65 protein-coding genes, 3 tRNA genes and 1 pseudogene are annotated in these 53,459 nt (G+C 63.7%); 22 read left to right on the top strand and 47 right to left on the bottom strand.

Annotated elements, in window-relative coordinates:
* Window positions 1–95 precede the first annotated feature (95 nt).
* Both EH209_RS02005 and EH209_RS02000 read left to right on the top strand, forming a co-directional pair.
* A complete protein-coding gene (locus tag EH209_RS02005; RefSeq protein WP_126661310.1) occupies window positions 96–548 on the top strand; it encodes a type IV pilin in 453 nt (150 codons plus the stop codon).
* A 20-nt stretch (window positions 549–568) separates the two neighbouring features.
* Window positions 569–1,009, top strand: coding sequence for a type IV pilin (locus EH209_RS02000; protein WP_126661309.1), 441 nt, complete (start codon window positions 569–571; stop codon window positions 1,007–1,009).
* Between the two features lie 443 nt (window positions 1,010–1,452).
* Here the strand turns inward: EH209_RS02000 and EH209_RS01995 are convergent.
* The 4 genes from EH209_RS01995 to EH209_RS01980 form a co-directional block, all read right to left on the bottom strand.
* Window positions 1,453–1,523 (bottom strand) — tRNA-Pro (locus EH209_RS01995).
* A gap of 82 nt (window positions 1,524–1,605) precedes the next feature.
* On the bottom strand, window positions 1,606–2,520 hold the full coding sequence (locus EH209_RS01990; protein WP_126661308.1) for an RNA-guided pseudouridylation complex pseudouridine synthase subunit Cbf5: 915 nt from the start codon (window positions 2,518–2,520) through the stop codon (window positions 1,606–1,608).
* A gap of 3 nt (window positions 2,521–2,523) precedes the next feature.
* Window positions 2,524–3,099 (bottom strand): (d)CMP kinase, encoded by a 576-nt coding sequence (cmk, locus tag EH209_RS01985; protein ID WP_126661307.1) that lies wholly within the window; start codon window positions 3,097–3,099, stop codon window positions 2,524–2,526.
* A gap of 155 nt (window positions 3,100–3,254) precedes the next feature.
* Complete coding sequence (locus tag EH209_RS01980) at window positions 3,255–4,220, bottom strand: DUF106 domain-containing protein (RefSeq protein WP_126661306.1); 966 nt, start codon at window positions 4,218–4,220, stop codon at window positions 3,255–3,257.
* A gap of 240 nt (window positions 4,221–4,460) precedes the next feature.
* Here EH209_RS01980 and EH209_RS01975 point away from each other — a divergent pair, with 240 nt between their 5' ends.
* Window positions 4,461–5,981: a DUF7289 family protein gene (locus EH209_RS01975; RefSeq protein WP_229380128.1), complete on the top strand. Its 1,521-nt coding sequence runs from the start codon at window positions 4,461–4,463 to the stop codon at window positions 5,979–5,981.
* 4 nt (window positions 5,982–5,985) lie between these two features.
* On the opposite strand, the gene EH209_RS01970 is transcribed toward EH209_RS01975, so the two are convergent.
* The gene (locus EH209_RS01970) at window positions 5,986–6,633 is read right to left on the bottom strand and encodes an adenylate kinase (RefSeq protein WP_126661305.1); all 648 of its coding nucleotides are present in this window, start codon (window positions 6,631–6,633) and stop codon (window positions 5,986–5,988) included.
* Window positions 6,634–6,692: 59 nt separating this feature from the next.
* On the opposite strand from EH209_RS01970, the gene EH209_RS01965 reads away from it, so the two are divergent.
* On the top strand, window positions 6,693–7,115 hold the full coding sequence (locus EH209_RS01965; RefSeq protein WP_126661304.1) for a hypothetical protein: 423 nt from the start codon (window positions 6,693–6,695) through the stop codon (window positions 7,113–7,115).
* 46 nt (window positions 7,116–7,161) lie between these two features.
* Here the strand turns inward: EH209_RS01965 and EH209_RS01960 are convergent, their stop codons facing one another.
* The gene (locus EH209_RS01960) at window positions 7,162–7,452 is read right to left on the bottom strand and encodes an amphi-Trp domain-containing protein (protein WP_126661303.1); all 291 of its coding nucleotides are present in this window, start codon (window positions 7,450–7,452) and stop codon (window positions 7,162–7,164) included.
* Between the two features lie 433 nt (window positions 7,453–7,885).
* Here EH209_RS01960 and coxB point away from each other — a divergent pair, with 433 nt between their 5' ends.
* On the top strand, window positions 7,886–8,875 hold the full coding sequence (gene coxB / locus EH209_RS01955) for a cytochrome c oxidase subunit II (RefSeq protein ID WP_126661302.1): 990 nt from the start codon (window positions 7,886–7,888) through the stop codon (window positions 8,873–8,875).
* Entirely contained in the window at window positions 8,872–11,349 is a 2,478-nt protein-coding gene (locus EH209_RS01950; RefSeq protein WP_126661301.1) for a cbb3-type cytochrome c oxidase subunit I, read from the top strand. Before coxB ends, EH209_RS01950 begins: the two co-directional genes overlap by 4 nt.
* A gap of 565 nt (window positions 11,350–11,914) precedes the next feature.
* Here the strand turns inward: EH209_RS01950 and EH209_RS24515 are convergent.
* The 4 genes and pseudogenes from EH209_RS24515 to EH209_RS01935 all read right to left on the bottom strand — a co-directional run.
* A pseudogene (locus tag EH209_RS24515) lies at window positions 11,915–12,571 on the bottom strand (S8 family serine peptidase); the annotation flags it as partial.
* A complete protein-coding gene (locus EH209_RS24510; RefSeq protein WP_249038731.1) occupies window positions 12,572–12,889 on the bottom strand; it encodes a hypothetical protein in 318 nt (105 codons plus the stop codon).
* A 172-nt stretch (window positions 12,890–13,061) separates the two neighbouring features.
* A complete protein-coding gene (locus EH209_RS01940; protein ID WP_126661300.1) occupies window positions 13,062–13,379 on the bottom strand; it encodes a DUF7410 domain-containing protein in 318 nt (105 codons plus the stop codon).
* Window positions 13,380–13,476: 97 nt separating this feature from the next.
* A complete protein-coding gene (locus tag EH209_RS01935) occupies window positions 13,477–14,880 on the bottom strand; it encodes a hypothetical protein (RefSeq protein ID WP_126661299.1) in 1,404 nt (467 codons plus the stop codon).
* A 143-nt stretch (window positions 14,881–15,023) separates the two neighbouring features.
* Here EH209_RS01935 and EH209_RS01930 point away from each other — a divergent pair, with 143 nt between their 5' ends.
* The gene (locus EH209_RS01930; RefSeq protein WP_126661298.1) at window positions 15,024–15,287 is read left to right on the top strand and encodes a cytochrome C oxidase subunit IV family protein; all 264 of its coding nucleotides are present in this window, start codon (window positions 15,024–15,026) and stop codon (window positions 15,285–15,287) included.
* A 138-nt stretch (window positions 15,288–15,425) separates the two neighbouring features.
* On the opposite strand, the gene EH209_RS01925 is transcribed toward EH209_RS01930, so the two are convergent.
* The 5 genes from EH209_RS01925 to EH209_RS01905 all read right to left on the bottom strand — a co-directional run bounded on the left by EH209_RS01925 (window position 15,426) and on the right by EH209_RS01905 (window position 20,582).
* Entirely contained in the window at window positions 15,426–15,785 is a 360-nt protein-coding gene (locus EH209_RS01925) for an OB-fold domain-containing protein (protein WP_126661297.1), read from the bottom strand.
* Window positions 15,782–16,951 carry a thiolase family protein gene (locus EH209_RS01920; RefSeq protein WP_126661296.1) on the bottom strand — a complete coding sequence of 390 codons (1,170 nt, stop codon included), beginning with the start codon at window positions 16,949–16,951 and terminating at the stop codon, window positions 15,782–15,784. The genes EH209_RS01925 and EH209_RS01920 overlap by 4 nt, the downstream gene beginning before the upstream one ends.
* A 175-nt stretch (window positions 16,952–17,126) precedes the next feature.
* Window positions 17,127–17,444: a cation:proton antiporter domain-containing protein gene (locus tag EH209_RS01915; protein ID WP_249038730.1), complete on the bottom strand. Its 318-nt coding sequence runs from the start codon at window positions 17,442–17,444 to the stop codon at window positions 17,127–17,129.
* Between the two features lie 292 nt (window positions 17,445–17,736).
* Window positions 17,737–19,089 (bottom strand): APC family permease, encoded by a 1,353-nt coding sequence (locus EH209_RS01910; protein WP_126661295.1) that lies wholly within the window; start codon window positions 19,087–19,089, stop codon window positions 17,737–17,739.
* Window positions 19,086–20,582, bottom strand: coding sequence for an ABC transporter substrate-binding protein (locus EH209_RS01905; RefSeq protein WP_249038729.1), 1,497 nt, complete (start codon window positions 20,580–20,582; stop codon window positions 19,086–19,088). Before EH209_RS01905 ends, EH209_RS01910 begins: the two co-directional genes overlap by 4 nt.
* Before the next feature lie 229 nt (window positions 20,583–20,811).
* Here EH209_RS01905 and EH209_RS01900 point away from each other — a divergent pair, with 229 nt between their 5' ends.
* The 4 genes from EH209_RS01900 (at window position 20,812) to EH209_RS01885 (ending at window position 23,868) form a co-directional block, all read left to right on the top strand.
* Window positions 20,812–21,387, top strand: a complete 576-nt coding sequence (locus EH209_RS01900) for a hypothetical protein (RefSeq protein ID WP_249038728.1) — start codon at window positions 20,812–20,814, stop codon at window positions 21,385–21,387.
* 360 nt (window positions 21,388–21,747) lie between these two features.
* A complete protein-coding gene (locus EH209_RS01895; RefSeq protein WP_126661293.1) occupies window positions 21,748–22,335 on the top strand; it encodes a hypothetical protein in 588 nt (195 codons plus the stop codon).
* A complete protein-coding gene (locus EH209_RS01890; RefSeq protein WP_126661292.1) occupies window positions 22,332–22,949 on the top strand; it encodes a hypothetical protein in 618 nt (205 codons plus the stop codon). Before EH209_RS01895 ends, EH209_RS01890 begins: the two co-directional genes overlap by 4 nt.
* A 109-nt stretch (window positions 22,950–23,058) precedes the next feature.
* Window positions 23,059–23,868 carry a twin-arginine translocation signal domain-containing protein gene (locus EH209_RS01885; protein ID WP_126661291.1) on the top strand — a complete coding sequence of 270 codons (810 nt, stop codon included), beginning with the start codon at window positions 23,059–23,061 and terminating at the stop codon, window positions 23,866–23,868.
* 194 nt (window positions 23,869–24,062) lie between these two features.
* On the opposite strand, the gene EH209_RS24370 is transcribed toward EH209_RS01885, so the two are convergent.
* From EH209_RS24370 to EH209_RS01755, 26 genes are all read right to left on the bottom strand, one after another.
* Window positions 24,063–25,145, bottom strand: coding sequence for a CNNM domain-containing protein (locus tag EH209_RS24370; RefSeq protein WP_211338336.1), 1,083 nt, complete (start codon window positions 25,143–25,145; stop codon window positions 24,063–24,065).
* A 648-nt stretch (window positions 25,146–25,793) separates the two neighbouring features.
* Window positions 25,794–27,296 carry a preprotein translocase subunit SecY gene (secY, locus tag EH209_RS01875; protein ID WP_126661289.1) on the bottom strand — a complete coding sequence of 501 codons (1,503 nt, stop codon included), beginning with the start codon at window positions 27,294–27,296 and terminating at the stop codon, window positions 25,794–25,796.
* 3 nt (window positions 27,297–27,299) lie between these two features.
* Window positions 27,300–27,803, bottom strand: coding sequence for an uL15m family ribosomal protein (locus EH209_RS01870; protein WP_126661288.1), 504 nt, complete (start codon window positions 27,801–27,803; stop codon window positions 27,300–27,302).
* Window positions 27,804–27,805: 2 nt separating this feature from the next.
* Window positions 27,806–28,273, bottom strand: coding sequence for a 50S ribosomal protein L30 (locus EH209_RS01865; RefSeq protein WP_126661287.1), 468 nt, complete (start codon window positions 28,271–28,273; stop codon window positions 27,806–27,808).
* Window positions 28,273–28,929 carry a 30S ribosomal protein S5 gene (locus EH209_RS01860; RefSeq protein ID WP_126661286.1) on the bottom strand — a complete coding sequence of 219 codons (657 nt, stop codon included), beginning with the start codon at window positions 28,927–28,929 and terminating at the stop codon, window positions 28,273–28,275. Before EH209_RS01860 ends, EH209_RS01865 begins: the two co-directional genes overlap by 1 nt.
* On the bottom strand, window positions 28,926–29,474 hold the full coding sequence (locus EH209_RS01855; RefSeq protein ID WP_126661285.1) for a 50S ribosomal protein L18: 549 nt from the start codon (window positions 29,472–29,474) through the stop codon (window positions 28,926–28,928). Before EH209_RS01855 ends, EH209_RS01860 begins: the two co-directional genes overlap by 4 nt.
* The gene (locus EH209_RS01850; RefSeq protein WP_126661284.1) at window positions 29,474–29,923 is read right to left on the bottom strand and encodes a 50S ribosomal protein L19e; all 450 of its coding nucleotides are present in this window, start codon (window positions 29,921–29,923) and stop codon (window positions 29,474–29,476) included. Before EH209_RS01850 ends, EH209_RS01855 begins: the two co-directional genes overlap by 1 nt.
* The gene (locus tag EH209_RS01845) at window positions 29,916–30,626 is read right to left on the bottom strand and encodes a 50S ribosomal protein L32e (RefSeq protein ID WP_126661283.1); all 711 of its coding nucleotides are present in this window, start codon (window positions 30,624–30,626) and stop codon (window positions 29,916–29,918) included. The genes EH209_RS01850 and EH209_RS01845 overlap by 8 nt, the downstream gene beginning before the upstream one ends.
* Before the next feature lie 3 nt (window positions 30,627–30,629).
* The gene (locus EH209_RS01840) at window positions 30,630–31,163 is read right to left on the bottom strand and encodes a 50S ribosomal protein L6 (RefSeq protein ID WP_126661282.1); all 534 of its coding nucleotides are present in this window, start codon (window positions 31,161–31,163) and stop codon (window positions 30,630–30,632) included.
* A gap of 2 nt (window positions 31,164–31,165) precedes the next feature.
* Window positions 31,166–31,558, bottom strand: a complete 393-nt coding sequence (locus EH209_RS01835; protein WP_126661281.1) for a 30S ribosomal protein S8 — start codon at window positions 31,556–31,558, stop codon at window positions 31,166–31,168.
* Window position 31,559: 1 nt separating this feature from the next.
* On the bottom strand, window positions 31,560–31,754 hold the full coding sequence (locus tag EH209_RS01830) for a 30S ribosomal protein S14 (RefSeq protein ID WP_008894881.1): 195 nt from the start codon (window positions 31,752–31,754) through the stop codon (window positions 31,560–31,562).
* Entirely contained in the window at window positions 31,747–32,286 is a 540-nt protein-coding gene (locus tag EH209_RS01825) for a 50S ribosomal protein L5 (protein ID WP_126661280.1), read from the bottom strand. The genes EH209_RS01830 and EH209_RS01825 overlap by 8 nt, the downstream gene beginning before the upstream one ends.
* Window positions 32,283–32,984, bottom strand: a complete 702-nt coding sequence (locus EH209_RS01820) for a 30S ribosomal protein S4e (protein WP_126661279.1) — start codon at window positions 32,982–32,984, stop codon at window positions 32,283–32,285. Before EH209_RS01820 ends, EH209_RS01825 begins: the two co-directional genes overlap by 4 nt.
* Window positions 32,981–33,337: a 50S ribosomal protein L24 gene (rplX, locus tag EH209_RS01815; RefSeq protein ID WP_008894884.1), complete on the bottom strand. Its 357-nt coding sequence runs from the start codon at window positions 33,335–33,337 to the stop codon at window positions 32,981–32,983. Before rplX ends, EH209_RS01820 begins: the two co-directional genes overlap by 4 nt.
* A gap of 2 nt (window positions 33,338–33,339) precedes the next feature.
* Window positions 33,340–33,738, bottom strand: coding sequence for a 50S ribosomal protein L14 (locus tag EH209_RS01810; protein ID WP_008894885.1), 399 nt, complete (start codon window positions 33,736–33,738; stop codon window positions 33,340–33,342).
* Window positions 33,738–34,172, bottom strand: coding sequence for a 30S ribosomal protein S17 (locus EH209_RS01805; RefSeq protein WP_126661278.1), 435 nt, complete (start codon window positions 34,170–34,172; stop codon window positions 33,738–33,740). Before EH209_RS01805 ends, EH209_RS01810 begins: the two co-directional genes overlap by 1 nt.
* A complete protein-coding gene (locus tag EH209_RS01800; protein WP_126661277.1) occupies window positions 34,163–34,627 on the bottom strand; it encodes a ribonuclease P protein component 1 in 465 nt (154 codons plus the stop codon). The genes EH209_RS01805 and EH209_RS01800 overlap by 10 nt, the downstream gene beginning before the upstream one ends.
* 7 nt (window positions 34,628–34,634) lie before the next feature.
* On the bottom strand, window positions 34,635–34,853 hold the full coding sequence (gene rpmC, locus EH209_RS01795; protein ID WP_126661276.1) for a 50S ribosomal protein L29: 219 nt from the start codon (window positions 34,851–34,853) through the stop codon (window positions 34,635–34,637).
* Window positions 34,853–35,809 carry a 30S ribosomal protein S3 gene (locus EH209_RS01790; protein ID WP_126661275.1) on the bottom strand — a complete coding sequence of 319 codons (957 nt, stop codon included), beginning with the start codon at window positions 35,807–35,809 and terminating at the stop codon, window positions 34,853–34,855. Before EH209_RS01790 ends, rpmC begins: the two co-directional genes overlap by 1 nt.
* Window positions 35,809–36,288: a 50S ribosomal protein L22 gene (locus EH209_RS01785; protein ID WP_126661274.1), complete on the bottom strand. Its 480-nt coding sequence runs from the start codon at window positions 36,286–36,288 to the stop codon at window positions 35,809–35,811. The genes EH209_RS01790 and EH209_RS01785 overlap by 1 nt, the downstream gene beginning before the upstream one ends.
* A gap of 7 nt (window positions 36,289–36,295) precedes the next feature.
* Entirely contained in the window at window positions 36,296–36,718 is a 423-nt protein-coding gene (locus EH209_RS01780; RefSeq protein ID WP_008894891.1) for a 30S ribosomal protein S19, read from the bottom strand.
* Window positions 36,715–37,437 carry a 50S ribosomal protein L2 gene (locus EH209_RS01775; protein WP_008894892.1) on the bottom strand — a complete coding sequence of 241 codons (723 nt, stop codon included), beginning with the start codon at window positions 37,435–37,437 and terminating at the stop codon, window positions 36,715–36,717. Before EH209_RS01775 ends, EH209_RS01780 begins: the two co-directional genes overlap by 4 nt.
* A gap of 2 nt (window positions 37,438–37,439) precedes the next feature.
* Window positions 37,440–37,694, bottom strand: a complete 255-nt coding sequence (locus EH209_RS01770; RefSeq protein WP_012943389.1) for a 50S ribosomal protein L23 — start codon at window positions 37,692–37,694, stop codon at window positions 37,440–37,442.
* On the bottom strand, window positions 37,691–38,443 hold the full coding sequence (gene rpl4p / locus EH209_RS01765) for a 50S ribosomal protein L4 (protein WP_126661273.1): 753 nt from the start codon (window positions 38,441–38,443) through the stop codon (window positions 37,691–37,693). Before rpl4p ends, EH209_RS01770 begins: the two co-directional genes overlap by 4 nt.
* Before the next feature lie 3 nt (window positions 38,444–38,446).
* The gene (locus EH209_RS01760) at window positions 38,447–39,466 is read right to left on the bottom strand and encodes a 50S ribosomal protein L3 (RefSeq protein WP_126661272.1); all 1,020 of its coding nucleotides are present in this window, start codon (window positions 39,464–39,466) and stop codon (window positions 38,447–38,449) included.
* A 4-nt stretch (window positions 39,467–39,470) separates the two neighbouring features.
* Window positions 39,471–40,376: a putative RNA uridine N3 methyltransferase gene (locus tag EH209_RS01755; protein ID WP_126661271.1), complete on the bottom strand. Its 906-nt coding sequence runs from the start codon at window positions 40,374–40,376 to the stop codon at window positions 39,471–39,473.
* A gap of 267 nt (window positions 40,377–40,643) precedes the next feature.
* Here EH209_RS01755 and EH209_RS01750 point away from each other — a divergent pair, with 267 nt between their 5' ends.
* The 3 genes from EH209_RS01750 to EH209_RS01740 all read left to right on the top strand — a co-directional run bounded on the left by EH209_RS01750 (window position 40,644) and on the right by EH209_RS01740 (window position 44,504).
* Entirely contained in the window at window positions 40,644–43,775 is a 3,132-nt protein-coding gene (locus EH209_RS01750; protein ID WP_126661270.1) for a PAS domain S-box protein, read from the top strand.
* A 127-nt stretch (window positions 43,776–43,902) separates the two neighbouring features.
* Window positions 43,903–43,973, top strand: a tRNA-Gly gene (locus EH209_RS01745).
* Window positions 43,974–44,433: 460 nt separating this feature from the next.
* Window positions 44,434–44,504, top strand: a tRNA-Gly gene (locus EH209_RS01740).
* A 296-nt stretch (window positions 44,505–44,800) separates the two neighbouring features.
* Here EH209_RS01740 and EH209_RS01735 read toward each other — a convergent pair.
* Window positions 44,801–45,247 (bottom strand): DUF4112 domain-containing protein, encoded by a 447-nt coding sequence (locus tag EH209_RS01735; RefSeq protein WP_126661269.1) that lies wholly within the window; start codon window positions 45,245–45,247, stop codon window positions 44,801–44,803.
* Between the two features lie 122 nt (window positions 45,248–45,369).
* On the opposite strand from EH209_RS01735, the gene EH209_RS01730 reads away from it, so the two are divergent.
* The 5 genes from EH209_RS01730 (at window position 45,370) to EH209_RS01710 (ending at window position 48,192) form a co-directional block, all read left to right on the top strand.
* Window positions 45,370–45,561 (top strand): DUF7836 family putative zinc-binding protein, encoded by a 192-nt coding sequence (locus tag EH209_RS01730; protein WP_126661268.1) that lies wholly within the window; start codon window positions 45,370–45,372, stop codon window positions 45,559–45,561.
* Between the two features lie 391 nt (window positions 45,562–45,952).
* The gene (locus EH209_RS01725; protein ID WP_126661267.1) at window positions 45,953–46,300 is read left to right on the top strand and encodes a HalOD1 output domain-containing protein; all 348 of its coding nucleotides are present in this window, start codon (window positions 45,953–45,955) and stop codon (window positions 46,298–46,300) included.
* 119 nt (window positions 46,301–46,419) lie between these two features.
* Entirely contained in the window at window positions 46,420–46,758 is a 339-nt protein-coding gene (locus EH209_RS01720; RefSeq protein ID WP_126661266.1) for an MTH1187 family thiamine-binding protein, read from the top strand.
* Between the two features lie 67 nt (window positions 46,759–46,825).
* Window positions 46,826–47,758: a methenyltetrahydromethanopterin cyclohydrolase gene (gene mch / locus EH209_RS01715; protein ID WP_126661265.1), complete on the top strand. Its 933-nt coding sequence runs from the start codon at window positions 46,826–46,828 to the stop codon at window positions 47,756–47,758.
* 62 nt (window positions 47,759–47,820) lie between these two features.
* Window positions 47,821–48,192, top strand: a complete 372-nt coding sequence (locus EH209_RS01710) for a hypothetical protein (protein ID WP_126661264.1) — start codon at window positions 47,821–47,823, stop codon at window positions 48,190–48,192.
* A 19-nt stretch (window positions 48,193–48,211) separates the two neighbouring features.
* On the opposite strand, the gene EH209_RS01705 is transcribed toward EH209_RS01710, so the two are convergent.
* The 3 genes from EH209_RS01705 to EH209_RS01695 form a co-directional block, all read right to left on the bottom strand.
* Entirely contained in the window at window positions 48,212–48,418 is a 207-nt protein-coding gene (locus EH209_RS01705) for a helix-turn-helix transcriptional regulator (protein WP_126661263.1), read from the bottom strand.
* Window positions 48,415–48,849, bottom strand: coding sequence for a hypothetical protein (locus EH209_RS01700; protein WP_126661262.1), 435 nt, complete (start codon window positions 48,847–48,849; stop codon window positions 48,415–48,417). Before EH209_RS01700 ends, EH209_RS01705 begins: the two co-directional genes overlap by 4 nt.
* A gap of 226 nt (window positions 48,850–49,075) precedes the next feature.
* Window positions 49,076–50,677 (bottom strand): GTPBP1 family GTP-binding protein, encoded by a 1,602-nt coding sequence (locus tag EH209_RS01695; RefSeq protein WP_126661261.1) that lies wholly within the window; start codon window positions 50,675–50,677, stop codon window positions 49,076–49,078.
* 226 nt (window positions 50,678–50,903) lie between these two features.
* On the opposite strand from EH209_RS01695, the gene EH209_RS01690 reads away from it, so the two are divergent.
* Both EH209_RS01690 and EH209_RS01685 read left to right on the top strand, forming a co-directional pair.
* Window positions 50,904–51,095, top strand: a complete 192-nt coding sequence (locus EH209_RS01690; RefSeq protein ID WP_126661260.1) for a hypothetical protein — start codon at window positions 50,904–50,906, stop codon at window positions 51,093–51,095.
* A gap of 5 nt (window positions 51,096–51,100) precedes the next feature.
* Window positions 51,101–51,361, top strand: coding sequence for a hypothetical protein (locus EH209_RS01685; RefSeq protein ID WP_126661259.1), 261 nt, complete (start codon window positions 51,101–51,103; stop codon window positions 51,359–51,361).
* 73 nt (window positions 51,362–51,434) lie between these two features.
* On the opposite strand, the gene pyrF is transcribed toward EH209_RS01685, so the two are convergent.
* Window positions 51,435–52,235, bottom strand: coding sequence for an orotidine-5'-phosphate decarboxylase (pyrF, locus tag EH209_RS01680; protein WP_126661258.1), 801 nt, complete (start codon window positions 52,233–52,235; stop codon window positions 51,435–51,437).
* A 234-nt stretch (window positions 52,236–52,469) separates the two neighbouring features.
* Here pyrF and EH209_RS01675 point away from each other — a divergent pair, with 234 nt between their 5' ends.
* The gene (locus EH209_RS01675; RefSeq protein ID WP_126661257.1) at window positions 52,470–52,751 is read left to right on the top strand and encodes a hypothetical protein; all 282 of its coding nucleotides are present in this window, start codon (window positions 52,470–52,472) and stop codon (window positions 52,749–52,751) included.
* A 60-nt stretch (window positions 52,752–52,811) separates the two neighbouring features.
* Here the strand turns inward: EH209_RS01675 and EH209_RS01670 are convergent, their stop codons facing one another.
* Window positions 52,812–53,231, bottom strand: coding sequence for a VOC family protein (locus tag EH209_RS01670; RefSeq protein ID WP_126661256.1), 420 nt, complete (start codon window positions 53,229–53,231; stop codon window positions 52,812–52,814).
* Between the last annotated feature and the right edge of the window lie 228 nt (window positions 53,232–53,459).

The raw sequence follows: 53,459 nt of genomic DNA, 5'->3' as shown, positions 1-53,459 counted from the left end.
CCCCCCCCCCCCCTCGAGCGCCAACGGGTGGCTACCACACTACCCCAAATAAGCGTTCTCCCCGTTCACGGGCGCGTACAAGAACGAATCCAACAATGGATCTAAGCAAATACAGAAACAAGCTGGTCGGCAGCGAAGAAGAGCGAGCAGTATCGCCCGTTATCGGTGTTATCCTGATGGTCGCGATTACCGTCATTCTGGCGGCCGTGATCGCAGCATTCGTGCTCGATATGGGAGACAGTATGGGAAGCGGACCGACGAATGCCGCTGTGAGTGCTGATGTCAGCGACTCTGAGAACACCACGACGCTTACCGTTGATGAGATGGGAGACGCAGAGCACTTCGAACTGCGTGGGTTTGACGAAGATAATATCGACAGCGGTGTTAACGAATCCCCTCACCGTTTCGAGGATAATTTGACTGCTACTGGGGATTCTGTCACCCTCAAGCTCAACGAATCTCGAGACGCAGGATCCGCTAATATCGTTGCTGTCAACGGCGACTCTGAGAGCGTCATCGGCGACTTCGAGTGGGAAGCGGGCAACTAAGATAACAATATCTCCTAAATATGGACCTTAGCAAATACAGAGCCAAGCTGGTTGGCAACGAAGAAGAGCGAGCAGTATCGCCCGTTATCGGTGTTATCCTGATGGTCGCAATTACCGTCATCTTGGCGGCTGTGATTGCGGCGTTCGTGCTCGACATGGGTGACAGCATGGGAAGCGGACCGACAAATGCTGCAGTGAGTTCAGATGTTAGTAACTCCGATGAAACGGTGACACTTACTGTTGATGAGATAGGTGACGCGGAAAAATTCGAAATCAGAGGAGAAGGTGCTGATGCGGTCGGTAATCTTAGTGACAGTGATTTAGAATCTACTGGAGACTCAGTTACTCTGGATATCACTAATGGCTCTAAGAGTGGTTACAACGAAAGTTCCGCGAATATTGTAGCTATCAGCGGCGACTCCGAGAGTACTGTCAGTAGTTTCGAGTGGAACTTCAACTGAGAATATTCATTAATTCAGTTTTCTTTTTATTCTCTTTTGATTCCGCAGCTGTGATAGTCGGACAGTATCGCTTGAGTTATTAGCCATCGTTCAACTTGCTCGTTGCTTGAGCGACCGACAGACATTTTTATTAGTTTTTGATGGGCCGAATAGGCCATGGTATTCGCTTCTTAGTTTTGTATCGTCGATCCAGTGGGGCAATTATTAACTACCGGCTTTCTACTGCTTCAGGAGCGTAAATGACGAATATTAGATATATAGTGGCTCCTCGTTACTACGGCCACTCCGCTCTCTTGCTTGCTTCGTCGAAAATGTGGGACCACCGAGAATTGAACAGTTGCAAGACAGTCTGACTCGCTCGCGCTCGTCAGCTGCGACTTGCGTGCTCAATTCTCGGCTCTTTCGAGAGTTCTGCCGCTCACGAACTTGTTTGCAGCAGAATATGGGACCGCCGAGAATTGAACTCGGGTCCTACGGACCCCATCCGCAGAGGATACCACTACCCCACGGTCCCGCATGTAGACCCAAGCCCGTCTGCCGTTTAAGGGTGTCGTTTCGAACCAAGCATGTCATAAAGTTACGTGGCCCCGCTCGAGTCAGACCAGCACGCGCTCGAGGTCGACCGTCACGTCGCGACTCGCATCGTCGACGAACTCGCCGAGACACACCGCGGCTCCGTTGGGGGTGTAGCAGGCCACCAGATCGCCGGCCTGCGCATCGTCGTCGGCCTCGATCACGCCGGGGTCGTACACCGGCGCGCCGTTGGCGACCTCCCGGGCCGCACTCGGAGCGATCACCACGCCGGGGAGCTCCTCGAGGATCCGTTCGGCGGGGTCGACCACGTCGAACACAGCCTCGGGGTCGTCGTCCTCGCGCCAGTACGCTAACGCGTCGAGGAAGTCGTGGGCCGAGTGCAGGTCCCGGTCGTCGAACGGCGAGGTCGCCGTCCGGCGCAGGTGGCCCATGTGGCCGCCGGTACCGAGCGCTAGCCCCAGGTCGTGACAGAGCTTCCGGACGTAGGTCCCGCTCTCACACCGGATGCGCAACAGGAGCCGGCGCTCGTCGGTCTCGAGGACCTCGAGGTCGTAAATCTCGCGCACGCGCAGGCGCCGGGCGACCGCACTCTTGCGCGGGGGCTTCTGGTAGATCGGCCCCTCGAACTCGGCGACGACCGATTCGGCGTCGGCCGGCACCGGCGCGTGACACTCGAGGACGGCGACGTACTCCTTGGAGCCCTCGAGGAAGACCTGTGCCAGCCGGGTCGCCTCGCCGAGCATGATCGGGAGACAGCCGGTGACCTTGGGATCGAGCGTCCCGGCGTGGGCCGCCTGTTCGATCGTCGCGTCGGGGGCCTGGTCGGCCAGCGTTTCGTCGACCGCATCGCGCAACCAGCCGCTGACCTGGTGTGAGGACGGCCCCGGCGGCTTGTCTAAATTGACGACGCCGAACGTGAGCAGTTCCGCGGGCGTGCGATCGTCGGGCGGACCGCGGAGGCGAGAGCGATCGGCCATCGATTAGAACTCGTCGTCGATCTCGACGTAGGCCTGCCCCTCGTCCGCGTCGGCCTCGTACACCTCGACGGCGGTGACGAGCATGTCTAAAACGGCGTCAGGCCCCCAGCGGGCCGTGTTCACCGAGAGATCGTAGATCGTCAGATCGCGGATGTCGATCCCGTAGTACTCTTGGTAGCGTTTGGCCTCGCTGGCTTCCCGCGCCTTCGTCTCCTCGGTCGCCCGTTCGGGGTCTTTCTCCTCGCGTTCGGCGATCCGCTCACCGCGAACCCGGGCCGGGGCGTCCAGCCAGAACCGGAAGTCCGCCTGCTCGCCGGCCAGCCAGCCCGCCAGCCGGGACTCGAGGACGAGACCGTCGCGTTCGACGGCGATCTCGTAGAGCCGACGGTCGAGGTCGCGGTCGATCTGGTCGTTCTCCTCGGCGAGCTTGTTGAACTCGAGGGGCGTATAGTCGCGTTCCTCGGCGAGCTCGCGGAAGATGTCGCCGCCGCTGACGTGCTCGAGGTCAAATCTGTCGGCGAGTAACTCCGCCGTCGTACTCTTGCCGCTTCCCGGTGGACCGGAGACGGTCAGTAACATATTCCATCTGCGCGGGGCCGAGTAAAATGGGTTTTGAATCGTTCGACGGCCCGATGCGGCGAACGCGTCCCGGTGTGCGTCGGGTCGGGAATAGGACCGAAAACGGAGTCAAATCGCTCGCTCGAGACGACGGCCCGATCGGCTTCAGGGTCGGGTCAGGCGCTCGAGGGGGACATATCGATGTTCAGCGCCTTGCGCAACAGCTGGGAGAAGCTCATCGAGCAGAGGAAGTACCAGACGATCCAGCCTGCCATCGGCCCGACTGCTCGCGAACTCCACTCCGTTGTCCCGACCAACGGCATGATGATCGTCGCTTCTGCCTCATCAAGGCCGACGATCTGGACCTTCCAGCGCATCCAGAGGAACAGCGGGATGGTCAACAGCATAATCCAGACCATCGGTCGGATTTGCTGTTTGAACATCCCGAGGTTCTGGGCCATGGCCTCCATCTGCTCCTCACGGACCTCCTCGAGTTCGTCATCGAGGCGCTCGATCTCGGCCTCGCTGGCGCCGCGCTCCTCGGCTTGCTCTTTGCGCTCGCGGACGTCCTTCTGTTTTTCCTGCATGGCCTGCATGCGCTCCTGATACTTGCCCATGACTTCGGGGTTTATCAGGTTGGCCTGCAGTAGCGTCGAGTACAACCCTGTCAGTAGGGCGATCGAAAGGATTACGGCGTAAAACGGCAGCGCTGCGTCCAGCGGGCCGAGTACGATATTGATCGTACTGCCGACGGTCTGCTGGACGGAATCGATCCAGTATCCGAACATCAACAGCAGCGAGCCCATCCCGGCCAGTTTGTCCCATTGTGACCAGCTCGACTCTTCGTCGTCGATTTCGACGTCGGCGGCGGCGCTTCCGCCGTCGCCGTCACCGCCACCGTCGCCGTCGAGAGCCCTGTCGTACGCCTCTCGGTCGGCGATCTCGAATCCTTCGTCGCCGTCGACCAGTACTCCTTTCTCGATCAACCGGCCCCATTGACCGCTCGTCAAGTCGTCGTTGACGTCGGCCCAGTGGACCTCGCCCCCGTTCCGGTCGGCTGCCTCGCGGATGGCCTCGAGGGCCGCCGTCATGGAGGAGTCCTCCCGGACGAGGTCGTTGATTTTCTCCGCTGTACGCGTCATCTGCTTTGGACTAGGTCCCGTTCGGTATACAAGTGTTTATCTTCGGTGGGCCGATCGGATCCGTCACTTCCGCTGGCAGAACGCAAGACTGTCGTCGAGCGAATGCGTCGACTGCGGTACGATAGCTACTATCGTCTGATCGTAATCGCGTAAAAACAGTACTACAGAAATCAATATAAACTATTTTGAAATGTGTGTTCGATCGATTGTATTATGTAGGTGATAGTCCACTGAACGGACATGAGTGCGCCGCGTGGGGCCGGGACGACAACAGCGACGGAACGGGGCCAGTCGACGTTGATTGGAGTCGTGTTGTTGATTGGGATGGTCGCAGCCGGCAGCCTCGGGATCTTTCTAATCGCCGGTGACGCAATCACCGGTGCGGAACAACAGTCCGAGCAGGAACGAATCGAACAGGCGTTCGTCGAGTTGAGCAACAGCATCTCGTCATCGGCGGGGTCCGGAGACGTCTCGCAGTCGATGGAATTACACGCCGGCGATCAGGGGGCGATCGCCCACCACGACTCGGCGACGTACAAAATTTGGACGCAAAGCTACAACGGGACGAACAGTAACGTGGTCGCGGACGGTTCGATCGGGACGATCGAGTACGAGGACGCCGACGGGACGAAGATCGCGTACGAGGGCGGCGCCGTCTTCCGCGAAACGGGGCGACAAACGCGGGTCCTCTCGTCTCCCCCGATCGATTACAATCACGAGACGAGCACGCTGTCGTTCCCCGTCTTCGGACTCACCGAAGACAAAACGATCGACTCCGGCGATATTTCGATCAAGCAGACCGGCGTGGATCGCGAACCGACCAACTACATCCAGAACGATCACGTGTTCGTCGAAATCCAGAGCAAGTACTGTCGCGGGTGGCAACAGTACTTTACGGAGCAAGCGGGCGATACGACCCTTCAGGAGTCGTGTTACGGCGGCGAGAACGAAGATGGGACGGTGAAAGTGAGACTCGGCTACGACGACATTGCGAACGCGTTCTCCTCAGGCGTGGCAGTTCCCTCCGAAGACAATATCGATGACAAGAAAGACACGTTCGACGATATCTCGGCTGGCAAGCAGTATCAGCCGATGGACGGAACGATACTGCAACTCACGGACAATTTCGAAAACGGGTCGGCCGAACGGATTGACGATACCGGGACGTATTCCGCCGGGAACTACTACGCGGACGAACTGACCAATCCCGATCTCGATTTCGACCTCTCCGACGGCGATGCGATTCTCGCCGTGGATGGGGACGTTCGAATCGATAGCGGTGGAATCTCCGTCACCAACTGTAGAGGCGGGGAGGGACAGCTGAAGATCTACGTCGAAGGCGATTTCTCCATGAGTAAGGGGGCGGTCGAACCGAGCTGTGGCGGTGCGGGCGACGTCGAAACGATACAGGTCTACGGGATGTCCACGACGGGGATCAATTTCCACTCGAATCCGACCTTCAACGGGCTGATCTACGCGGCGAGCGACAAAGACCCCGCGGACGACGGGTTCGACGGATGGCCGGTTGAAGGGACGAGTCACAGGGACGATAATTATCAGGTGAACTTCCAGGGGGCAAACGAATTCAAGGGGGCTCTCGTCGTGAATTCGATAAACGTCGACAGTAAGCTCAAGGGCGTCGACGACGTTACACCCGACGACGACGCAGTGATCGAACCGATCCCGGACGGGTACGCGCCCGTCCCGCAGCTCACCTATCTCAACCTCGCCGAATACCGGATCGAAATCAAAAACAACTGACCGGCTACGCCGCGTCTTCGATCGTCGCCTTCACATCCGCCCAGACCTCGTCTGGCGCTCGCTCGCCGTCGACGCGCTCGAGGTCGCCCTGCTCTTCGTAGTGTTCGATGACCGGTTCCGTGTTCTCGTGGTAGACCTCGAGGCGGTCGCGGACGGTTTCCTCGGTATCGTCGTCGCGCTGGATCAACTCACCGCCGCACTCGTCGCAGACGCCCTCCTCTTCGGGCTGGTCGTACTCGACGTGATAGTTGGTGCCACACTCCGAACAGACGCGGCGACCGGTGAGTCGGTCGACCAGTTCCTCCTCGCCGACGTCGAGCATGAGCGCGAGGTCGAGGTCGGTCATGTCCTCGAGTTCCTCGGCCTGCTCTAGGTTCCGCGGGTAGCCGTCGAGGACGAAGCCGTCGGCCTGGGAGAGGGCCTCCTCGACGATGGCGTTGACGACCGCGTCGGGGACGAGTTCGCCCCGATCCATGTACTCCCGCGGGGTGTCGTACTCCGTGTCCATGTCGGAGATGTCCATGTCCTTGTTCCCGCGGAGGGCGTCGCCGGTAGTGATGTGGTCGACGTCGAACTCCTCGGTGATTTTGGCGCTTTGGGTCCCCTTGCCTGCCCCGGGCGCACCCAGGATCAGAATTCGTGGCTGTGCCATATCCACCCGTTCGCCGGCGTCGCATAAAGGCTTAAAGAAACGACCACGTCCGTTCCGGTATGACTCGTTTCGACGCAGCCGAGGCGACCGACCGACGAAAACTGTACGTCGATGCCATCACCGCCCACCGCGAGCGCGGACGCGGTTTCCTGACCCTCGAAGCTGACACGACCGACCTCGAAGGCGACGGCGACGATGCCGAGTCCCCCGACTCGAAGCTCGGCGTTCCCTGGATCCAGTTCGCAGACGGCACGATCAACGTCGACTGTACCGACGACGAACTCGACACACTCAAATCCGTTCTCGGGGAGTTTCCGGCGTTCAAGATCGACGAGATCAATCGGCCGGAGGATGCCGAGGGTGCCAACGTTCGGGTGAGCGCGAAGGCCGATCCGAACCGGATCGCCCAGTGTCTCGACGCGATCTTCCAGCGGGTGTACGAACTCCCCGAAGACGTGCGGGTCTGGGTGGTCGACCTCTAGTCTCTGACTCGGCGCGTTCCGTCTCGCCCGTCAGTCGGCGCAATCGCTAGTCGATCGTCAGCTCACCGTCATCGGATCGATCCTCGCCTTCCTCCCACTCGAGTTCGAACTCGAGTCCGAGTTCGCCCGGACCCTCGGGCGCCGAACTCGAGGTCTCGCGTTCGGCCTTAATCTCGAAGGTGGGTCGTGACGGCGGCGTCATCGTCACTGACTCCCCGCCGGCCTCGAGGCTGACCGGGTCGCCGTGCTCGAGGCTGTCGGCAACCGTACGAAGGTAGTCAGCGATCTCGGTCCGATCCATCCGCCGTTCGAACTCGAAGAGGATGTCTTCCGGCATAGGCCTCCTACGGTTCGAACGGTATAGAGTATTCCGCACGGACGGGGCGCGCGTGCGCGAATCGGCCGTCGATCGATGCCGATGAATCGACCGTTCCCCGACAGCGGGATTCGTCACGGCGGGCCGCGATGACTGATGGCCGAACACGTTCGCTCTCGGGCGGAAAATCGGCCGATAAGCTGTCCGTGCAAGAACACGATTTCGACGAACAACGACAGAAAAAAGACCCTCGACTCTAACCGAATGTTGAGGGACTGAGAGGTGATGGCACGATGCAGCGTAGACGAGACGGTCGGAGTCACCGGACGGACGACCGGTGAGCGGCGACTATCAGGCCGTTTCCAAATAGATAAGTGCTCCCGGCCATCATCCTCCGACATATAAGCGGTCTTCAAACGAGGTGAACACAATTTACAGCGCACTAACGACCCCGATGCCGTTGCAGCAGACACGCGTCGACGTGTTCGAGGAGATCTTCCTGGTGTTTCTCGGACTCGGGACGCTCGTCGGTGTCGTCGTAGTTTCGTATGTCTTGTACAACGCGTACAAGTATCGGGACGACGGCGAGCCGAAAGACGACGAGTCGCTGCCGACGCTCGGGGAACTACCGACAGGTGGAAAGGGTGGAAAGAAGCTGTTCCTATCGTTCGGGATCAGCGCCGTTATCGTCATTTCGCTGGTGATCTGGACGTACGGGATGCTCCTGTACGTCGAGGATCCCCAGGACGAGTTCGACGAGGAGCCGGCCGAGATCGAGGTCACTGGCGACGGGTTCGCCTGGTACTTCGAGTACGCGAACGGCGTCGAAGAGATCGGTACTATGCGTGTTCCTGCCGACAAGCCGATCGCGATCCAGACGACGTCGGGCGACGTCTGGCACACGTTCGGCATACCCGACTTACGGGTGAAATCCGACGCAATTCCGGGCGAGTACGACGAGACGTGGTTCATGGCCGAGGAAACCGGTGAACACGAGATCAAGTGTTTCGAACTCTGTGGAAAGGGACACACGGCGATGACCGGTACCGTTCAGGTCATGGAAGAAGAGGCGTTCAACGAGTGGCTCAACAGTCAATTGACACTCGAGGTCGAGGTCGTCGACCAGAACGAGACGCCGGTCACCGAGGGCTACGAGATGACCCTCGAGCACACCGAGAACGACCAGTACGAGGAGGACCTCGTGCACACGTACACCGCCGAAGACTTCGACGAGAACGGGACGATCAGTCTCGATCACGAGGACCTCCAGCAGGGCGGTGAATACAACGTGACGATCACGTTCGAGGACGGCCAGTACGAGACGATCGAGAAGACCATCAACATCGACGGTCCCTCGAGCGAGACCTTCACCGCCGGAAGCGCCAACGAATCAGATAATGGGAACGGAACCAACGAGAGCGGCCATGGAGGTGACGGCGAATGAGTGACCTACCACCGATGACGTCGGTCAAGCGATGGCTGGTCACAACCAACCACAAGGACGTCGGGATCCTCTACATCGCGACGGCCCTGTTCTTCCTCATGCTCGGAGGGGTGCTCGCGCTGCTCTTCCGTGCACACCTGTGGGTGCCCGGCGGAACGGGGCTGCTCGAAACGATCGAGTTCAATCAGGCCGTCACGGCCCACGGGCTGTTGATGGTCTTCTGGTTCCTTTCGCCGATCGCGTCCGGCTTCGCGAACTACTTCGTCCCGCTGCAGATCGGCGCGAAGGATCTAGCGTTCCCGCGGCTGAACGCCCTGAGTTACTGGTTCTACCTGTTCTCGGGCGTTCTGATGGGCATCTCCTTCTTCCAGGGGACGACCTTCGCCGGCGGCTGGACGATGTACGCGCCACTGAACGTACCGTCGTTCAACACGGTACTGGAGGCGACGGCCGGCGGGAACGCGACGGTGCTCGCGCTCCTGCTGTTCATCATCTCAATCACGATCGGGACGGTGAACTTCCTCACGACGATCCACCGTTCGCGCGCTGAAGGCCTCGGCTTGTGGAACATGCCGATGTTCACCTGGTCGTGGCTGCTGACGGCCTGGATGATGCTGTTCGCGTTCGCGGCGCTGCTGGCCGCGCTCCTGTTGCTCTCGGTCGACCGGATCATGCTCACGCAGTACTTCTCGACCGATCAGGGTTCGAGTCTGCTGTGGGCGCACCTGTTCTGGTTCTTCGGGCATCCGGAGGTGTACATCGTCTTCTTCCCGGCGTTGGGAATCATGTTCGAGACGTTCCAGACCTTTACGGGACGACGACTCGTCGGCCGCAAGTGGGTCATCATCGCGATGGTCCTGGTCGCGGTCCAGTCGTTCCTCGTCTGGATGCACCACATGTTCCTGTCGGCGATCAACCTCGAGATCAAGACGCTGTTCATGGCGACGACCATCGGGATCTCGCTGCCGTTCGACCTGATGGTCTTCGCGCTAATCTACACGATGGTCAAGGGACGCGTGCGGTTTACCACGCCGTTCCTGTTCAGCCTCGGGGCGCTCGTCCTGTTCATCCTCGGCGGCATCACCGGGGTCTTCCTCGGCGCCGTCGTGCTGGACTACGAGTTCCGCGGCACCTACTGGGTCGTCGCGCACTTCCACTACGTGATGGTCTCGGGGGTGACCGCGCTAGTCGCCGGGATCTACTACTGGTGGCCGAAGATAACTGGGAAGATGTACTCCGAGACCCTCGGAAAGCTCAACTTCGCGGTTTACTTCGTCGGCTTCAACCTGCTGTACTTCCCGCTGTTCCTCGCCTGGGAGACGCCGCGGCGCATCTTCCACTACAGCGAGAGCGCACAGATCTACCATCAGGCGTCGACCGTCGGCGCGTTCGTCTTCGGCGCGTCGTTCCTGATCATGTTCTTCACGCTCGGGAAGAGCCTACTCACGGGTCCCGACGCACCCGATAACCCCTGGGAGTACTCCCGGACCGCCGAGTGGGCGATCCCCTCGCCGCCGCCGCTGGAGAATTGGGCCGACCGACCCAGCTACGCCAGCGGTCGCCTCGAGTTCGTCGACGATGCGGCGGCTGCGACCGACGGCGGCGTCGCGACCGGACACGGTGAGGCGACGGCCGTGGACACGACCCATGAGGAACACGCCGACCACGCCAGTATCTGGCCCTTCGGTATCGGGATCGGCACGTTCGTCCTCTTCCTCGGCCTGTCCGGAATGACGCCGTATGTCCACAAGTTCATTCAGGGTACCGAACACCCGCCGGAACACCTCGCCAGCGCCGCGGCCGAGCCGAGCATCACGTATCCGATTCTGTTGCTTCTCGGCGTCGGAATCCTTGGTGTCACGCTGTTCAAGTTCGGCGTCGAGGAGTTCAACGTTCCCGAGATGGCGGTTGCCGAACGCTGGCCGTTCGGCGGCGTCGGCAACACGAAGCTCGGCGTCTGGGTCTTCCTGGCCTCTGACGTTGTCGTCTTCGGCGGCGCGATCGGAGCGTACGTCTTCATGCGCCTCCACAGCGGCTGGAGCAACTGGCACCTCGACACGATCACCATGGCGGGGCTGTTCAACACCTACGTCCTGCTCACCTCGAGCTTCACGGTGATCCTGGCGCTGGCCTTCGCCGAACGGAAGAACAAGAAGGCCATGCTCGGCTCGATGGTCGCGACGGTCCTGTTGGCGTTCGTCTTCATGGGCGTCAAGGCCTTCGAGTACAGCAGCAAGTTCGCCGACGGGCACTACTGGTTCAGCGGGATCGATTACTCGATCTACTTCGTCACGACCGGGCTCCACGCACTCCACGTGATCCTCGGCGTGCTCGTCGCGCTGTTCATGATCTACCGGATCATCACCGTCGACGCCTATCTGGAAGACCACCGACCGGTGGAGTTCTTCGGGCTCTACTGGCACTTCGTCGACATCGTCTGGGTCTTCCTCTTCCCGCTGTTCTACCTGATGTAGCGGCCCTGCGGCCCGCTACACGATTCGGTTGATTTTTTCGCGGCGTTCGATCGGCTGCCACCATCGCGAGTCACGACCGTCTCGTCCATGTTCAGTGGCTCGTCATCGTCGACCGTCTCGTCTCCGTTCGACGGCGGCCGGTGAGAAGCGGACGTTCGAGATACCGGCCGACGTAGTATGACTCGAGCAAGTGTGATTACGACGCCACGATTCTCACCGCTGACGGACGTCAGCCGAGAGCGAACGGCGCGATCACGGATCGTCGCGAGGGAACGAGAACCCAGTGCGGAGGACCCAGAGGTACACCGTGACGGTGACTATCACCACACCACCGAGGAGTGCAACGAGATTCGACGGCGTCCCGTCGGTGTGCGTCTCCGCGGATTCTCCGGCGGTCGTTCTGACGGGGCGTCGATCGCTCGCGACGAGCGCGTCCGCCGCCGCCTCGGCGTGACGATCCCGTGACCGTAGCGGATCTCTGTCTCCGATTGTGTCTGTGCCGTCTCGAGTATCTAGGACGTCCGACCGCCGCGACGACGACGGCGCCGCTGTCCCTGGCGTTTCAAACCGGATTGATCAGCGCGTCGTGTCTGCCGTTCGCTCCGAGGCTCATACTGATCACGTCGGCCTCGGACGCGAGCGCCCACTCCATGCCGGCGACGATCTGTGCGAACGAGCCGCTGGTCTCGCGCAGGACGAGCCCGTGGAGCAGCTCCGCCTCCGGGGCGACGCCGATTCGAGCGCCGCTCGCGGTTCCGCCGGCGATGGTGCCGCTGACGTACGTGCCGTGCGTTCCGGAATCGTAGGGCGTCGACCCTTCGATGCGGTTCCCGTCGGCGTCGAACTTGGTCCAGCCGTCCGGGTACGTCGGATCCGACGGATCGTCGGTGTAGAGTTCGAGGTCCGGGTGCGTCGCGTCGATTCCGGTATCGAGGACGGCGACGCGGACGCCCGCGCCCCGGGTCCCGTACTCGTCCCAGACGGCGGGCGCGTTCAGTAACTCGAGTCCGGCGGTGGGTCGCGGATCGGTAGCGGTGGCGTCGGCGGGTGTCGGTGTGGGTTCCTCGCCGGTCGTCGACCCGAAGGCGGTCGAATTCGACGACGGCTGCTCGGGGATGGAAACCTCGAAGTTCTCGTGAACCGCCTCGACCGCGGAGAACCGAGCGAACGTCTCGAGGTCGACTCGCTCAGTGTCGACGGTGAGCAACACGGCGTTGGCCACTCAGAACCCGGTCTCGACGCTGATGCCCGCGGTTCGGTCAGCGTAGTCGAGCAGCGGTTCCTGGCTCTCCTCGGCGTGCTCCGCGAGGTACTCGTCGGCGTCGTCAGCCGGGATCGCGTCGGGAACCGTCGGCTCCTCGAGTTGGACCACGACCTCGACCGTGCCGTCGGCAGACTCAAGCGAGTCGCCGATTCTGATCGACTCGTTGTCGGTCGTCTCGTCGTCGGCGTGCCCATCGGCCAGCGACGCGTCGAAGTCGCCGGCGGCGAGAGCGCCACCACCGGCGAGGATCGGTACCGAAAGCGCCGTCGACAGCATTAGACAGATGAGAACGACGGACCACAGCCGATTGGAGCCCGGACTTGAGTCCAGGAGGGAAGGCGCTATGATGCCCTCAGAAGCAGCCGTCGAATAACAATGTTCTGGAGGTCAGACTGTCTTCAAAACGGAACGGTCGGCGAGCGACGCCGCGAGTCAGCGTTCGAAGCGGTCAGCCGGCCCAGACGAGCGCGTAGATAAAGGTAAACAGAAAGTACGTGAGAAACACGGAGACGGCCGCCTTGACGTGGAAGGTGAAGAGTTCGTACTCTTCGTCGTCACGGACGTCCTCGACGGCCGCCCGCTCCTCGTCGCTCAGTTCGTCGGGGTGGGCGACGTCGAGATGGTACGTCGCGTACCGCTGGGTGCGAAACGGTCGCCCGCAGTAGGGACATGTCGTTTCGGGCTCCTCGCCGGCCGGAACGTCGTACTCGTACTCCGTCACCGGTTCGGGGTGCAGATCGACGTCGGTGAGTTGCCCGGCGGTCATGCGTTGGCCTCGCGTTGGGAGCACGCGAAGAAGTGTCTACCGGTGTTCGATAGGATGTGAAGTAAGGCTTGTAGGACGCGCCGGAGACGATATCGGCTTAGCTCGGTACGTACGCGGCTTCCGCGCCGGGGACCGAGACCAGATATAGGCTGATCATCGTAAAGAAGATCATAACGATGATGAAGGGGTACTGGCTCCGGATCGCCTGCAGTTTGCCGGGGAACAGGTCGAACGAGACAGTGTGGGAAAGCCAGACCGCGAGGATGTGACCGATCAGGATCCCGGCGATTTCGACGTAGCCGAACCACGACGTCAGAGCGTACTTTGTCGGGTTCTCTGGCGGGTTCAGCGGCGCGGCGACGGTGTCGATCAGCGACGGCCACAGCGAGATCGAGAAGCCAGCGTAGTGGGCGAAGTGATAGCCCGCGGCGATCGCGAGCAGCGGAGCCGCGAATCGGAGTCCGAGGTATCGCCGCGAGAGGTACGTCTCGGCGCGCTCTCGGGTGCGTTCCGCGGCGATCCAGTAGACCGCCCAGAAGACGCCGAACCCGGCCAGCAACAACACGAGATAGACGAGCCGCGGCGGGAAGCCGACCCCGACCAGCGCCTCGACGGTCCGGGCGCCGGGCGCGGTCACGACGAAGCCGCTGTAGGTCAACTCCCAGACCAACGCGAGCACGAACGCGACCAGCGAGACGTCTGTCACCACGTCGTCCTCGCCCAGCCTCGCACCCGGATATCGCAACTCGAGTCCCTCCTCGGTCCGCTGGATGGGTGCGACGGCGCCGTAGAGCCGGAACCAGACCGAGAGCGGGTCGCCCTTCCGGAACCACGTCTCGGGGGTAAAGGCGACCGCCCCGCCGATCGTGAACGCCGAGTAGGCGACTACGACGGCCACGAGCGCGCGCGGCGAGCTACTCAGGGGCGCGACCAACTCGAGCCAGACGAGCGCGAGCAGGCCGCCGACGGCGGGCCAGGAGCCGAGCCGGTTCGGGTAGGTCGCGTAGCCGTTGGGAAGCGCGGTCGCGATTCGCCGCCACGGGTTGAGCGCGGGCCACGGGTTGCCGACGACGTACGTCCCGAGGGTCAACAGCGCGCGGCCGCCGACGAACGTCAACAATACGGCCGCGCTGAAACTGCCGTTCGGCGGCCCGAAGAGTCCGACGACGATGACAAACGCGAGCGCTCCGATGCCGATCGTTCCCAGCAGCAACGACCCGGCTGTTCGGAGCCGCTCGAGCGGCAGGGAGAGCGTATCGTCGTGGTACCGACCGATGGTCCGTCGGTCGGTCACGAGCATCGTCAGTACCGCCGACGCGCCGATGACGCCGCCGCCGGTCGCGAGGTACAGCCACGTCGGCACCGACGTATCTCCCCGGCTGCCTCCGAGTCCCGCCGCGACGTTACTCGCCGCGACGACGCCGGCGCCGGCGCCGACGGCCAGTACTGCGAGCGCACAGGCGATCCCGACTCGGCGGGCGAACACCGAACGTTCACTCATTAGTAAACGGTTGGACTGCGCTCCCATCTACGTGTCGTTTCCCTCAAGCGCCAGCCGTGAGATCGCGCCGAAAAGGCACCGGGACTCGCCGACGTCGATCGTTTGAGGAAGGTATAAGTGGCCGTCATCCGCATTGTACACCAATGGCTGATATTCGGACGTACACCCTCATATACATCGCACTGGTGGCGCTGGCGACGGGGAAGTTCGTCTTCTTCCACCTCGAGGCGTTCAGCTACCAGATGGCGTTAATCGGAACGATCATCCTGGCGATCATCAAGGTCGGGTTGATCGCCGGCTACTTCCAGCACCTGAAGGAAGAGCCGCGGTCGATCAGCTACATGATGGCCACCGCCGTGTTCATGGTCTTCCTGCTGACCATCGCGGCGGGGTACTCCATCCAGTAATCGCTCGCCGTCATCGACGACGGCCCTGAATTCCGGTACCGTCCGCTATCAGTGTTTCATTCTGTTCGGCTCGAGTTTCATCCAGCTCCGTCTGACTCGAGCCATGCGCGTTCTCTAACTCCTCAAGGACCGGCGCTCTCAGAGCGGTTGGAACCGGTAGCCGTCCCAGTCCTGGCTCTCGGGCTCGCGGATGCCGGCGCCGGGCTCGCGAAGTTCCTCGACGTAGACGGGTTCGACTTCGTCGCCGGTTTTGATCTCGTCCGTGGTCACCTGTCCGAGCGCGCGGACCGACTCACCCTCCACGTCGAACTCGACGATAGCGAGCGTGTTCGGTTCGCGAACGCCGGGCGGGGTCGCCGTGCTGGTCGTCCAGGTGACGACTTCGCCGGTGTACTCGCTGAGATCAATCGTTCCGACGGGTTCGGCACCGCCGCGACTGCGCGGGTGACCGGGGTAGCTGATCGAGCCGTCCTCGTACTCGTAGGCGTCCATGCTCATCGTGCTGCCTCCATGATGGTGGTGATAACGCAGTTGCCGAAGCCGCCGACGTTACAGCAGAGGCCGACGTCCGCGTCGACCTGTCGCGGGCCCGCTTCGTCCATCAGTTGTTCGTAGATTTCGACCGCCTGTGCGACCCCACTAGCACCCAGCGGATGCCCTTTCGACTTGAGGCCGCCGGAGGTGTTGATTGGCAGTTCGCCCGTGTCGCGCTCGGTGTAGCCGTCCTCGACGAGTTCCCACGCTTCGCCCTGCTCGGCGAAGCCCAGCCCCTCCATCTGGAGGAATTCGAGGATGGTGAACATATCGTGGAGTTCGGCGACGTCGATGTCGTCGGGGCCGTAGCCGCTCATCTCGTAGGCGCCCTCGCCGCTCTCGACGACGCCGCCCATCACGGTCGGATCCTCTCGTTCGTGGACGACGTGCGTGTCCGTGGCGCCGTCGATACCCGAAATGACGACGTAGTCGTCCGTGTACTCTCGAGCGGTCTCCTCGGAACAGAGCAGGAGGGCGGCCGAGCCGTCTGTAACTGGACAGAAGTCGTACAGCCGCAGCGGATCCGCGATTACCGGCGACTCGAGGATGGTGTCGACGGCGACTTCCTTTTGGAACTGGGCGTTCGGATTGTCGACGCCGTTTTTGTGGTTTTTGGCGGCGACCGTCGCCAGACTCTCGCGAGACGCGTCGAACCGCTCGAGGTAGTGGCGGGCGGTGAGGCCGGCGAAGGAGGGGAGGGTGACGCCGTGTTTGTACTCGGCGGGGTGGGTGACCGAGGCGATGATGTCGGTCGATTCGCCGGTCGTTCGGTGGGTCATTTTCTCGCCGCCGACGAGCAGCGTCAGGTCGCTGGCGCCGCTGGCGATCGACTGCCAGGCGGCGTAGATTCCCGCGCCGCCGCTGGAACTCGTCTGGTCGACGCGCTCGGTGTACGCTGGCATCGCGCCGAGGTCGTGTGCGAGAGCGTTCATCACGCCCGTCATCCCCTCGAACTCGCCGCTGGCCATGTTCGAGACGTACAGGTGGTCGACGTCGCTGGCCTCGGCACCCGCGTCCGCGAGGCACTCCAGCCCGGCCTCCGCGAGGAGCTCGAGGATCCACTCCTCCTCGCGTTGCCCGAACTTCGTCATCGATGCGCCGATGATTGCTACATCTTGCGCTGTTGTCATCCCGTGGTCCGAGTAAGACGAAGTTCGGGGTAAAAATACGGCCCTTGCGACAGCAGGTGAGACGCCTCGGCAGCTATTTACTTCCGTTTCGAAACCGCCCGATTACTGCTGACAAGAGGTCTCGAAAGAGAGGAACTCCTGATAGGTGGGTGTTGATACGAAGATAATACTTCTATCACACCGATCGATGAGGACCGACGTCGCCAACGGCCGTTTCACAGGCAACGTGTAGGACTTCGCGAAGACGGACCGTACTCGAGCGTAGATGGCCGGTGCCGATCGTCCCCGTCAGCACCGGGTCTGTGGGCGTGACGATCGCTCCGATGAGCAGCGCGATCCAGAGCGGGACGTCCAGCAGCGCGTAGGCGAGGCCGCCGCTGACGAGCCACATGGCGACGAGTCCGGGAACGAGCACCGCCGCCATCGCGACGTTGTTCGTCCGGAAGTACCGCTTCGGGATCCGCAGCGCAGCGGCCATGACGGCCAGCCCCATCGTGAGGCGGGCGAACTGCTCGAGGACGACGATCGGTTCTCCAAGAGCCCGGCGACAAGGCGCAGAAGCAACGTCAGTCCGCCGAGCGCGACGAGAGCGATGTTCAGTTCTTGCATCTGTCCGGCGTTCGACCCGGTGTCTTCCGAACGCTCGAGTACGTCTGCCGGTCCGACGAGAGAACCGATAGGGGTTCGGCCTACGTTCTCACTGCGACGAGCGGGTGAGGACGCGGCTCCGACGGATGCGTCATCGGCAGCGTCCGCGAGCGTTCGATGACGCCGGCCGAGAGCGATCAGATTCGCTTTTCGACGGCTCGAACGCCTTCCGAGAGCTCCTGACGCTTGAAGTACATCGCCTCGACCGAGAAAACGAGCACGGCGATGACGACGACCAGCCAGAAGACCGCGGGGAGCTGTGAGTAGAGGTACCACGTCAGCATGACGAAGAACGCGGCCGAGCCGATCGCGCCGATCAGCGGCGGAATTGGGTTGACGTCCACGTCGTCGGAATCGCGCACCGTCAGCGCGAGCGCGCTCATCGACCCGAAGACGACGATAAACGCCAGCGAGGCGAACTCCACGACGGCCTCGAGGCTGCCGAGCGCGGTGAACGCAGCCGTCAGGGCGCCGATGACGAGCACGGCCCGTTTCGGCGCAGCGTCGGCGTCCGGATCGCCCATCTCGTGGGGGAGGATGTCGTCGCTGATGAGGTTCTTCGCGAACAGCGCTTCGCTGAACAGCGTCGAGTTGATCGCGCTGGCCGTCGAGACGAGTCCAGCGATGCCGACCGCCAGTGCGAGCCACTTCGAGATGAGCAGGGCGCCGTAGAGCAACGCCGGTTCGGGCTGGGCGGCGATCACCTCCTCGGGCAACAGCGTCGTGATGACGAAGCCGACGAGGATGTAGATCGCCGCCGCGATCGGGATCGAGATGAACACGCCCTTCGCGAGGGTCTCGTCGGGATCGTCGAACTGGTCCTGATCGTAGAACAGGAGCTGCCAACCCTCGAACGACACGAACCCGACGGACGCCGCGAGAACCGGGTTGAACCCGAGCTGCGAGAGCCCGAGTCGCAACTGGAAGTTCGCCGCGCCGTACCAGAGTCCGATGAGGCCGAAGACGGCGATGATCCCCGCCTGCACGAACACGAGCAACCGCTCGACCGACGCCGACGAGCCCGCACCGAGGAGGTTCAGTCCGACGAAGACGGCGACGATACCGATCGAGAGGAACTGTCGGATGGGGAGTCCGAAGACGTACTCGACACCGATCATCATCTGCGCGTACATCCCGAACGCGTAGGCGTACATCGCCATCGTCCCGATGTAGCCGACGACGAGCGTCCAGCCGACGACGCCGGCCACTGTCGATCTGCCCGACAGCTCCTCGATATAGGAGACAGAGCCGCCGCTGCTCTCGGTCGCGTCGTTGAGCTTGATGTACGAGTACGCACAGCAGAAGACGACGACGGTCGCCAGACTGTAGGCGAACCACGTCAGAATCCCCGCGGCGGCCACGACGATACCGATCGCCGCGTAGATGCCGCCGCCGACGATGCCGCCGACGCCCAGCGCGACAGCCGTTCCGACGCCGAATCCGCTTCCGTCGTCACCGCCGTTATCGCCGCCGCCGTTGTCGTCGCTCACGAGCCATCACCTCCGTCGATCGTCACGACTCCCTGCTCCCCCGCGAGCCGCGGATTGACTTTCGAGATCGGATGGACGCGGAAGTTCTCGACGCCCGCGTCCACGGCGAAACTGTTCTCGAACGAGCAGATCGGCAGGCAGACCCGGTCCTCGAGCAGTTTCGTGACTGCCGCCTCGTAGAGCTCTCGTCGCCGTTCGCGATCGTCCGTCCGTCGAGCCGACTCGAGTCGGTTCATGACCGCGTCCTCGCGATAGAACGTCCCGTTCGTCACGCCCGTCATGTTCTCGTGAAACGTCGGGTAGAGGTGCGAGTCCGGATCGGGGGTACCGCTGATCTCGCCGACGAACACCGAGTAATCGCGCTGGGAACCGGAGACGTACCGTTCGACGAACTTCGTTTCGGGCTTCGAGATGACGAGGGCGCCGTGATCGGCGTCCCGAAGTCCGCCGGCGAGCGCCTCGCCTAACTCCTTGTGTTTGGGATCCATCGACGTGAGTATGCGAAGCTGGCCGCTTGCCGCGTCGGCCTCGCGGAACAGGTTCTTGGCCCGCTCCACGTTTTTCTCGTTGGCGAGGTCCGTCCACTCGTCGGTCGGCATGTCCCACTCCTCGGCCACCTGCGGCGGCAGCGGGCCGTACTGGCGCTGTCCCATCGGCTCGATGAACTCGGAGACCGCCTTCTCGAGGTCGATGCAGTAGCTGATCGCCTCGCGGACTCGCGGGTCGGTCGTGGGCCCCTCGTTCAGATTGAACCCGTAGTAAAACGACGTGTACCCCTGCTGGCGCTTCACCGACGCGTTCGCGACGTCGCCGACGTGATCGACGATCAGCGGCGAGACCGGCTCGATCATATCGTTGCGATTCGTCCGAAGGCTGGTCAGCTGGGTCATCGGGAACTCGACGTACGCCAGCGTGAGGCGCTCGATCGCCGGTCGGGTCTCGCCCCAGTAGTCGTCCCAGCGGATCAACGTGGCCTTCTTCTCCGCGCTGAACGAGGCGACCTCGTACGGACCGGCGCCGATTGGGTTCGCGGCGAACGCCTCCCTGTCGTCCTCGCGCTCCTGCCGGGGCACGATCGGATGCGTGAGCGCGTGCTCGAGCGCCGGATACGGCTCCGAGAGCGTGAACCGGACGGTGCGTTCGTCCTCGGCCTCGACCGATTCGAACGGGCTCACCCGCCACGCCGTCGGCGCGTCCTCCTCGAGCGGCGCGGTGTACGAATAGACGACGTCCTCGGCGATCACGTCCCGGTCGTTCTGGAACCGAGCGCCGTCGTCGAGTTCGACGACGAATTCGCGCCCGTCGTTTTCGGTCGTCGGCTCGCCGTCTGCGATCGCGGGGACGACGTCGGTCCCCTCGCCGTACGCGTAGAGGCCCTCGAAGACGCGCTCGACGGCTTGTTCCGAGCCGATCGATTCAGCCGTGATCGGATCGAGCATGATCGGCGGTCGGAGGGTGCCGATCCGGAGCGTCGGAGCGGGTCCCGTCCCCACCGTCGTCGAACACCCGGCCAACAGAGTCGCGCTCGCGCCACCGATACCGGCGAGCAGGTCGCGTCGCGTCGGCCGCCTCTGGACGTCCCCCGTGTTCTCTGCGTTCGCTCCCCCATGAGAATCGGTTCCGGTCGAGATATTGTCGCGTCCGAGAGTTCGTCGTCGCATTAGGAACCGATTGTAACTGTCGTGGCGGAGGATTGTGGATAGGGCACCTGCTCTTGATGGGGTGTCAGCGACCGTTACTGACGGCGACGACCGGCAGTGGACCTACCGTCTCGCGTCGCGTCGTTCGAGTCGAATGGTCAACGCCTTCTGGCTCGACCGCGACCTCGAGCGGACCGCGCGGTGGCTCGTCGACAGACACGTCTCCAGCAGCGTCTTCGAGTGTTCGATGGTGCTGACGACTGCGGTCCAGCAGAACGGGTATCCGGAGTCCGAGGCACTCTACTTCTCTCACCCGGACAATCCGCTGACTCGGTGGGCCGCCCGATCGCTCGCCAACTGGGAGTACCTGTACGACTACACCGAACTCGCCCACGAGGAGTGGCGTTACCGCTGGGATCACGAGCCGACGGAGCGCCACGGCTGCTGGGCGACCGTCCGTTCGCTCGACGGGGATCTCGTTCGGAACCTCGAGTGGCCGACGGAGGGGCTTGCGGATCCCCCGCAGTTGACCGGGGAGTGGACGGCCGACGACTACGTCGACGCGTACCGCTACTACTACGCCAACGAAAAGCGACACCTGTTCGGTTGGGCGAAGGACCGGTCGACGACGCTGATGCGGGCGCTGATACGGACGTAGACACGGGTACCGATGCAAACACAAACACGGGTTCCGGAGCGGGAACGGGAGCGGACGCGACCGACGGCGCGGATCCGAACTGACGAGCGACGATCGTCCGTCGCGAGCCGTCCCTCCGTGCGACCGCCGAGTAGAGACGGAGCCACCGACCGTGCGGCGCTCGAGTTCCGCGCCGGCGCCGGCAGATAGCGCCGAGTTATGGATCGTTGAGGTCCTGTGTCGATACCGAGAATTAGGTGCGGGAATACGGACAACGGACCTGGATCATCGCTCTGGGTTTCATCGACTCCGGATCTCGAGGCGGTCAGAGAGCTACAAATCTGCTACGCATTTTAGTGGCTCGAACCGTGTTAGTACTCTGTGACGCTTGCGGAACTCATCCGCGACGAGCGAACCAACGCCATCATCGGCTGGTTGCTAGTGACTATCGTGGCGCTGGGCGGCCTCGAGGACATATACGCGGGCGTTCTACTCTGGGGCGGGTTCGAATTACTCATCGTCGCCGCGGTCGCAGCGCCGGCGCTAACGACCGGCGACTGGACGGCACTGGTCTCTTGGCCGCTCCTAGCAGTCGTTGCGTTCGCTGCCGTCGCCGGTGCAGTTGTATTTCCGTTCGAAACCTCGGTGTATATCACCGTCGCAGCGCTCGCACTCATCGTCGTCGTCGAGCTCGAAGCGTTTACGGCGGTCAAACTAAGCCGTCGGTTTTCCGTCGGTTTCGCGGTGTTGACGACGATAGCACTCCAGGCGCTTTGGACCGTCGCGCAGTTCTACTCGGATCGATGGCTCGGAACCGCGTACCTGCGCTCGCAGGCCGAACTGCAGCGGGATTTCGTCGTCGTTACCGTCGTCGGACTCGCGCTCGGTGGGATCTTTCAGTGGTACGTCAGACGATTCCAGCCGGCGGGGGCCGTCGATCGGGCCGCAAACGGAGCAGAATCACTATGACGCTCAGCGACGCAGTGGGACTGACAGATACCCAAGAGCGCCGTATTGTTCGGGGGCTGCAGCTCGCACTCGTTGCGCTCCTCGGTTACGGGGCGGTGACGATTCAGTTCGCGATTACCGGAACAGCGGGGTTAGCCCTCGGGATAACGCTTCTCCCGGCGTGGTTGCGTCGGGAGTACGGATACTCGATGGACGCCGGACTCGTCCTCTGGATTACCGCCGCCGTCATTCTCCACACCATAGGATCGCTCTGGCTGTACGAAACGTACCAGTGGTACGACGAGATCGCCCACACGGTCTCGGCATCGGTTATCGCCGGCCTGGGATACGCCGCCTTCCGTGCGTTCGAACTCCATTCCGACGAGATGAACGTCCCGTCGACGTTTCGATCCGTGTTCATCGTCGTTTTCGTCCTCGCGATCGGCGTCATCTGGGAGGTACTGGAGTTCGCCCTCGGCGGTACGGTTGTCACCGTCTTCGGCATCGACGACATCGTCACCGACTTCGTGTTCAACGCGGTCGGAGCAATGATCGTCGCGGTTTGGGGAACCGACTACGTCGACGAACTCGTCGGATTCTTCCGGCAACGACTTCGGTCCAAATCCGAGAACTAGATTTCCTGAAACCCGTGATAACGACCGATAGATGCATGCAAAAGCTGGCCCGTGGACTATCGGCAAGCGGCCTAAAAGGCCGAGCGTCCTCGATGGATGTTGATTTACCATGAACGATCACCGCGGCCGGAAATCACGACGTTGGTTCGTAAAGGCGGGTTCGGTCGCCTCGGCTGCACTCGGACTCGGTGCGATCGGAACCGCCGGAGGGCAGGAGTCCTCGTCGTCGAACGACGGCAGCGGCCAATTTCGAGAAGCGATCACGACCGGCGAGATGTACTTCTCAGGCGAAGTCTTCCGGGTCGTTTCACCGCCACTGCAGGATGCTCCCGTCGTCGACAACCCGGACGTCCTCCGGAATCACAGCGTGCGCGTCATTCAACACTTCAACACGAACAGAGAGGGGTATCTCTTCGTGCCCCGAGACGTGCAAATCGAGGAGGGAGCGAAGTACGTATTCGATGACCGGTTATTAACACCACCCGAAAACGAGTTAGGGATTACTGATCTCGTCCGCGTCCGGTACCGACCGCTCACCGAAGCGGATCTCCCCTTCGAACTCGAGATCAACGAGGACTTCGAAATTCTGGATGACGACGGCGGCGAGGCTGCTGTCCGCCCCGAGAACTTCTTCTCGAGCGCGCCGTTCAGAATCACGTCGGGACCGCAGGGCTGGGTCCCACAGGATATCGAGCAAAGCGGTCTGTTTACGGATTACGAGACCGTCCACGCTGAGTACTTCGGCACGAACGATCGGTTCCTCTTTTTCCCGCAGGAAGGTTCGGAAACGGAACAGGGCGAACTGTACGTACTGAGGGACGAATCGGAACTCTTCGATCCAGCCGGCAACCTCGTGGCTGCCGAGTTCGATGCCGTCGACGAGGAGTCGCTTCGGATCGACGATAGTTCTCTCCGATAGTTGCCCCCAAGTAATTCGATATCGCGTGTCTACCATCACCACGCTCGGCGACGACGCGCCGGCGGTCCTCGAGTCGGCACCGATCCCCGCGGTCGAGAAGCCGTCCGGTGACCTCCCGGGGCTCGACGGGAAGAATCGGCGGAACGTAGAGCAGCGTCTCGAAGCGCTCGGCTATCGGGAGGCGACCGTCGGCGCTACGCCTCTGCCCCTGCCTCTGTGTCCGCTCGCACGTCCATCGGATCCCGGAGTTCGCCCATGATCTCCTCGACGGCGTCCGTGACGGTGAGCAGTCCGACGACGCCGTCGTCGTCCGTGACCAGCGCCAGTTCGTCGTTGGCCGCCTGGAACCGGTCGATCGCGTCGCTGACCGACGTGTCGGGGTCGATCTCCAGGGGCTTCGACGCGATCGACTCGATGTCGACGTCGCTGTCGTCGTCGACCAGGTCCTCGCCGCGGTGGGGCAGCATCGGCACGTAAACGTTGCCGCGGTAGTCCGACAGGTCGTCACCGACGAGCGGGTATCGGGTGTGGGGCGACTCCTCGATGCGTCGGAGGTTCTCCTCGGGCTCGACCGCCGTCGACAGGGCGACGACGTCATCCGACGGGACTGCGACCTCTTCGACCGATTCCGTTCCGATCTCGAGGGCGTTCAGCACCTCCTCGCGTCGCTCGTCCGGGAGGTCCCCTTCCTCCAGGACCGATGCGAGTTCGGTTCGCAGTTCGGCCCGCGACTCGATCGTGTCGACCTCGGTCTCGAGCCACGCGCCGCTCATCTCGACGCCGAACAGCCCGAGCGTCCACTTGGCCACGCCGTCGCCGATGCGGATGATCGGCGAGATAAGCCACGCGAACCAGTACAGGGGCGTCGCACAGTATCGACAGACGGTCTTCGATCGCTCGACGCCGAGATATGTCGGCGTCTGCTCGCCGTGGGTCAGGTGGACGAGATTGATGATGACGAATGCGAGGATCCCGCCGGCACCGACCGACGCGAGCCGGGAGTCCGCGAGGAAGGGCTCGAACAGGGCCGCGAGCGCCGGTTCGGCCACGATACCGACGGCGATGCTCGAGGCCGTGATTCCCACCTGACAGCTCGTGAGGTAGATCTCGAGATCGTCGGTCATTTCCCAGGCCCGCTGGAGCCCGGGTTCGTCGAACTCCTCGGCGGAGTACTGTCGCGCCCGGGTCAGGCCGAACTCGATGGCGACGAAGAAGGCGTTGGCGAGGATGAACGCGAGTCCAGCCGCGAGACGGGCGACGATCATGACGGGGTTCATCGTGTCCCGTTCACCTGGTACGGCGCCCAGACGTCTCAGGTCTGGGCCGGCGAGCGTCGGCAAGAGGGCGTCGCGCTTGGTGAACGCGAGCGCGCTCATCGCGCCGAAGACGACGATGAACGAAAGCGAGGCGAACGCGGTGATCGCCGAGAGGCTTCCGTAGGCGGTGAACGCCGCCGTCACGACCCCGAGAATCAGCAGAGTGCGTTCGGGAACGCCGCTCTCGCTCGAGTCGCCCGCCCGATCGGGCAGCAGGTCGTCGGACAGCATTCCCTTGGCGAAGTAGCCCGTCGAGAACAGCGTCGCGTTGATCGCGCTCCCCGTCGAGAACAGCGCCGACAGCGAGATGACGATCGCCGCCGCGCTCGCGAGCCCGACCGCCCCGCCGATCGCCGAGGCGGCCTCGACCAGCGCGGTATGGGGACTGTTTCGAACGGCTTGGGGCGCGAGATTGTACGTCACCACCGCCACGAGCATGTAGATCGACACCGCCACCGGGACCGAGACGTAGATCGCCTTCGGGATCGTCTCGAGCGGGTCGGCGATGCTCTCCTGATCGTAGAACAGCAGCTGCCACCCCTGGAAGGCGACGAACGAAACAGATTGCTCTCGAGAGTCGAAAATAACGGAGAAGGCCGCAGGTATTTCTCAGTCGCCGCCGCCGAACATCTCGCGCATCATCGGGTGCATCTCCATCATCTGCTCTTCAGCGATTTCCTCGTAGAGCTTGTAGGTGATGGAGACGGCCAGCAGCAGGCCGGTCCCGGTGACACCGCCGATGGTACCGAGCATGTTCGCCCAGACGGCCAGCAGGCCGACCAGCGCGCCGCCGATAACAGTCACTTGCGGGATGTACCGCTCCATGACCTTCTCGATGACGCCGATGTTCTGTCGGAAGCCCGGGATCTGCATCCCGGAGTTTTGGATCTGCTTCGCCGTGGCCTCGGGGCCCATGTCGGTCGTCTCGACCCAGAAGATGGCGAACACTGCGCCGCCGACGACCATGAACACCACGTCGATGGACATCCGGATCAGTACCTGCCACGCCTCCTGGCCGACGTCAGCCGTAAACCACATCCAGTCGCGCGGCGAGTAGATCGGCGCGACATAGTAGAAGAACCCGCCGTCGGGCTGGCCGTTGGAGTACGTGCCGAGCCACGCGAGTTCCTGGCCGAACAGCTGGATCGGCCCTTCGCCGTTGGCGCCACCCTGCATGGCGAGGATCTGGCCGATGAACTGCAGGTTCGCCTGCAGCGCGCGAACGAGGATCATCGGCAGGACGCTCGCGTAGATGAGCTTCACGGGGAAGCGACCACGAGCGCCCTTCACGCGGGCGTGACTGAGCGGGATCTCGACCCGCACGGACTCCGCGTAGACGACGATCCCGAAGATTAGCAGCGTCGTCAGCAAGGCGATGAGCTGTCCGCCCTGGTCGGTGACCAGCAGCGTCATCAACCCGTCGCTGGAGACCAGCGAGCCGACCTGAATTTCGCCAGTGAAGATCTGGTACCAGTTGTAGAAGAACCCGCCCTGGGCCGGTCGCAGGAACCCGGTGACGAGACTCTGGCTCACGCTGGCGATGATGAACAGGCCGATCCCGCTCCCGACGCCCCATTTGCTGACGACTTCGTCCATGTACAGCAGGAGAATCCCGCCGATGAAGATCTGGGCGAAGATCAGCGCCTGGACCTGCGTCTGGTTGAATTCGAGACCGCCGAGACTCAGCGATTGCATGGCCGGAAGGAAGTCGCCGGCGAACACCATCGGGAGTGCGGTCAGCACCGTCATTATGACGACGAGCAGCTTCTGCAGCCCCTGGTAGAGCACCTGATCCCGTGGGTCGTCCGTGTCGAGACCGAGTAGGTTTGCTCCACCGAGCAACTGCAAGACGATGCTCGCGGTGACTATCGGTCCAATACCGACATGCAGGATCGATCCCTGCTCGCCGGCCAGAACCGAACGGAACTGACCGAAGAGGTCGGTAGCTCCTCCGCTTCGAACCCCGAGCAACGCGATGTTCGTCAGGAAGAAGTACAGTACGAGGATGCCAGCTGACCATGTCAGCTTGCGCTTGAAGGGAACGTGTCCCTCCGGACGGCGCACTGTAGGCATCCGCGTCAAGACCGGTTCGGCGGCTTCCTTCCATCCCATATTTTATTCCTCGTCCTGTTCGGCGTCGGCTTCTGCTTCGGATTCGTCCGCAGCGTCAGCCTCCTGACCTCGTTCCGAGAGCACCGCCTCGCCGCCGGCGGCCTCGAGTTTCTCCTCGGCTGCGTCCGAGAAGGCGTCCGCCGTCACCTCGAGGGCGTTGCGGACCTGTCCCGAACCGAGGACTTTCACCTTGTCGACCTCGTGGCCGTCCTCAACGACGTCACGGGCGTCGATCGCGTAGCCGTCGTCGGTCTCCTCGGCTTGCCCCTCGGCGACGTAGAGGATCGCGTCCTCGTCGAGCTTCTGGACGTCGATCTCCGCGACCTCTTCGCGGATGTCGTGGGGACGCTTGAAGCCGTGTTTCCCCTTCGGTTCGTAGTTGTGGAATTCGTGTTTGCTGCGTCCGGCACGGCCGCGGCCACCGCGGTGGCCCGCACCGCGTCGGTTCTTGTGGGAACCGCCGCTGTGGGTGCGCGATCCGCGTTGGCGTCGTTTTTTACTCGTCATGGTTATCGCATCGATTCTAGCAGGTCGTTAATCTGCCCCGTTGTATGCTTTCCGAGTTGACCGCCCTCAGCCGTCGGTTTTTTGATGCCCTCGTGGCCCCCACGCGGGGGGTGGAGTCGCAGCGTCGGCGACAGTCCCTGCTCGCGCAGCGTCGTCTCCTCGGCGAGCAGCGCCTCGGCGAGCGCACCGAAGTCGTCGTAGTCGGCGTTCTCGGCCAGCCACTCCTCGTCGACGTCGGACTGCTTGCCCTCGAGGGGCTCGGCGCGCTTTTCGAGCACGGTCTCGAGCACCTCGGTGTCGGGTTCGCCGTGGGCGACGTAGTCGTTGACCTTGTGGACCATCCCCGTGTAGGTGTCGGTCTCGGGGACGAGCGCACAGTGGTTGACGCTGTGGATGTTGAGCATCTGCAGCGTGTCTTCGACGTCTTCGTGGCGGTTCACCTCACCGCGTACCTGCACAACAGCCTTCATTACTCACTCACCTCGGCTTCCTCTCGGTTCGGTCGCCGTCGCGGGTGACGCGACTGGGACGCGTTCTCGAGCGCGTTGAACGTCGCTTTCGCGAGGTTGACCGTCGTTCGAGTGTTGCCGTGGCTCTTGGTCCAGGCGTTCTCGATGCCGGCCAGCTCGAGGACGTGTCGAACCGTGTCGCTGGCGGCCAGCCCCAGCCCTTCGGGGGCGGGGATGACCTCGACTTCGACGGAGCCGGCCTTGCCGGTCGTCCGTCGGGTCAGCGAGTGTGGTCGGTCCGAACGGTCCTCCCACGACCCGGAGCCGCGGGGAACCTTGATCATGTTCAGCTTCGCGATACCGATCGCCTTCTGAATGGCGGAGCCGACCTGATCGTCTCGGCCTTCCGCGTAGCCGACGTAGCCGTCGCGGTTGCCCACGACGACGACACATCGGAACTTCACGCGGCGTCCGGAGTCGGTCATGCGCTGGACCATGTTGATGTCCAGCACTTCGTCGTCCAGTCCCGGGAGGAGCTGGTCGACGATCTCGGGCTCCTTCAGCGGGAGGCCCGACTCGAGGGCGGCGTCCATCGTGTCGATGTCGCCCTCCTGGACCATCCGGCCGAGACGGGTGACCGGCTGCCATCCGTCGTCGTTGTAGTCGTTTGCGCTCATTCGAGGATCGCCTCTCGTACCTCGTCGAAGTGTTCTGGTAGATCCGTTGCGTCGAAGTCACCGCCGTAAAGCGGCTCGTCTCGCTGCTCGGCGTACTCGGCGATGTGTTCGCCGCGGGTACGCGACCAGTCTGCGAGCACGCTGTCGTTGTGCGGGATCTCGAGGCCGGCGTCGATGGCCCCCTCCTGCACCGCGAACACCTTGTTGCCGGGCGTCGCGGTGTTGAGACCGATGTCGAGTACCGCTTCCTCGACGCCGGCCTCGACGGCTCGCTGGCCGGCCAGCAGGCCGGTCAGGTATGCCGCGGAAATGTTACTCGTGGGGGCTTCCCAGCCGTACTCCTCGAGATCGCTCGAGTGTGCGCTCGCGAGCGTCTCGTCGCCCTGTGGTCCGGGGGTTATCAGCTGCGCCGTAGTGTGCTTGTTGCTCTTGCGAGCGACGAGGCGCGGTTTGCCCGATTTCAGCAGGCGCAACCTCTGATGGTAGTCCGTCCGGACCTCACGGCGACGCCGCATCGGAACTTTGTATCGTGGTCCTGTCGCCATTATTGGTCACCGTAGTTGTCGTCGATGTAGTTCATCAGGTACCGGACGCTACGGAACTCTCCGCCGCCAGCCTTCTTGTAGAGCTCGCGGTATTGCGTGGGCGTGATTTCGCCCTTGTCGCGGAGGTCACGCAGCTTCCGTCGCTGTGCGCGAATCTTGTCCTGCCACTCTTCTTTCTCGTTCTGGCGGGCGCCCTTCTTGCCGCGGCGCTTGCCCGGGCCCTTGCGGTGGCCGTAGGCGCGCTTCTTGTTGCGCTCTCGAGCGCGGCCGCGGGAGTTGCCCTTCGCGTCGTCGGCCTGAATGCGACCCTCGTCGACGAGTTCGCGGATCTCGTCGCGAGTGATCGCTTCGGCGATATCGCTCTGGGCTTCGGGGTCGAGCCAGACGCGGTTCTCTCCGACGTCCAGGACGTCGGCTGCGAGTCGCTTCTGTGCGGAGAGATCAGTCATTGGATTCCACCTCGACTTCCTCGTAGGTCGGGTTCAGGACGCGAACGCCCTGCTCCTCGGCCTGTTCTTCGATCCGTTCGCGCTTGCGCGCGCCGACAGAAGAGGCGATCCGAACCGCTTCGGTGTCGCCGTCGACGCCCTCGAGGTCGTCCGTGTTCTCGACGTAGACTTCCTCGAAGCCGCTGGGGTGTTTGCCCCGAACGGACTTCGGCGTGCGGTAGCCGGCCTGGACCTTCGGGCCCTTGCCCTTGATGCCGCGGCGTTGCTTGGACAGCGTGCCGCGGGGTCGGCGCCAGGATTCGGGCGTCCGCTTTTTCTTGTGGTAGTCCTGTCGGTTAAACTGCGGCTTGCCCTCGCTCTTGCGGCGGTTGAGCAGCCGCTGTTCTTCCTCGGAGAGATCGGGCGTCTTCTCGGTCAGCCCGCGGGGCTGAAGCTCCGTTTCGACGTCCTCCTCCGGCTCTTCTTCCTCGGCGCCCTCGTCTTCGATCTCGGCCTCAGTCTCCTCGGTGACCTCGAGGTCACCGACGTCGGCCTTGATACGCGCGGCGAGTGCGTTCCCGATGCCCTCGGCCTCGGCCAGGTCGTCCTGGTCGGCCTCTTTGACGTCCTCGATGGACTCGAAACCGGCATCGCGCAGCGCGTCGGCCTTGCTCGCGCCGACGCCGCTGATGTCCTCGAGTTCCTGTGGTTCTTCGTCTGCCATCTATCAGGCACCTCCGGTCGCGGGCTTCTCGGTGATGTAGACCCCGTCCTGGAAGACGCGGGTGTCCTTGCCGCTGACGCGCGTCAGCTGCTCGATGTCCGCCGCCGTCTGGCCGACGTCCTCCTTGTTCGGACCGGAGAGCGTCAGCGCCTCGTCGTCGACGGAGACGTCGGTGTCACCGTGGATAGTCGTTCGTCGCGCTGCCTTTTCGCCGAGGAAGTTCTCGATGACGACCTCGTCGTCCTCCACGCGGACCTGCATCGGGAAGTGAGAGTAGAAGACTTCCATCTTGTACTCCCAGCCCTCGGTCACGCCGTGGAAGGCGTTGGTGAGGTGGCTCTCGAAGGTACCGACGGTCGCGTTGGTCTTCGCGTCCTCGGACTCGCTTTCGATTACCACGGTGTCGCCTTCGACGTCGACGCTCACGTCGGGGTACCAGAGGCGTCGCGTGACGCTCCCCTCCGGTCCCTCGACGGTTACGTCGAGGTGGTCGATCTCGACGGTTACGTTGTCAGGGGTTTCCAGTTCAACTCGCATTGTTAGTAGACGTATGCGATCACCTGGCCGCCGATTCCCTGCTCACGCGCCTCGTAGTGGCTCATGATGCCACTGCTCGTCGTAACGACGAGCGCACCGAAGTCTCGAGCGGGGAGATAGCGCTTCTCCCACTTCTCGAAGTCCTCGGCACCGACGCTGTAGCGGGGCTTGACGGGGCCACACTCGTTGATCGCTCCTTTCAGTTCGATCTCGAACTGACCGGCTTTGCCGTCGTCGACGTACTCGAAGCCGTCGATGTACCCGCGGTCGTAGAAGACCTCGAGCACGCTGCCGATCTCGTTCGAGGCGGGCGTTACCTCGTGGGTGAGATGTCCCACGCTCTCGGCGTTGTCGAGCCCCGAGAGCGCGTTACTGAGTGGATCGTTTCCAGTCATGTTATCGATACTTCTTGAATCCCATGTCGCGAGCGATCTCACGGAAGCACTGCCGACAGAGGTTGATGTCGTACTTGCCGACTAACCCCTGCTTACGGCCACAGCGCTGGCAGGCCTCTTCCTGCCCGGTGCGTTTTGCGGCGTGCTCGCCCGTGCGCTCGTTTTCTACGTCGCTTTCGGTTTCGCTTTCACTCATCGTCTGCCTCCTCGACGGTCACGTCGAAGTTCGCCTCGAGGAACGCGATTGCGTCCTCGGGGGTCAGTCGGTGTCGCGACGGAATCGAGCGGGTGGCTTTGTCGCGCTTGGAGACGCGGTAGCCCGGGCGCACCATGTTGACGGTGACGTCCAGCCCGTAGATCCCGACGTTCGGGTCGTACTCCTGGCTCGGGAACTCGGTGTGTTCCTCGACGCCGAAGCTGAAGTTGCCCGTGTCGTCGAACTGTTTGGCCGAGATGTTCGACAGCGGCAGTGCCGTCTCGAGGAAGTCGTAGGCGTCGTCGTCGCGAAGGGTAACCTTCGTGCCGATCGGGTCGCCCTGGCGAATGCCGAAGTCGGGTTCGGTCCGTTTCGCCTGGGTCCGGACGCTCTCCTGACTCGTGACCTCTTCGATGATGTCCTCGGCCTTGCCGAGTTCGCGACCACCCTGACCGACGCCCATGTGGACGACGACCTTCTCGACGCGCGGTTCGCGCATCTCGTGGAAGTCACCGGCGTCAGCTTCGCTCATTCGTCATCACCTGTGAAGTTCTCGTCGATCACGACGATGTACTCCTGAATCGTCTCGAACCCGTCGTCGTCCGTGGAGACGCCGACGGTGTTCGGACCGCTGCCAGGCGTGATGTCGATCGCGTCGATCTCGCCGATCTTGCCGCCGTGGTTGCCACGGACGGCCGTCACGAGCGCGCCCTCCTCGAACGGGAAGTGGGCGACGATCGATTTGTCGTCGTTGTCGACGACGATCGAGTCGGTCGTGTCGTACTCGCTGCCGTCCTCGACGAGGACGTTCGTGCCGTCGTGGAGGGTCAGCTGCGTGTCCCCGCCGGGGACCTGCTGCTTGCCCTCGATCTTGCCGAGGCGGCTGCCGGCGGCGTCCTCGTCAATTTCGGTCAGCGCGAGCCGACCGCCTTCGTCGGGGAAGACGCGGAAGTACTCCTCTCGACCGGGGAACGCGACGATGTCGAAGATGCCGATCGGTCGCTTCTCGTCGTTGATCGGCACCCCGTTGACGAGGATCGCGTCCTCGCTCAGGGCGTATCGCGCTTCCTTCTTCGAGTCGACGTAGCCGAGGACGTCCCGCAGCAGGACGACGAGGGGGACACCCTCTTCGCCGTGCGGACCGGCGCCGGCCTTGACCGTGAACGTCTCGGTCTTGCGTTCGACCGGCCAGGACTTCGGTACGGACAGTCGTTTCTGGTGTTTCGTCATTCGCTATCACCTTCGAGGCGTGCCTCGCGACGCTCGTCCTCGAGGTCGAGCTCCGTGATACGGACGTTCGACGGGTCGAGCGGTCGCGGCACCTCTTCGCCGTCGGCCGTCTCGACCGTCACGTCTTCGACGTGAATCGTTCCGTCCTCGAGGATCGCGCGCAGAACCTCGCCTTCGTCGCCGGCGTGGTCGCCGCGCATGACCTCGACCGTGTCGCCCGCATTGACGCGGGTTCGACGGGTGTCGTACTCCTCTCGGAGCTCGTCGGACAGCGTCGCGTGAAGCTGCTTCTGTCGCTTGTGCAGCGGTGCACGCTCCGTCTGATTTCGCTGTTTGGATGGTTGTTCGCTCATATCTATACGATCATCGTCGCGGTAGAGGCGATTGCTCCGAAGCGCTCTGCGACTTCGCGGGCGATCGGCCCCTTGATCTCCGTCCCGCGGGGCTCCTCGTTCTCGTCGATGATGACGGCCGCGTTGTCCTCGAACTTGAGGCGGGTGCCGTCGGGCCGGCGGATCGACTTCCGCTGGCGGACGATAACTGCCTCGAGGACCTGGCGGCGCATCTCGGGGGTACCCTTCGTGACCGAGACGGTCACCTTGTCACCGAGTCCCGCCTTCGGCTGGCGGTTCTTGGTGCCGTGGTAGCCCGAGACGCTGATGACCTTCAGTTCGCGCGCGCCAGTGTTGTCGGCACACGTGATCAGGGATCCCTTCTTGAGTCCCTGAGTGACGTCGGCTTTCATCGCCTCCATCACTGATCACCCTCGTCTTCGCCCGCGAAGTCCTCGGTCGACAGCTCCGGCTCAGGTTCGGCCTGGCCGGTGAGGTCGGCGACGTCCTCCGCGGTCGCTTCTTGGGTTACTTCGACGACCACGTGCGATTTGGTCTTCGACAGTGGTCGGGTCTCTGCGATCTTGACCGTGTCACCGACCGAGAGCGGCTCGAGCACGCCCGGCACGTGAGCCGGGATGCGCGAGCGTCGCTTCATGTAGCGGTCGTACTTCGGAACCGCTACGTCGTACTCTCGTTCGACGACTACGGTCTTGTCCATGTCCGTCGAGACGACGGTTCCCTCGAGGATCTGCCCTCGAACGGGAAGTTCGCCGTAGAACGGACACTTCTCGTAGTCGTATTCCTCCGGGTTCTCTGGTTCCGGAGGGGTTTCAACGTCTAGTCCTATTGCCATGGTGAGTCACCATTCGTTTCCGTGCGTCGGGCGGGTCGTGAGAGCAGCCGCGATCCATCGACCGTAACGTAGGCCACGCCCTCGCCGGCAGCGTGGCGGCGATCCCGCGAGGGATCGTCACCACGACAGCTGGCAGCATCGCCGCCAGCTCGGTCCACCGGTGCGGATTGCTCCGTCCCAGCGGGTTGAGTGTCGGCCAGTTTGGACGCGGTCCCCGACCCCTTCTCGAGGTCGGCGGCGTCATCTGTGATCGCGAACTCGAACGTCGAGCCCGATTTCAGTACCATCACCACCCGAGACTCGCCGTTCTCACGAACCTCTACGGAGAGGGTGTTGGTCGTCTCGATGACGACTCGCCCCTCGAGGCCCTCCCGGGAGGCGTCGTCGCTCTCGACGACGCGAACGGGAAGTCCGTTGAGCTCGTGTCGCGGCAGCGTCTCGGGTGTCAGTGGCATCTGTGTGTTATTCGTCGTCTTCGTCCAGGTCGCCTTCCTCGCGCTGGATCGTCTTGATCCGCGCGATGGTGCGGCCGAGCTCGCCGATGCGACCCGGGTTCTCCGGGGCGCCACCGGCGGCGAGGACGGACTTCTGGTTCAGCAGTTCGGTCTCGAGTTCCTCGAGCTCCTCCTGCCGTTCGGCGGGCGTCATGTCGCGGATCTCGTCGACGTGGAGGATCGCCATCAGGCGTCACCTCCCTCGTCTTCGTCCGCGTCGGCATCAGCGTCGGCTTCCTCGTCCATCTCGGCGACGAGTTCTTCAGCCTCGGCTTCGACGTCTTCCTCGAGTTCGTCCAGATCCTCCTCGATCGGGGACTCGTCGGGGATTTCGACGTCTTCCTCGTCCTCGCCGGCGACCTCCTCCTCGATGACTTCCTCGACGGACTCCTCGTCGATCTCGGATTCGGTCTCGACGGCGTCGTCGGCCGAGGCCTCGTCGCCTTCGGCGCTGGCTTCGGCTTCCTCGGGTTCGCCCTCGAGGAGTTCCTCGACGCCCTCGGCCTCGTTGGCCTCGACGGCATCGGGGACGAGTTCCTCGGGGTCCATCTCTTCGTGGATCTCGAAGTCGTCGGGGAGTTCGGCTCCCGGCGGGATGATCTTGACGTCGACACCGATGGTGCCGAGTTTCATCACCGCGACGCCCTGGCCGTGGTCGACGACCTCTTCGGCGGGCTCACCGTTGTGCTTGATGTAGCCGCGGTTAAACTTCTCGACACGCGATCGGGCGCCGGTGACCTTCCCGGAGAGGACGATCTCGGCGCCGAGCGCGCCGGCTTCCATGATCCGGTCGATCGTCGTGTGACCGGCCTTGCGGAAGTACCAGCCGCGCTCGAGCGCGTTGGCCAGTCGGTCCGCGACGATCCGCGCGTTGAGGTCGGGTTCCTCGACCTCCTGGACGTCGATCTGGGGGTCCTCGAGGTTGAACTTCTCCTCGAGGGCCGTCGTGACCTTCCGGATGTTCTCGCCGCCCTTGCCGATGACCATCCCGGGCTTCTCGGCCTTGAGGACGATCTGGGTTCCCATCGGCGTCTTGGCGACGTCCATGCCACCGTAGCCTGCGCGGCCGAGCTCTTCCTGGAAGAACTCATCGATCTGAGACCGCTGCAGGCCGTTTTCGATGAACTGTTGTTCGTCAGCCATTAACTATCACCTTCTTCGTCCTCTGGTTGCTCGCTGACCACGATCTCGACGTCGACCTCCGGCGTGTTCCACGAGGACGCCCGCCCCATCGCGCGGGGCTTGCGGCCGACGGACTCGCCGACCTTGTGGGCGGCGACGTGGACGATCTCCATCGAGGCGCCGTCGAATCCCTGGTGGTCGGCGTTGGCCTCGACGTTCTCGAGCAGGTCGAGGAACTCCCCCGAGACCTTCTCGGGGTACTTGCCGGCGTCCCAGCCGTCGATGTCCGATCGGTGACCGGCACCGGCGTTGTGGGACTTGAACGGAACCGACTGCTCTTCGTCGATGACGCTTTGGAGATACTCCTGGGCCTCCTCGACGGTGCGACCCTTGATCGCGCGAGCGACCTCCTTGCTGTGCTTGTTGCTCATGTGACGCTCCCGGAGCATCGCTTTCGCGGTCTTGTCCGGGTCCGCGTCGACTGAGTAGTTGATTCCCATACGATGATCACTTCAGTGGGACGAACTTCGAGGATCGAGTCGCGCCGATCCCGGCCTGTCCGTGCTCGACGGACGTGCGGGTCAGCTGGAACTCGCCGAGATAGTGTCCGATCATCTCGGGTTCGACGCGGACGCGCTCGAACGCCTGGCCGGTGTAGACCTCGAAGGTCAGCCCGACGAACTCCGGCAGGATCGGCATATCCCGCAGGTGCGTTCGGATCGGCGCGTTCGCCGTCTCTTCCTCTTCTTTCTCGCGGGCCTCCTCGAGCAGCTTCTGCTTCTCGACGGAGAGACCGCGTTCGATACTTCGCCGCTGGCGAGCGGGGAGCAGTTCCGCAACTTCCTCGAGCTCCATCGCCTGCAGCTCCTCGAGCGTGTGACCGCGGTAGGTGAACTCACCTTCGCGGCCGGTTCGGTACTCCTGACTCATTTGTTTCCACCTCGGCCGGTACGACGCGAGGAGATGTCACCCACCTTCCGTCCCGGCGGGGCGTCCCGCGAGACGGACTTGGGTTTGCCGGGGTGCTGTCGGCCGCCGCCACCGAACGGGTGGTCGACGGCGTTCATCGCGACACCGCGGACGCGGGGCCACTTGGTGCCCCGGGCTTTCATCTTGTGGTGCTTGTTGCCTGCCTTGACCATCGGCTTCTCCGTGCGGCCTCCGCCGGCGACGACGCCGATGGTGGCTCGACACTGCGGATCGAGGCGCTTGACCTCGCCGCTGGGAAGCTGGATGACCGCGGCGTTGCGGTCGTGGGTGATCAGGTCTGCGTTGACGCCCGACGCGCGGGCGAACCGACCGCCGTCGCCAGGGTTGGCTTCGACGTTACAGACCGGGACCCCTTCCGGGATCTCCGCGAGCGGGAGCGTGTTACCCGGCTTGATCTCCGCAGAGACGCCGACCTGGATCTCCTCGCCGACGCCGATGCCTTCCGGCGCGAGGACGAGGCGCTGGTCGCCGTCCTCGAACTCGATGGCGGCGACGGGAGCCGATCGCGCGGGGTCGTGTTCGATGTCCACGACCGTCCCGCGAACGACGTCGTCGTCCTCGGACTTCTTGTGCTCGAGTTCCGCCTTGTAGCGGTGCGAAGGGGCACGGAACGTCGAGGTCCCGCGACCACGTCGCTGTCCTTGAATGCGTCGTCCCATTCTCAGAACACCCCGATTCGTGAAGCGACTTCCTGTGCGTCGTCCTCCTCATCGAGGCGGACGACCGCTTTCTTTTTACCCTTCATCGTTACCTGCGTGTTGATGTCCTGTACCGAGATCTCGAAGCGCTCTTCGATCTCGTCGCGGATCTCCGGCTTGGACGCGTCCGGGTTGACGACGAACTGGAGCTTGTTCTCGAAGTCCATGTCGTTCATCGCCTTCTCGGTCACGAGAGGGTGTTCGATGATCGAACTCATCGGTCGGCCACCTCCTCGAGTGCGCTCTCGGTCCAGACGGTCAGTCGACCCGGCTGTGCGCCGGGTGCGAGATCCTCCGCGTTGACCTCCGCGGCCGTCGTCACGTCGGCACCGGCGAGGTTCCGGGCCGCGCGGGACGGGCCGGTCTCGCTGGAGGTGACGAAGAGGACCGACGTCGGCGTCTTGTACTTCCGGCCGCGGGCTTTCCCCTGGCCAGAACGGACGCTGCGACCCTCGTCTGCGCGTTCGATGTCGTCCGCGAGGCCCGTTGCCTCGAGGAAGTCGACGACCTCACGGGTCTTCTGGAGGTCCTCGAACTCGTCGTCGACGACGACGGGCAGCTCGAGGTCACCGTCGAACTCGTGGCCGCGCTCGGCGACGATCTCAGCGTCGGTCGTCGCGGCGATGGCGCTTCGGACGGCCAGCTTCTTTGCTTTCGTGTTGATCGATTCGGACTGGTCCTTCTCGGCTTTCGGCGGGTGGGCCTTGCGTCCCTTGACGGTCTGGGGAACGCGGCGACCGCGTCCTTCCTGCCGGGGGACGTGGGCCATCCCGCGGCCGCTACCGAACGATTCGGCCGGCGTTCGAAGGCCGGCGAACTCGTCGGCGCCGTAGTCCTGTTTCCGGTTTGCCTGGGCGACGCGAACGGCGCGGGCGATCAGGTCCGGGCGGTAGTTTGTCTCGAAGACCGCCGGGAGCTCGACCGAGTCCGCTTCGGCGCCGTCCAGGTCGCGTACTGTTGCTTCCATGTGTTATCCCTGGTTAGATGCGGTGGAGACGTACCGGACCTCGGGATCGAGGCGCGGCTGGTCTCCGGGTCGGATCGCCGGACGGAAGCGCACGAGGCGCTGTTGTGGTCCGGGGAGCGAGCCCTTGATCAGCGCGTGCGGTCCGTCGACTTCGCCGTAGTTGACGAAGCCGCCGTCGACCGTCGCGTCGGCACCGTCGCCGATGTCGACGAGGCGCTTGTTCAGTTCCGTCCGCTGGTGGTAGCCGGTCTGCCCCTGCTGGGGGACCGTCGACCGAACGCGGGACGGGTTCCAGGGACCGAGGTTCCCGATGCGGCGGCGCCATCCCTGCCGGGCGTGCTTGCCCTTTCGTTTCTGGACGCCCCATCGCTTGACGGGACCCTGCGTCCCTTTCCCTTTCGTGACGCCGCTCGCGTCGACGTACTCGCCGGCGCGGAAGACGTCGTTCATGACGTGCTCGCCACCGTCTGCGACGGTCTCGAGCGCGAAGTCGATGCGGTCCTCGACGGAACCGCCGCCGACGCGCGTCTCCATCACGTCCGGTTTCTTCTTGGGGACCGAGGGAATCTCGGACGGAACCGTGTGCGTGATGACGCGAACGTCGTCGACGCGTCCCTCCTCGAGGAGGCCGCGAAGTTCGTCTTCGGCGGCGTCAGTGTCGTAGTCATCACCGGGGATGTCGAGGACGCGATCGAGTTCGGGGACGAACTCGTCGGTCCAGACCTCGGTGACCGGCTTCATGCCGTACGGCGTTTCTTCGTACGCTCGCAGAGCAACGGCGCGCATGGGCGGCGTCTCCACGATCGTCACGGGGACGGTCTGTTCCATCCCCTCGGTCGGCGAATTCGCTTTATCGTCGACCATGACGACGTGGGTCATGCCGGCCTTATAGCCCGCGAAACCCTGGAGCGTCGGCTGTCCTTCGTCGTCCGGCCACGAGTTGAAGCGCGGGACCTCGCTGGTCGCACGCTTTCGTGGGCCGAACCCGAGTGAGCCTTTGCGTGGTGAATTTGCTTGTGGCATTCTATCACTCTCTCAGTGAGAGGGGCGCGAGGGTAGCGAACAGAGCCTCCTCCGTTCGCACGACCTCGCTCCCTTGGTCCGGAACCGTGTTTAGCCAGAGGTCGAACCCCGGATCGGCTGTGGGTTCGACTCCGTCATCGGCTGCGTCGTCCCGGTCGGACGACGGTTCGATCGCGTCGCCTTGTCCCGACGACGCTTCGATGGCCGATGCCTCGATTCCGAGGATAGCAGGCAGCCCTCTCTCGGGCGCGCCGAAGGCGACGGTCATCCCGTCGCCCTCGATACGTCCGGCCAGCGTCTCGAGTCGCCCGATGGTGAGTTCTTCACCGTACCGGGACGACGCGATGCGGACGCCGGCGTCCTCACGGCCGAGTGCTGTCTGCAGGTCCGTCCGCTCGACCGACAGCCCTGGGAGGGGCTCGTCGACGAGTTTCGCCCGGACCGGTCGTCGCGAAGAGATCCTGACGGTCACGCGCTCCCCCTCCTCGACCGCCATTTTCGGCGGTACGTTGAGGGAGATCGGGTGTTGCAGTCCGCAATTGACCCGGACGCGCCCTTCAGGTCCGACCTCGGTCACGATCCCTTGTCTTGACGACCCCGAACCGGTAGATTCGGAGCCGGTCTGTGACATGGCGCGGAGCGGCGGCAAGACGCCCGCGTACTCCAGTTCGTCCCGCATCCCCCAGGCCTCGTTGCGAAGGTAGGGGGGCGTTGCGGCGTACCGCAAGACGGTGCTTACGAACCCGCCGTCGAATCGCCCGGTTTCGCCGTCCCGGTCTGGGTAGACGATCAGGCGATCGGCCCGGAAGATCGTCGCCGCGCGGGCGACGTATCCGAGTTTGCGAGTTGCCTCGCGTTTGTCCTCGGCTTCCCGGGTGAGTGACGACGGAACGAGTACGCTGACGGTCATGCCGAAACGCTTCGGCGCCGCGTCACTAGACTGTAGCGATGTCTTGCGGAGGGGATCTTAAAAGGATAGCGGATTCGATTGCGGCTGACAAGGGCTCACACCCCCGAATTCGTGCCGTGCGGGCACACACTCGCCGTCGGTGATAGGTAACTGTCAACACGTCTTCGACGGCCGTCGCGAGCGCGCGAGCAGCGGAGCGTTACCGCGGCGGGTCGAACGACCCATTCCGAGGAATTTTACCGCTATGTCACACACGGTCTCGGTAGCATGGAATCGCCCTCGCCGACCGAGGCGGAACTCGAGAGCCGACTTCGGCAACAGGAGGTGGTCGCGGAACTCAGCCAGCGGGCGCTGGAACCGGCCGACCTCGACGGGCTGATCGACGACGCAGCCGCGGCCGTCAGCGACGCGCTGGGTGCCGAGTACTGCGGCGTGCTCGAAATGCACCCGGGCGGGAACGCGGCCTCATTGCGAGGGGGCGTCGGCTGGCATTCGGGCGTCGTTGGATCGGCGACCGTCCCCGCGGGCCGGGAATCGCTGGTCGGCGTCACGCTGTGTACCGACGACCCGGTGATCGTCGAGGACCGTCGGTCCGACGGGGCTGTCTTCGAAGCCGAGTTGTTCGCCGGTCATGACATTACCAGCGGAATCACCGTCGCCGTCGGCTCAGAGGACGAGCCGTGGGGCGCTCTCGGGGTCTACTCGAGCGACCAGCGGACGTTCTCCGAGCGCGACGCGACGTTCCTTCGCGGCGTCGCGAACGTCATCGCGGGGGCGATCGGCCGCGCAGCGAAGGACCGACGCTTGCGCGAGCGCGAGGCGCGACTCGAGCGGTACACGGAGTACACCGACGGCATTCTCGACGCGGTCGACGACGTGTTCTACGTCATCGACGAGACGGGCGACTTCCAGCGGTGGAACGAGACGCTGAACGCGGTCACCGGCTACACCGATGCGGAGATCGAATCGATGCGGCCCCTGGAGTTCATCGTCGAGGATGACCGCGAGCGAACCGCGGAGGAAATCGAGGAGGTCTTCGAAACCGGAAGCGCGCGACACGAGGTGGAGGTGCTGACCAAGAACGGCGAGCGGATCCCCTACGAGTTCGTCGCTGTCGGACTCGAAAATCCCGAGGGAAAGCGCGTCCTGGCCGGTATCGGTCGCGACGTCACCGAGCGGAAGCAACGCGAACGGGAGCTGGCCAAGTACGAGACGATCGTCGAGACGATGTCCGACGGGATCTACGTGAAAGGCGAGGATGGCCGGTTCACGATGGTCAACGAGGCGTACGCTCGAATGACCGGCTACGACCGCGAGGAGCTGGTCGGCGAACACGCCTCCCTCGTCGTCGACGAGGCCGCAATCGAGGAGTCGAAAAAGCGACTGACGACGGGCAACGAGGGGGAGCCGACTGCCGAGAACCCGGCCATGGAAGCGAAACTGCAGCGGGCCGATGGGGATCGCGTTCCCGTCGAAGGGACGTTCGCGACGCGACGGACGGAGGACGGCCGACAGGAGGAGATCGGTGTCGTTCGGGACATCACTGAGCGAAAGCGCCGAGAGCAGGAACGGCGACGCGTCGTGCGGGCGCTCGAGGTCGCCCGCGAAGGGATCAGCCTGCTCGACAAGAACGGCGAGTTCATCTACGTCAACGACGCGTACGCGGAAACGTTCCGATACGAGCCCGAGGAGATGATCGGCGAACACTGGGACGACCTCGGGATCGAAGCCAAACCGTCCCGCTTCGCCGACGACATTCTGCCGCGTATCTCGGCGGCGGGACAGTGGTCGGGGACGACGACCTGCGTGCGCAGCGACGGCACTACCTTCCTTTCCCAGCACTCGCTGACCGAGACCGACGACGGCGAACTCATCTGCCTCGTCCGGGACGTCACCGAGAAACGGGAGCGCGAGCGGGATCTGCAGGCGGTCCGAACGCAACTGGACGTCGCGACCGAAGCCGCGTCTGTCGGGATCTGGACCTGGGACGTTCAGGAGGACGTCGTCACCGCCGACGACTATTTCGCGTCGACCTACGGCATGGATCCGGAACTGGTCGCCGACGGCGCGCCGATGGGTGCCTTCTACGAATCGATCCACGAGGACGACCGGGCCCGGACGCGGGAGCGACTCGAGCGCGCCGTCGAAGAGACGGGCGAACTCGAGGCCAAATACCGCGTTCGGAACGCGGACGGCGACCTCGTGTGGATCGTCGCCCGCGGCGAGGTCGAGTACGACGACGGCACCCCCGTCCGACTGGACGGGGCGATCTCGGATATCACCGAGCTGAAACGCCGCGAACGACAGCTCGAGGAGTCCGAACGCCGCTACCGGACGCTGGCCGAGCACTTCCCGAACGGCGCGGTCGGCGTGTACGACGAGAACCTCCGGTACACGCTGATCGAGGGCGCGGTTCTGGGCGACACGCTGCCCGAGGCGGAGCAGATGGAAGGCGAACGAATGTCGGTGATCTTTCCGGACGACGTCAGCAGACAACTGGCCCCGCTGTACCGGGCCGCCATCGAGGACGGCGAGACCGACAGCACGACGATCACGTTCGACGGCGATCACTGGCAGATCTGGGCGGCGCCGCTACGGGATGCCGACGGCGAGATCTTCGCCGGGCTGAGCCTCGCACAGGAGATCACCGAACAGGTCGAACGCGAGCGGCGGCTCGAGGAACTGGTCGAGCGACTCGAGGAGTCCAACGAGCGATTAGAGCAGTTCGCCTACGCCGCCAGCCACGACCTACAGGAACCCCTGCGGATGGTCTCGAGCTATCTCCGGTTGATCGAGAGCCGGTACGCGGACGTCTTGGACGAGGACGGCCGGGAGTTCATCGACTTCGCGGTCGACGGCGCCGAGCGCATGCGCGACATGATCGACGGCCTGCTCGCGTACTCCCGTGTCGAGACGGGCGGCGATCCGTTCGAACCCGTCGATATGGACGGCATTCTCGAAAACATCCTCGAGGATCTCCAGGTCCGGATCGAGGAAACGGACGCCGAGATCTCCGCCGAGAAACTGCCGTGCGTGACGGGCGACCGCGATCAGTTGCGCCAACTGTTCCAGAACCTTCTGGAGAACGCCCTCGAGTACAGCGGCGACGACCCGCCGCGCGTTCACGTCTCCGCTCGGCGACGCGCGGGCAGGGACGACCGCTGGGAGATCGCCGTCCGGGACGAGGGGATCGGGATCGATCCCGACGACGCCGACGAGATCTTCGAGGTGTTCGAGAGCCTCCACTCCCAGGGCGAGCACGACGGCACCGGCATCGGACTCGCGCTGTGCGAGCGGATCATCGAGCGCCACGGCGGCGTGATCCGTCTCGAGTCCGAGCCCGACGAGGGGGCGACGTTCGCGGTGACACTACCGGCGGCGGCCGAACGTGAACTGTGAGCCCCGCTGGCCCGTCGTCCGATTTCGCAACCCGGCATCGAGGTTGAACGCGTGTGCCTCCTTGCCGATACCGGGTCGATTCGCAACCCTTATACATCTATCCCGGTGTAGGTGTAAGTGTAGCAGGGCGCTGGTAGTGTAGTGGTATCACGTGACCTTGCCATGGTCACAACCGGGGTTCAAATCCCCGCCAGCGCATTTTTCGATATCCAACGACGACGAGCGAAGCGAGGAGTCCGGATATCGAAACATCGTACTGGGTTTGAATCAGACCGAGGTTCTGCGAGCGCGAGCGAGCAGGTTCTCGAGCGTGGTTCAAATCCCCGCCAGCGCACTTCTCTCAATTCAATTCCCACGAGCGGAGCGAGGCAGGTTCTCGGACGCAGTTTCCATTTCAGCCAGCACGTCGCTCCGATCGTCCTACCCGGAACGCTCCGTCGCGGTGCGAGTCTCTCACTCGAAGCCCTCGTTCGAGTTCGAACACCGGTAGGAACAGACGGTCGGATGCCAACCGCGATTTGACCAGTCTAGCTTCTGTAGCCGCTCTCGAGGCCATTCCCACCATCGAAGCTAGATGGCTTGACACTCTCGCTTTCGACATTTATAAGTGATCGTGGCCCATCGGTTCGAGTGTACTCGAGACCGAGTGCACGTGTGTGCGCTGGTAGTGTAGTGGTATCACGTGACCTTGCCATGGTCACAACCGGGGTTCAAATCCCCGCCAGCGCATTTTTCGATATCCAACGACGACGAGCGAAGCGAGGAGTCCGGATATCGAAACATCAGTCTGGATCTGAATCAGACCGAGGTTCTGCGAGCGTTAGCGAGCAGGTTCTTAGGCGTGGGTCAACTCCCCCGCCGGCGCACTTCTCCGAATTTACTTCCGCGAGCGACCGCGAAGCGTATTGCTAGTCGGCGATTTATTGAAGCGTATATTACCTACCGTCTGCTATCCGTCTCGAGGTTCAGACGCGGTGGCGTCAGCCGGTAAAGAAGAGCGGCGAGAACCCCGTGGACTCGAGTCGTTAATCGATGACGACGGTTTCCGGCCCAGACGCTGAATCCCCGCTCGAGTCGGCGAGTTCCTCGATCGCTAGCTTGACGTTCCACTTGTTGGACTTCCAGAAGGCGTCGAAGATGACGCCGAGTATAGGAACTGAGCCGCCGATGGTGTCGACGGCGATGTTCGCCAGCATGCGCAGGAGCGTCGACTGGGAGACGCCCATGCGGGCGGACTCGGCGACGATGTACAGCGAGACGAGCGCGGTCGCGGTGTCGCCGGCGCCGGGGAGGATCCCGACGATCGGATCGAGTCCGAACCGGAAGTTCGTCCCCGGGAGGTGGAATCCCTCGTCGAGGGCGCGAGCGACGGTTTGCATGCGGCTGATCGCTGCCTCGTCGACCTCGGCGGGCAGGTCGTCGCCAAACTCCTCGAGGGCCTCCTCGATGTCGTCGGTCGAACCAGTAGCCATACATCGCCATCGGGCGCGCGGCGGAATACGTTCGTGGATGGCGATGGCAAGCCGCCAGCGGCGGCGCCGACCGGCCGGGTTCGAGGTGGGATTAAGTTGATAGATTACGTACTGGCACGCGTATGCGAGAGGGTTGGATTCGACTCGAATGCGCCGATTGCGGGGAACAGTGGACCGCCGATCCGACCGCCCTCCCGGCGCCCGGAAACCGGTTCCGGTGCGACCACTGCGAATCGGAACGACCGATCGCGGCGTTCGCCAAGACCCGGCGCGGACTCGACATCCTCGAGTCGTTCCACCGGCAACCGGCGTAGCGGTAGCAACCGACGTCACGCGTCGACGATCGCTCGGAGCATTTTTCGCGCGGCACTATCGACACTAGGACCCGGAATCGAGTGAATCCTTCCGCTATTCCGTCGCTGCTCGGTCGTTCGGCGATCCTCGTCGGGCGAGAATCGTCGGCAATCAGCGATTAGTTGCGAGATTGATCGCTCGGCGGCGAGTAATCCGCTCTTACGTCGCCGCCGGCTCGGTATCGGCTCCGCGACCGGTTTTCGCACTCGACGGTCACGTATCGCCGAGAATAACCGTATTTGAACTATTCTACTGATGTTCAGTCGCGTCCGTTTACCAATATCGGCTGCGATTGGCTTTTATACTCCGAGTAACTACGAATCAATAGACGATTGAACTCCGAGACCTCCTATGCAAACTGAACTTTCAACCGCCGACGCCGACGACCTGCAGTACGACCAGACCAACGACCGCTACGTCTTCAACCACGATCCCGACGGCACCGCGACGATCACGACGACGATCGTCCACGCGCTCGCCTCGATCGCGGACACCGACGTCTCCCAGGGCGAGTTCTCCCTCTACGACAGCGTCGACCCCGACGCGCTCGATCGCATCTTCAGCAAGAAGGCCGACGGCACCGAACGCACGGGCGGGCACATCGCCTTCACCGCCCTCGAGCACGAGGTGTACGTCTACGCGAACGGCGACGTGATCATCTACCCGCCGACCGACTCCCCGCACCCGCGGGCGGACTGAGTCGACCGGCAGGTCCCAGTCACTCTTCTCATCGGTCCGGTTTCGGTTTTCGCGCCCCCTCGAGTCGCGACGCCGCGAATGGCACGGATTTAGGGGCTTCCTCGTCGACGCTTCCAGTAATGACGGTAATCGCACTGCTGAGCGTCGCACCGGTGATCGAGGGCAGCATGTCCGGCGAGGTCGCGAAGGCCGTCGACGCGCTCGAGGCCTACGACGTCGAGTACGAGACGAACCCGATGGGGACGGTGATCGAAGCCAACGACATCGGGGAGTTGTTCGCGGCCGCTCAGGCGGCCCACGAGGCGGTCGACGGCGACCGGGTGAGCACCGTGTTGAAGATTGACGACAAGCGGTCTCGAGACGTTTCCGCCGAGCAGAAGGTCGAGGCCGTCGAGGAACACCTCGGCCGGCCAGCGACGAACCGGGACGAACGCGAGGACGAGCCAGAGGCGGAGTAGCGCCACCGATCACCCTCGCGGCTCCGAACTAACAAACTGTTTTACGGCGGGGAGCGAACGCGTCGGTATGGAAAGTCTCAACCGGATGGCGATCGAGTTGGTCGATGAGGCCCTCGATTACGCCGAGGAGTTGAACATCGGCGGCTACGACCTCGACAACGAGGCCACGGTCCTCGACTTCGGCCTCGAGTTCGAGGGCGGAATCGAGGCCGGACTGTTGCTGACGGAGATCCAGACGGCGGGCATGGCGACGCCGAGTCACCACTTGGGCGAGATCGGCGACGCCCCGATCCCGTACGTCCAGCTCGCGACCGACCAGCCCGCGCTCTCGCTGCTGTGCTCGCAGAAGGCGGGCTGGGAGCTGACCACCGAGGACTTCGAGGGACTAGGCAGCGGCCCCGCGCGGGCGCTGGTCGCCGAGGAGGAGGAGTTCCGCCGCGTCGGCTACACGGACGCGTTCGACCTGACGGCGCTGGCCGTCGAGACCGAGCGGGATCCGACCGCGGCCGCCGCCGCGCAGGTCGCGGAGCTCGCGGAGGTCGAACCCAGCAGCGTCTTCCTGCTCGCTTACCCGACCGCGAGCCTCGTCGGATCCATTACGAACGCCGCTCGAGCGGCCGAGCTCGCGACGTTCCGTCTCTCGGAACTGGGCTACGATCCCCTCGACATCGTCTCCGCGACGGGCCGGGCGCCGGTCGCTCCCGTCGCCGGCGACGAGCAGACGGCGATCGCCCGCACGAACGACGCCATCGCCTATGGCGGCACGGCCCACCTCACGGTTCGCGAGGACGCCGACGTCTTCGACGACGTGCCCTCGACAGCCGCCGAGGACCACGGCCGGCCGTTCGGCGAGGTCTTCGACGACCTCGAGTGGGACTTCTCCGAAGTCCCGTCGGACCTCTTCGCGCCCGCGAAGGTCACCATCGACGTGGTCGGCGGCCCGACCTACGTCCACGGCGAGACCGACGAGGAACTGCTCGTCGACTCCTTCGACCTCTGACCGCGCGGTTCAAACCGGTTCCCGAAACCCGACTCGAGTCCCGCGACGCGGTGGAGGCGTGGTTGGTATTCCTGCGGGCGCTCGGCCTCGTCACCGAGGCGTCGGCCGGCTACCGTCGAGCGACCGAGCGATCGCCGCCTGTGGAGTCACTCGAATCCGCGGATCCGCAGCTTCGAGAGGCGTTCCGGGAGCGCGTCTACGGCGCCGACTCGGTCCTCGAGGCGCTCGAGCAAGCCGACGAGCCGCTGTCAGTCGCTACCGTCATCGACGAACTGCGAGACGAGCGTCCGGGATTTGAGCGCGGGGCCCGATCACAACGTCTGGACGACCCCCAAGAGCGCGTCCGAAGGCTCCTCGAGTGGGCGGTTCTACTGGGACTCGCTGCGCGAACGGTCGGCAGCGACCGGTACCGATCGGCGAGCGACCTCGAGTAGTCGACGATGTGGCTGTCAGTTACGTCTCGTCGTCGAGTTCCGGATCGAAGAGGTCCTCGACGCGGCAGTCGAAGTAGGCTGCCAGTTGGAACGCGAGTTCCAGCGACGGATCGTATCGGTCGCGTTCGATCGCGTTGATCGTCTGCCGGGAGACGCCGACCGCATCGGCGAGTTCGCCCTGGCTGAGGTCGGCGGCCTCCCGGTACGTCCGAAGCTCGTTTTTCACGTGTATCGCCGCTCGACGTACCCGTAGACGATCAGCCCGACAGCAACCAGGAGCGCGTATCCCCAGATCGTGCCGCGGATCGCGAGGGGGACATCCACCGCATCCGTCGCGTCGAGTACCAGATCGGCCGGGAGTCCGAAGATCGCGACGAACGACACGAGAACCCACACGATGTGTCCCGCTCGCCGTTCGATCTCCGCTTCGCGCTCGTCGAACAACCGAACCCCCGTCCGCTGCCAGATCGCGAGGTATCCGACGACGCCGAGGTAGTAGAGGCCGACGCCTGCGAACGCGAACAGATTGGCGTTCCCTTTGGAGGCTACCACGGAGAGCGCCGTCGCACCGAGAGCGCCGGCGACGCCGAGGCCCATCGACCGGTTCATCAGTTCCCTGTACCGTCGCCGTTGGTCCGTCGATAGTTCTCCCGTCATGGATCGATCGGTGTCAAGACCGCTTTACAGTAAAGTTCATTTTACACCCATACTAAAAGATATCGATCAAACGCCACTTCGGCGTCGATCTGGCTACTATAGTGGCGGACGGACGAGATGGAATACACGCCACAGAGTCGACAGCAAAACAGGTACCGGGTGAAACCTCGAGCGGAGCGCACCGAACCTGCAACGGTCGAACTCGGCCTCAGTCTCAGTCTCGATCTTAGTCCATCGGATGGACGTCGGTCACCGTCCCGACGCCCTTGCTCCGGCCCTCGCGGAAGACGAACTTCTGGCCCTCCTCGACGAGGTACGGTCGGAACTTGAATCGGACGGTGGTCTCGCCCGTATCGCCCGGCAGGAGGCGGCCGTTCTCCGGGTAGAAGGCGGCTGCCTCGCCGATCGTCTCGAGGTGGACGACGGGTTCGTACCCCTCGCCGATCCGGGTGGGGTGGTTGAGCACCATGACCTCGGCCTCGAACTCCCGGACGGGGTCGGGGTCGGTCTCTCGCGGGAGCAGCACCATGCCGCGCTCGATGGCGCTTTCCTTGACGCCCTTCAGCGCGATGCCGACGATCCGGCCCGCCTGGGCCTTGTCGACGCGGTGGTAGTGCATCTCGATCGAGCGGACTTCGACCTCCTGGAACCGGCCGTCGGGCATCGGCCCCAACAGGAGTTCGTCGCCGGCCTCGACCTCGCCGGACATGACGGTGCCGGAGGCGACCGCTCCGACGCCGGTCACCGAGTAGCTCCGGTCGACGTACATCCGGAACTCGCCGGTGTCTTGGGCGGTCTTCGGGAGCCGGTCGAACAGTTCGTCCAGCGTCTCCAGGCCATCCATCGTGATGGCGCTGGTCTCGACGATCGGCACCACGCGCTCGCTGATCTCGTCGATCGCGGCGTCGACGCCGTGGCGGGACACCCGCAGCGGCGACTTGTCGACCTCCCGCAGGAGCCGTTCGACCTCGCGTTCGACCTCCTCGATGCGCTCCTCGTCGACGGTGTCGGCCTTCGTAATCGCGACGATCGTCGGCAGATCCGTCGCGAGCAGGACGCCGAGGTGTTCCCGGGTCGTGCGCGTGGGCCCGTCGTCGGCGGCGACGACCAGCAGCCCGTAGTCGAGTTTCTGGCCGACCAGCCCGCGGATCGTCGTCCGGAGCCACGGCTCGTGGCCGACGGTGTCGACGAACGAGACCAGCCGGTCGGCCTCTTCGACGACCGCGGCGCGGTCCTGCTTTCGGTTCGGGTTTCGCACGCGGACCGGCCCGTCCTCGTCGAAGCCGTAGACGGCGTAGGAGAGATCGGCCGAGAGGCCCCGTTCGACCTCGTGTGGCTGGACGTCGAGGTACGCCCGCGTTGCGCCGTCGCCGTCGTCGGGGTTGCCCGTGACGAGCGACCCGACGAGCGTGCTCTTGCCGTGGTCGACGTGGCCCGCCGTCCCAACGACGACGTGTTCGTCGTCGGTCTCGAGGACGCCGCCCTCCTGAATGAGCGCGACGCCGACGAGTCCGTCCTCGACGCCCCACGTCTGCACGTCGTCGATGTGGGCGTCGGCCTCCTCGGCCAACAGGGAGAGAACGTCCATCGTCTCGGAGAACGTGTCGGGGTCGATGCCGGCGAGGCCGCCGTCGTCGGTGACGCCGACGACGTACGTCGCCTCGCCGTCCCCGGAGAGCAGTCGGTGGCGCAGTTGCGCGGCCAGGCTCTCCCGTCGTCCACCCTCGAGGTGGACGTTTCGTGACAGTCGTTCCTTGAATTCGACGTTGCCACCGTCCTGTTCGCCACGGTCCAGGGCTCGCTCGAGGAGAGCCCGGTCACGGCTCATATGGAACGGTAGCGGTCCGCATGGCAAAAACCTTCCCGTACAGTGGTAACATAGCACACAGTATGTATCCGTACGGCAACCGCTGGTCACGGAGGCAACGGGACGAGATTCGAGACAGCAAGCCGGTCGCGACTGCGCGTACAGGCTGAAGCGCCGCCGGCCGATCTCCCTCTCGACCGGGGTGTTCCGGCCGCGGTTTCAAGGCGCTCGAGACGCTATTTCGGGTATGAGCGTCAGCGGCCTCTGTCAGATCTGCGAGTCCCGGCCCGCACAGGAGCGGTGTGGGAACTGCGGCACGCTCGCCTGTGACATCCACTACGAGGACGGGAAGGAACTGTGCGTCGAGTGCGCCGCGCAGGCGGATCCGACCCAACCGTCGCCGTCGGAGTCCGAAGACGTCGACATCAACCGGTTCTGAGCGCCGTGACCTCGATTCGCGACGTCCTCGGCGACTCGCTGGCCGTCGGCGAGCGGTTTCGACTTTCCCTCGAGGAGCGCGACGGCCGACTCGTCGCCGACCATCCGAACGAAGCGAGTCCCCTGGATATCGCAGTCGTCGACGGACTGGATCGACTCGAGGAGCGGCCGCCAGCGGAATCGGTCACGGTCGAAATCCTCGGCCGGACCGTCGACGGACACGTTGCGGGCCGCGTGGTCGATTCGGACCGAAACGGAACCGCGTAACGCGCGTCGAATCGCGTTCCGGTAACGCCACCTCCTCGAGTCGATCGGACGGGTGTATCGGTATGAGGTGTGCTTAGTCGCGGTACTGATTCAGCCGCTTTTTGAGTCGCTTCGCGGCCTGACCGCTGGCCTTCGCAAACTCTTCCCCGTCGTCTTCTCCGGCGAAGATGATCCCGCGCGAGGAGTTGACCAGTCCGACGCCGTCGGCGAGGCCGTACTCCACGGCCGCCTCGGCGTCGCCGCCCTGTGCGCCCACGCCCGGGACGAGGAAGGGGAGATCGGGCACCTGCTCGCGGAGGTCCTCGAGCTCCTCGGGTTTGGTCGCGCCGACGACGAGGCCGACGTTGTCGTTCTCGTTCCAGAGGTCCGCCAGCGCGGCGACGCGCTCGTAGACGGGTTCGCCCGTCTCGAGTTCGAGGTCCTGAATGTCGGAGCCGCCGGGGTTCGAGGTCCGACAGAGGACGAAGACGCCGGCCTCCTCGTTCGACAGGAACGGCTGCAGCGAGTCCCGGCCCATGTAGGGGTTGACGGTGATCGCGTCGGCTTTCTCAAGCAATTGGGCGTACTGACGTGTCGTGTTCCCGATGTCGGCGCGCTTGGCGTCGAGCAGGACGGGAACGTCCTTCCCGTGGGCGTAGGCAATCGTCTCGTCCAGCGCCCGCCAGCCGTCGGAGTCCTCGTAGAAGGCGGCGTTGGGCTTGTAGACGGCGGCGTGCTCGTGGGTGGCGTCGATGATCCGGCGGTTGAACGCCCACCGCGGAAGGTCGTGCTCCGCGAGGTGGTCGGGGAGTCGCGACTGGTCGGGGTCGAGCCCGACCGAGACGACGCTGTCGACCGTCCGAATGCGGTCGTGCAGCCGATCGAAGAAGTTCATGCCTGCGAGTGGTCCCCCGCCGCTCGAAAAGGTTGCTATCCCGTCGGCGCTCGCGATCGCGGCCGTTCCGCAAGCGAGTTCGACCGGGTTCGTCCGGGAGATCGAGACAGTCATCGGATTGAGAAGATCGTGCGCGTTCGACAGTGACGAGCCGGAATATCCCGAATGCGAACGCTTCCCGTTCCAAATACTTTAGACATCAGCTACTTCGCTATTATAATCGTCTACTACAGTATGGCCATTCGAACCAACGAGAAATCTAACTCGCATCTCGGTCGCCTTCGCAACCGTATCCGCTCGACGCTGTTCGCGGACGACGGCCGATCTGCGGACGACGCCGACGTTGACGGCGTCGAAACGGACAACGCCGCACCGTCGCCGAACGCCCCCGGAAACCTCTTCCAGTGCTTGCGGTGCGGGACCGTCTACATCGACTCCGAAAAGACCGCCTGCTCGAACTGCGACGAAGCCGTCGAGCAGGTCCAATCGGACCTGAAGTCGTCGCTCGCTCGGTAATCCGTCTGTCTCTCGGCGGTATCGACCGGTTGATACGGCGTTGTCTGGGTTCCCCTCTCCTCACGCCTCGAGCACTTCGATCGGGTTGTTCTCCGGATCGCGGAGGAACAGAATCGACGTTCCGCTTTCCGTCGTCCGCGGCTCGCTGATCGTCGGGACGTCGTCGGGAAGCGCCGCGTAGAACGCGTCGAGGTCGTCGACCGCCAGTCCGACGTGTTTCGCGCCGGGCTGGTTGAGCCCCGCCGCGGGCGAGCCCCGCGCTTCGGGGTCGTACTCGACGAGTTCGATCCGGATCCCGTCGGCCTCGAGGTGAGCAAACTCCCCGCGGGCCCCCTCGACGCCCACGGCGTCCGAAAACTCCTCGCCGCCGACGCTGAACCGCTCGACGACGTCGAGTCCGAGGACGTCGCGGTAGAACGGGAGCGTTTCTTCGAGGTCTTCGACGGTGATTCCGACGTGGTGTGCGCTGAGTGATGTCATCGAGTGGACCTACGAGTCCGGGAGAAAAACGCTTCCGACTGCACGGTCCCGGCCGAGACGCTGACCGGAGACGAGCGATTCGTCGAAACGAGCCGAACGCTACACGAAACGGCGCCCGAGCCGACGCGACTCGAGGCGTTTTCGGGCGGGATCACGGCCGGCGGTTGTTCGAGACCGACCGCGGCGAGGATCTCGAGAACCGGATCGATGACCCGATTGAAACCGCGT

The organism is Haloterrigena salifodinae (genome assembly GCF_003977755.1).
Taxonomy (GTDB): Archaea; Halobacteriota; Halobacteria; order Halobacteriales; family Natrialbaceae; genus Haloterrigena; species Haloterrigena salifodinae.
Note: the sequence above shows the minus strand (reverse complement) of the source record. Positions and strands in the feature narration are given on the sequence as shown.

Coding starts and splice junctions, on each gene's coding strand:
- EH209_RS02005 (WP_126661310.1), top strand. CDS start 96: ATGGATCTAAGCAAATACAGAAACAAGCTGGTCGGCAGCGAAGAAGAG.
- EH209_RS02000 (WP_126661309.1), top strand. CDS start 569: ATGGACCTTAGCAAATACAGAGCCAAGCTGGTTGGCAACGAAGAAGAG.
- EH209_RS01990 (WP_126661308.1), bottom strand. CDS start 2,520: ATGGCCGATCGCTCTCGCCTCCGCGGTCCGCCCGACGATCGCACGCCC.
- cmk (WP_126661307.1), bottom strand. CDS start 3,099: ATGTTACTGACCGTCTCCGGTCCACCGGGAAGCGGCAAGAGTACGACG.
- EH209_RS01980 (WP_126661306.1), bottom strand. CDS start 4,220: ATGACGCGTACAGCGGAGAAAATCAACGACCTCGTCCGGGAGGACTCC.
- EH209_RS01975 (WP_229380128.1), top strand. CDS start 4,461: ATGAGTGCGCCGCGTGGGGCCGGGACGACAACAGCGACGGAACGGGGC.
- EH209_RS01970 (WP_126661305.1), bottom strand. CDS start 6,633: ATGGCACAGCCACGAATTCTGATCCTGGGTGCGCCCGGGGCAGGCAAG.
- EH209_RS01965 (WP_126661304.1), top strand. CDS start 6,693: ATGACTCGTTTCGACGCAGCCGAGGCGACCGACCGACGAAAACTGTAC.
- EH209_RS01960 (WP_126661303.1), bottom strand. CDS start 7,452: ATGCCGGAAGACATCCTCTTCGAGTTCGAACGGCGGATGGATCGGACC.
- coxB (WP_126661302.1), top strand. CDS start 7,886: ATGCCGTTGCAGCAGACACGCGTCGACGTGTTCGAGGAGATCTTCCTG.
- EH209_RS01950 (WP_126661301.1), top strand. CDS start 8,872: ATGAGTGACCTACCACCGATGACGTCGGTCAAGCGATGGCTGGTCACA.
- EH209_RS24510 (WP_249038731.1), bottom strand. CDS start 12,889: ATGCTGTCGACGGCGCTTTCGGTACCGATCCTCGCCGGTGGTGGCGCT.
- EH209_RS01940 (WP_126661300.1), bottom strand. CDS start 13,379: ATGACCGCCGGGCAACTCACCGACGTCGATCTGCACCCCGAACCGGTG.
- EH209_RS01935 (WP_126661299.1), bottom strand. CDS start 14,880: ATGAGTGAACGTTCGGTGTTCGCCCGCCGAGTCGGGATCGCCTGTGCG.
- EH209_RS01930 (WP_126661298.1), top strand. CDS start 15,024: ATGGCTGATATTCGGACGTACACCCTCATATACATCGCACTGGTGGCG.
- EH209_RS01925 (WP_126661297.1), bottom strand. CDS start 15,785: ATGAGCATGGACGCCTACGAGTACGAGGACGGCTCGATCAGCTACCCC.
- EH209_RS01920 (WP_126661296.1), bottom strand. CDS start 16,951: ATGACAACAGCGCAAGATGTAGCAATCATCGGCGCATCGATGACGAAG.
- EH209_RS01915 (WP_249038730.1), bottom strand. CDS start 17,444: ATGGGGCTGGCCGTCATGGCCGCTGCGCTGCGGATCCCGAAGCGGTAC.
- EH209_RS01890 (WP_126661292.1), top strand. CDS start 22,332: ATGACGCTCAGCGACGCAGTGGGACTGACAGATACCCAAGAGCGCCGT.
- EH209_RS01885 (WP_126661291.1), top strand. CDS start 23,059: ATGAACGATCACCGCGGCCGGAAATCACGACGTTGGTTCGTAAAGGCG.
- EH209_RS24370 (WP_211338336.1), bottom strand. CDS start 25,145: ATGAACCCCGTCATGATCGTCGCCCGTCTCGCGGCTGGACTCGCGTTC.
- secY (WP_126661289.1), bottom strand. CDS start 27,296: ATGGGATGGAAGGAAGCCGCCGAACCGGTCTTGACGCGGATGCCTACA.
- EH209_RS01870 (WP_126661288.1), bottom strand. CDS start 27,803: ATGACGAGTAAAAAACGACGCCAACGCGGATCGCGCACCCACAGCGGC.
- EH209_RS01865 (WP_126661287.1), bottom strand. CDS start 28,273: ATGAAGGCTGTTGTGCAGGTACGCGGTGAGGTGAACCGCCACGAAGAC.
- EH209_RS01860 (WP_126661286.1), bottom strand. CDS start 28,929: ATGAGCGCAAACGACTACAACGACGACGGATGGCAGCCGGTCACCCGT.
- EH209_RS01855 (WP_126661285.1), bottom strand. CDS start 29,474: ATGGCGACAGGACCACGATACAAAGTTCCGATGCGGCGTCGCCGTGAG.
- EH209_RS01850 (WP_126661284.1), bottom strand. CDS start 29,923: ATGACTGATCTCTCCGCACAGAAGCGACTCGCAGCCGACGTCCTGGAC.
- EH209_RS01845 (WP_126661283.1), bottom strand. CDS start 30,626: ATGGCAGACGAAGAACCACAGGAACTCGAGGACATCAGCGGCGTCGGC.
- EH209_RS01840 (WP_126661282.1), bottom strand. CDS start 31,163: ATGCGAGTTGAACTGGAAACCCCTGACAACGTAACCGTCGAGATCGAC.
- EH209_RS01835 (WP_126661281.1), bottom strand. CDS start 31,558: ATGACTGGAAACGATCCACTCAGTAACGCGCTCTCGGGGCTCGACAAC.
- EH209_RS01830 (WP_008894881.1), bottom strand. CDS start 31,754: ATGAGTGAAAGCGAAACCGAAAGCGACGTAGAAAACGAGCGCACGGGC.
- EH209_RS01825 (WP_126661280.1), bottom strand. CDS start 32,286: ATGAGCGAAGCTGACGCCGGTGACTTCCACGAGATGCGCGAACCGCGC.
- EH209_RS01820 (WP_126661279.1), bottom strand. CDS start 32,984: ATGACGAAACACCAGAAACGACTGTCCGTACCGAAGTCCTGGCCGGTC.
- rplX (WP_008894884.1), bottom strand. CDS start 33,337: ATGAGCGAACAACCATCCAAACAGCGAAATCAGACGGAGCGTGCACCG.
- EH209_RS01810 (WP_008894885.1), bottom strand. CDS start 33,738: ATGGAGGCGATGAAAGCCGACGTCACTCAGGGACTCAAGAAGGGATCC.
- EH209_RS01805 (WP_126661278.1), bottom strand. CDS start 34,172: ATGGCAATAGGACTAGACGTTGAAACCCCTCCGGAACCAGAGAACCCG.
- EH209_RS01800 (WP_126661277.1), bottom strand. CDS start 34,627: ATGCCACTGACACCCGAGACGCTGCCGCGACACGAGCTCAACGGACTT.
- rpmC (WP_126661276.1), bottom strand. CDS start 34,853: ATGGCGATCCTCCACGTCGACGAGATCCGCGACATGACGCCCGCCGAA.
- EH209_RS01790 (WP_126661275.1), bottom strand. CDS start 35,809: ATGGCTGACGAACAACAGTTCATCGAAAACGGCCTGCAGCGGTCTCAG.
- EH209_RS01785 (WP_126661274.1), bottom strand. CDS start 36,288: ATGGGAATCAACTACTCAGTCGACGCGGACCCGGACAAGACCGCGAAA.
- EH209_RS01780 (WP_008894891.1), bottom strand. CDS start 36,718: ATGAGTCAGGAGTACCGAACCGGCCGCGAAGGTGAGTTCACCTACCGC.
- EH209_RS01775 (WP_008894892.1), bottom strand. CDS start 37,437: ATGGGACGACGCATTCAAGGACAGCGACGTGGTCGCGGGACCTCGACG.
- EH209_RS01770 (WP_012943389.1), bottom strand. CDS start 37,694: ATGAGTTCGATCATCGAACACCCTCTCGTGACCGAGAAGGCGATGAAC.
- rpl4p (WP_126661273.1), bottom strand. CDS start 38,443: ATGGAAGCAACAGTACGCGACCTGGACGGCGCCGAAGCGGACTCGGTC.
- EH209_RS01760 (WP_126661272.1), bottom strand. CDS start 39,466: ATGCCACAAGCAAATTCACCACGCAAAGGCTCACTCGGGTTCGGCCCA.
- EH209_RS01755 (WP_126661271.1), bottom strand. CDS start 40,376: ATGACCGTCAGCGTACTCGTTCCGTCGTCACTCACCCGGGAAGCCGAG.
- EH209_RS01750 (WP_126661270.1), top strand. CDS start 40,644: ATGGAATCGCCCTCGCCGACCGAGGCGGAACTCGAGAGCCGACTTCGG.
- EH209_RS01735 (WP_126661269.1), bottom strand. CDS start 45,247: ATGGCTACTGGTTCGACCGACGACATCGAGGAGGCCCTCGAGGAGTTT.
- EH209_RS01730 (WP_126661268.1), top strand. CDS start 45,370: ATGCGAGAGGGTTGGATTCGACTCGAATGCGCCGATTGCGGGGAACAG.
- EH209_RS01725 (WP_126661267.1), top strand. CDS start 45,953: ATGCAAACTGAACTTTCAACCGCCGACGCCGACGACCTGCAGTACGAC.
- EH209_RS01720 (WP_126661266.1), top strand. CDS start 46,420: ATGACGGTAATCGCACTGCTGAGCGTCGCACCGGTGATCGAGGGCAGC.
- mch (WP_126661265.1), top strand. CDS start 46,826: ATGGAAAGTCTCAACCGGATGGCGATCGAGTTGGTCGATGAGGCCCTC.
- EH209_RS01700 (WP_126661262.1), bottom strand. CDS start 48,849: ATGACGGGAGAACTATCGACGGACCAACGGCGACGGTACAGGGAACTG.
- EH209_RS01695 (WP_126661261.1), bottom strand. CDS start 50,677: ATGAGCCGTGACCGGGCTCTCCTCGAGCGAGCCCTGGACCGTGGCGAA.
- EH209_RS01690 (WP_126661260.1), top strand. CDS start 50,904: ATGAGCGTCAGCGGCCTCTGTCAGATCTGCGAGTCCCGGCCCGCACAG.
- pyrF (WP_126661258.1), bottom strand. CDS start 52,235: ATGAACTTCTTCGATCGGCTGCACGACCGCATTCGGACGGTCGACAGC.
- EH209_RS01675 (WP_126661257.1), top strand. CDS start 52,470: ATGGCCATTCGAACCAACGAGAAATCTAACTCGCATCTCGGTCGCCTT.
- EH209_RS01670 (WP_126661256.1), bottom strand. CDS start 53,231: ATGACATCACTCAGCGCACACCACGTCGGAATCACCGTCGAAGACCTC.